General features: G+C 66.5%; 54 protein-coding genes, 1 other RNA gene, 1 pseudogene and 1 riboswitch (1 of these 57 only partly in view). Of the genes and pseudogenes, 27 read left to right on the forward strand and 29 right to left on the reverse strand.

Annotated elements, in window-relative coordinates; translation table 11 throughout:
- On the forward strand, positions 1 to 1078 hold the 3' portion of the coding sequence (gene pyk / locus ABID37_RS06860; RefSeq protein ID WP_354193466.1) for a pyruvate kinase. 356 nt of this gene lie to the left of the window's left edge; 1078 of the gene's 1434 nt are visible here — the last part of the coding sequence; its start codon lies off the left edge, out of view; the stop codon is at positions 1076 to 1078.
- Between the two features lie 88 nt (positions 1079 to 1166).
- On the opposite strand, the gene ABID37_RS06865 is transcribed toward pyk, so the two are convergent.
- A complete protein-coding gene (locus ABID37_RS06865) occupies positions 1167 to 1781 on the reverse strand; it encodes a tetratricopeptide repeat protein (RefSeq protein WP_354193468.1) in 615 nt (204 codons plus the stop codon).
- Between the two features lie 104 nt (positions 1782 to 1885).
- Positions 1886 to 2011: a type B 50S ribosomal protein L36 gene (ykgO, locus tag ABID37_RS06870; RefSeq protein ID WP_035022199.1), complete on the reverse strand. Its 126-nt coding sequence runs from the start codon at positions 2009 to 2011 to the stop codon at positions 1886 to 1888.
- 259 nt (positions 2012 to 2270) lie between these two features.
- Here ykgO and ABID37_RS06875 point away from each other — a divergent pair.
- Positions 2271 to 2525, forward strand: a pseudogene (locus ABID37_RS06875) (YMGG-like glycine zipper-containing protein); the annotation flags it as partial.
- Between the two features lie 218 nt (positions 2526 to 2743).
- Here the strand turns inward: ABID37_RS06875 and rpsP are convergent.
- The 4 genes from rpsP to ABID37_RS06895 form a co-directional block, all read right to left on the reverse strand.
- Complete coding sequence (gene rpsP / locus ABID37_RS06880; protein WP_354193470.1) at positions 2744 to 3133, reverse strand: 30S ribosomal protein S16; 390 nt, start codon at positions 3131 to 3133, stop codon at positions 2744 to 2746.
- 66 nt (positions 3134 to 3199) lie between these two features.
- On the reverse strand, positions 3200 to 3526 hold the full coding sequence (locus ABID37_RS06885) for a chorismate mutase (RefSeq protein ID WP_354193471.1): 327 nt from the start codon (positions 3524 to 3526) through the stop codon (positions 3200 to 3202).
- Between the two features lie 7 nt (positions 3527 to 3533).
- A complete protein-coding gene (gene ffh, locus ABID37_RS06890; protein WP_354193473.1) occupies positions 3534 to 5096 on the reverse strand; it encodes a signal recognition particle protein in 1563 nt (520 codons plus the stop codon).
- 226 nt (positions 5097 to 5322) lie between these two features.
- Positions 5323 to 6294 (reverse strand): CPBP family intramembrane glutamic endopeptidase, encoded by a 972-nt coding sequence (locus ABID37_RS06895; RefSeq protein ID WP_354193475.1) that lies wholly within the window; start codon positions 6292 to 6294, stop codon positions 5323 to 5325.
- A 253-nt stretch (positions 6295 to 6547) separates the two neighbouring features.
- Here ABID37_RS06895 and ABID37_RS06900 point away from each other — a divergent pair, with 253 nt between their 5' ends.
- Positions 6548 to 7363, forward strand: a complete 816-nt coding sequence (locus ABID37_RS06900; RefSeq protein ID WP_354193476.1) for a lytic murein transglycosylase — start codon at positions 6548 to 6550, stop codon at positions 7361 to 7363.
- Positions 7364 to 7385: 22 nt separating this feature from the next.
- Here ABID37_RS06900 and ABID37_RS06905 read toward each other — a convergent pair whose 3' ends face one another.
- The 5 genes from ABID37_RS06905 to tlpA all read right to left on the reverse strand — a co-directional run bounded on the left by ABID37_RS06905 (position 7386) and on the right by tlpA (position 12556).
- Entirely contained in the window at positions 7386 to 8450 is a 1065-nt protein-coding gene (locus ABID37_RS06905; RefSeq protein ID WP_354193478.1) for a sn-glycerol-3-phosphate import ATP-binding protein UgpC, read from the reverse strand.
- 5 nt (positions 8451 to 8455) lie between these two features.
- Entirely contained in the window at positions 8456 to 9304 is an 849-nt protein-coding gene (gene ugpE / locus ABID37_RS06910) for a sn-glycerol-3-phosphate ABC transporter permease UgpE (protein WP_354193565.1), read from the reverse strand.
- A 34-nt stretch (positions 9305 to 9338) separates the two neighbouring features.
- Positions 9339 to 10223 carry a sn-glycerol-3-phosphate ABC transporter permease UgpA gene (gene ugpA, locus ABID37_RS06915; protein ID WP_354193479.1) on the reverse strand — a complete coding sequence of 295 codons (885 nt, stop codon included), beginning with the start codon at positions 10221 to 10223 and terminating at the stop codon, positions 9339 to 9341.
- A 206-nt stretch (positions 10224 to 10429) separates the two neighbouring features.
- Entirely contained in the window at positions 10430 to 11737 is a 1308-nt protein-coding gene (gene ugpB, locus ABID37_RS06920; RefSeq protein WP_354193480.1) for a sn-glycerol-3-phosphate ABC transporter substrate-binding protein UgpB, read from the reverse strand.
- Positions 11738 to 11872: 135 nt separating this feature from the next.
- Complete coding sequence (tlpA, locus tag ABID37_RS06925) at positions 11873 to 12556, reverse strand: thiol:disulfide interchange protein TlpA (RefSeq protein WP_354193482.1); 684 nt, start codon at positions 12554 to 12556, stop codon at positions 11873 to 11875.
- Between the two features lie 32 nt (positions 12557 to 12588).
- Between tlpA and argH the strand changes: the two genes are divergently transcribed.
- From argH to ABID37_RS06945, 4 genes are all read left to right on the forward strand, one after another.
- Positions 12589 to 13989, forward strand: coding sequence for an argininosuccinate lyase (argH, locus tag ABID37_RS06930; RefSeq protein ID WP_354193484.1), 1401 nt, complete (start codon positions 12589 to 12591; stop codon positions 13987 to 13989).
- Positions 13990 to 14093: 104 nt separating this feature from the next.
- A complete protein-coding gene (gene lptM, locus ABID37_RS06935) occupies positions 14094 to 14300 on the forward strand; it encodes an LPS translocon maturation chaperone LptM (RefSeq protein ID WP_354193486.1) in 207 nt (68 codons plus the stop codon).
- Between the two features lie 16 nt (positions 14301 to 14316).
- Positions 14317 to 15582 (forward strand): diaminopimelate decarboxylase, encoded by a 1266-nt coding sequence (gene lysA, locus ABID37_RS06940; RefSeq protein ID WP_354193488.1) that lies wholly within the window; start codon positions 14317 to 14319, stop codon positions 15580 to 15582.
- Between the two features lie 176 nt (positions 15583 to 15758).
- Positions 15759 to 18329, forward strand: coding sequence for a TIGR02302 family protein (locus ABID37_RS06945; RefSeq protein WP_354193490.1), 2571 nt, complete (start codon positions 15759 to 15761; stop codon positions 18327 to 18329).
- A 66-nt stretch (positions 18330 to 18395) separates the two neighbouring features.
- On the opposite strand, the gene ABID37_RS06950 is transcribed toward ABID37_RS06945, so the two are convergent.
- The 3 genes from ABID37_RS06950 to ABID37_RS06960 all read right to left on the reverse strand — a co-directional run bounded on the left by ABID37_RS06950 (position 18396) and on the right by ABID37_RS06960 (position 20276).
- Positions 18396 to 18779 carry a response regulator gene (locus tag ABID37_RS06950; protein WP_354193491.1) on the reverse strand — a complete coding sequence of 128 codons (384 nt, stop codon included), beginning with the start codon at positions 18777 to 18779 and terminating at the stop codon, positions 18396 to 18398.
- Between the two features lie 174 nt (positions 18780 to 18953).
- The gene (hpt, locus tag ABID37_RS06955) at positions 18954 to 19496 is read right to left on the reverse strand and encodes a hypoxanthine phosphoribosyltransferase (protein WP_354193493.1); all 543 of its coding nucleotides are present in this window, start codon (positions 19494 to 19496) and stop codon (positions 18954 to 18956) included.
- Positions 19497 to 19589: 93 nt separating this feature from the next.
- Positions 19590 to 20276: a hypothetical protein gene (locus tag ABID37_RS06960; RefSeq protein ID WP_354193495.1), complete on the reverse strand. Its 687-nt coding sequence runs from the start codon at positions 20274 to 20276 to the stop codon at positions 19590 to 19592.
- Between the two features lie 184 nt (positions 20277 to 20460).
- Here ABID37_RS06960 and ftsE point away from each other — a divergent pair, with 184 nt between their 5' ends.
- The 4 genes from ftsE (at position 20461) to ABID37_RS06980 (ending at position 23814) form a co-directional block, all read left to right on the forward strand.
- A complete protein-coding gene (ftsE, locus tag ABID37_RS06965) occupies positions 20461 to 21120 on the forward strand; it encodes a cell division ATP-binding protein FtsE (protein ID WP_035022137.1) in 660 nt (219 codons plus the stop codon).
- Positions 21113 to 22105 (forward strand): cell division protein FtsX, encoded by a 993-nt coding sequence (locus ABID37_RS06970; RefSeq protein WP_354193496.1) that lies wholly within the window; start codon positions 21113 to 21115, stop codon positions 22103 to 22105. The genes ftsE and ABID37_RS06970 overlap by 8 nt, the downstream gene beginning before the upstream one ends.
- Before the next feature lie 119 nt (positions 22106 to 22224).
- Entirely contained in the window at positions 22225 to 22902 is a 678-nt protein-coding gene (locus tag ABID37_RS06975) for a YdcF family protein (RefSeq protein ID WP_354193566.1), read from the forward strand.
- Between the two features lie 120 nt (positions 22903 to 23022).
- Positions 23023 to 23814 (forward strand): lysophospholipid acyltransferase family protein, encoded by a 792-nt coding sequence (locus ABID37_RS06980; RefSeq protein ID WP_354193497.1) that lies wholly within the window; start codon positions 23023 to 23025, stop codon positions 23812 to 23814.
- A gap of 13 nt (positions 23815 to 23827) precedes the next feature.
- Here ABID37_RS06980 and ABID37_RS06985 read toward each other — a convergent pair whose 3' ends face one another.
- Together ABID37_RS06985 and ABID37_RS06990 are read right to left on the reverse strand one after the other, a co-directional pair.
- The gene (locus tag ABID37_RS06985; protein WP_354193498.1) at positions 23828 to 24778 is read right to left on the reverse strand and encodes an aldo/keto reductase; all 951 of its coding nucleotides are present in this window, start codon (positions 24776 to 24778) and stop codon (positions 23828 to 23830) included.
- 102 nt (positions 24779 to 24880) lie between these two features.
- Positions 24881 to 25399, reverse strand: a complete 519-nt coding sequence (locus ABID37_RS06990) for a gamma-glutamylcyclotransferase (protein ID WP_354193500.1) — start codon at positions 25397 to 25399, stop codon at positions 24881 to 24883.
- 91 nt (positions 25400 to 25490) lie between these two features.
- On the opposite strand from ABID37_RS06990, the gene ABID37_RS06995 reads away from it, so the two are divergent.
- On the forward strand, positions 25491 to 26486 hold the full coding sequence (locus ABID37_RS06995; RefSeq protein ID WP_354193501.1) for a DUF2125 domain-containing protein: 996 nt from the start codon (positions 25491 to 25493) through the stop codon (positions 26484 to 26486).
- 63 nt (positions 26487 to 26549) lie between these two features.
- Here ABID37_RS06995 and ABID37_RS07000 read toward each other — a convergent pair whose 3' ends face one another.
- Entirely contained in the window at positions 26550 to 27485 is a 936-nt protein-coding gene (locus ABID37_RS07000; protein WP_354193503.1) for a prephenate/arogenate dehydrogenase family protein, read from the reverse strand.
- 4 nt (positions 27486 to 27489) lie between these two features.
- The gene (locus ABID37_RS07005; protein ID WP_354193505.1) at positions 27490 to 28599 is read right to left on the reverse strand and encodes a pyridoxal phosphate-dependent aminotransferase; all 1110 of its coding nucleotides are present in this window, start codon (positions 28597 to 28599) and stop codon (positions 27490 to 27492) included.
- Between the two features lie 128 nt (positions 28600 to 28727).
- Positions 28728 to 28806: riboswitch (SAM riboswitch) on the forward strand.
- A gap of 70 nt (positions 28807 to 28876) precedes the next feature.
- On the opposite strand from ABID37_RS07005, the gene ABID37_RS07010 reads away from it, so the two are divergent.
- Positions 28877 to 29806 carry a homoserine O-succinyltransferase gene (locus tag ABID37_RS07010; RefSeq protein WP_354193506.1) on the forward strand — a complete coding sequence of 310 codons (930 nt, stop codon included), beginning with the start codon at positions 28877 to 28879 and terminating at the stop codon, positions 29804 to 29806.
- Here ABID37_RS07010 and ABID37_RS07015 read toward each other — a convergent pair.
- Positions 29803 to 30582: a class I SAM-dependent methyltransferase gene (locus ABID37_RS07015; protein WP_354193507.1), complete on the reverse strand. Its 780-nt coding sequence runs from the start codon at positions 30580 to 30582 to the stop codon at positions 29803 to 29805. The genes ABID37_RS07010 and ABID37_RS07015 overlap by 4 nt on opposite strands.
- Positions 30583 to 30710: 128 nt before the next feature.
- Here ABID37_RS07015 and gloB point away from each other — a divergent pair, with 128 nt between their 5' ends.
- On the forward strand, positions 30711 to 31478 hold the full coding sequence (gene gloB, locus ABID37_RS07020) for a hydroxyacylglutathione hydrolase (RefSeq protein ID WP_354193508.1): 768 nt from the start codon (positions 30711 to 30713) through the stop codon (positions 31476 to 31478).
- On the opposite strand, the gene yddG is transcribed toward gloB, so the two are convergent.
- Both yddG and ABID37_RS07030 read right to left on the reverse strand, forming a co-directional pair.
- Positions 31475 to 32356: an aromatic amino acid exporter YddG gene (gene yddG / locus ABID37_RS07025; RefSeq protein ID WP_354193509.1), complete on the reverse strand. Its 882-nt coding sequence runs from the start codon at positions 32354 to 32356 to the stop codon at positions 31475 to 31477. The two genes, gloB and yddG, sit on opposite strands and share 4 nt — an antisense overlap.
- A 27-nt stretch (positions 32357 to 32383) precedes the next feature.
- Positions 32384 to 33181, reverse strand: a complete 798-nt coding sequence (locus ABID37_RS07030) for a DUF3108 domain-containing protein (RefSeq protein ID WP_354193511.1) — start codon at positions 33179 to 33181, stop codon at positions 32384 to 32386.
- Between the two features lie 239 nt (positions 33182 to 33420).
- Between ABID37_RS07030 and rpmB the strand changes: the two genes are divergently transcribed.
- The gene (gene rpmB, locus ABID37_RS07035; RefSeq protein ID WP_354193512.1) at positions 33421 to 33717 is read left to right on the forward strand and encodes a 50S ribosomal protein L28; all 297 of its coding nucleotides are present in this window, start codon (positions 33421 to 33423) and stop codon (positions 33715 to 33717) included.
- 67 nt (positions 33718 to 33784) lie between these two features.
- Complete coding sequence (locus ABID37_RS07040; RefSeq protein WP_354193514.1) at positions 33785 to 34462, forward strand: queuosine precursor transporter; 678 nt, start codon at positions 33785 to 33787, stop codon at positions 34460 to 34462.
- A gap of 6 nt (positions 34463 to 34468) precedes the next feature.
- Here the strand turns inward: ABID37_RS07040 and ABID37_RS07045 are convergent, their stop codons facing one another.
- Positions 34469 to 35308, reverse strand: coding sequence for an AAA family ATPase (locus ABID37_RS07045; RefSeq protein ID WP_354193516.1), 840 nt, complete (start codon positions 35306 to 35308; stop codon positions 34469 to 34471).
- A 166-nt stretch (positions 35309 to 35474) separates the two neighbouring features.
- On the opposite strand from ABID37_RS07045, the gene ssrS reads away from it, so the two are divergent.
- The 4 genes from ssrS (at position 35475) to ABID37_RS07065 (ending at position 38109) form a co-directional block, all read left to right on the forward strand.
- Positions 35475 to 35631, forward strand: a non-coding RNA gene (gene ssrS, locus ABID37_RS07050) — 6S RNA.
- 110 nt (positions 35632 to 35741) lie between these two features.
- Positions 35742 to 36350: a 5-formyltetrahydrofolate cyclo-ligase gene (locus ABID37_RS07055; RefSeq protein WP_354193518.1), complete on the forward strand. Its 609-nt coding sequence runs from the start codon at positions 35742 to 35744 to the stop codon at positions 36348 to 36350.
- Between the two features lie 46 nt (positions 36351 to 36396).
- Positions 36397 to 37221, forward strand: coding sequence for a TIGR00282 family metallophosphoesterase (locus ABID37_RS07060; RefSeq protein ID WP_354193519.1), 825 nt, complete (start codon positions 36397 to 36399; stop codon positions 37219 to 37221).
- Positions 37222 to 37341: 120 nt separating this feature from the next.
- Positions 37342 to 38109 (forward strand): TerC family protein, encoded by a 768-nt coding sequence (locus ABID37_RS07065; RefSeq protein ID WP_354193520.1) that lies wholly within the window; start codon positions 37342 to 37344, stop codon positions 38107 to 38109.
- Between the two features lie 21 nt (positions 38110 to 38130).
- On the opposite strand, the gene ABID37_RS07070 is transcribed toward ABID37_RS07065, so the two are convergent.
- Positions 38131 to 38613: an SRPBCC domain-containing protein gene (locus ABID37_RS07070; RefSeq protein WP_354193522.1), complete on the reverse strand. Its 483-nt coding sequence runs from the start codon at positions 38611 to 38613 to the stop codon at positions 38131 to 38133.
- Between the two features lie 52 nt (positions 38614 to 38665).
- Here ABID37_RS07070 and ABID37_RS07075 point away from each other — a divergent pair, with 52 nt between their 5' ends.
- The gene (locus ABID37_RS07075) at positions 38666 to 38989 is read left to right on the forward strand and encodes an ArsR/SmtB family transcription factor (RefSeq protein WP_354193524.1); all 324 of its coding nucleotides are present in this window, start codon (positions 38666 to 38668) and stop codon (positions 38987 to 38989) included.
- Positions 38990 to 38997: 8 nt separating this feature from the next.
- Here the strand turns inward: ABID37_RS07075 and ABID37_RS07080 are convergent, their stop codons facing one another.
- Complete coding sequence (locus ABID37_RS07080) at positions 38998 to 39804, reverse strand: MBL fold metallo-hydrolase (protein WP_354193526.1); 807 nt, start codon at positions 39802 to 39804, stop codon at positions 38998 to 39000.
- A 253-nt stretch (positions 39805 to 40057) separates the two neighbouring features.
- Between ABID37_RS07080 and ABID37_RS07085 the strand changes: the two genes are divergently transcribed.
- The gene (locus ABID37_RS07085) at positions 40058 to 40807 is read left to right on the forward strand and encodes a YebC/PmpR family DNA-binding transcriptional regulator (protein WP_354193527.1); all 750 of its coding nucleotides are present in this window, start codon (positions 40058 to 40060) and stop codon (positions 40805 to 40807) included.
- Complete coding sequence (locus ABID37_RS07090) at positions 40804 to 41100, forward strand: Rdx family protein (protein ID WP_354193528.1); 297 nt, start codon at positions 40804 to 40806, stop codon at positions 41098 to 41100. The genes ABID37_RS07085 and ABID37_RS07090 overlap by 4 nt, the downstream gene beginning before the upstream one ends.
- A gap of 214 nt (positions 41101 to 41314) precedes the next feature.
- Here the strand turns inward: ABID37_RS07090 and rpmE are convergent, their stop codons facing one another.
- Positions 41315 to 41536 (reverse strand): 50S ribosomal protein L31, encoded by a 222-nt coding sequence (gene rpmE / locus ABID37_RS07095; RefSeq protein ID WP_354193529.1) that lies wholly within the window; start codon positions 41534 to 41536, stop codon positions 41315 to 41317.
- Positions 41537 to 41729: 193 nt separating this feature from the next.
- Between rpmE and ABID37_RS07100 the strand changes: the two genes are divergently transcribed.
- On the forward strand, positions 41730 to 43529 hold the full coding sequence (locus ABID37_RS07100) for an ABC transporter transmembrane domain-containing protein (RefSeq protein WP_354193530.1): 1800 nt from the start codon (positions 41730 to 41732) through the stop codon (positions 43527 to 43529).
- A gap of 10 nt (positions 43530 to 43539) precedes the next feature.
- On the opposite strand, the gene ABID37_RS07105 is transcribed toward ABID37_RS07100, so the two are convergent.
- A complete protein-coding gene (locus tag ABID37_RS07105) occupies positions 43540 to 44688 on the reverse strand; it encodes an amidohydrolase (protein ID WP_354193532.1) in 1149 nt (382 codons plus the stop codon).
- A gap of 11 nt (positions 44689 to 44699) precedes the next feature.
- Positions 44700 to 46184 carry a carboxypeptidase M32 gene (locus ABID37_RS07110; RefSeq protein WP_354193534.1) on the reverse strand — a complete coding sequence of 495 codons (1485 nt, stop codon included), beginning with the start codon at positions 46182 to 46184 and terminating at the stop codon, positions 44700 to 44702.
- A gap of 120 nt (positions 46185 to 46304) precedes the next feature.
- On the opposite strand from ABID37_RS07110, the gene ABID37_RS07115 reads away from it, so the two are divergent.
- Genes ABID37_RS07115 through ABID37_RS07125 form a run of 3 tightly spaced genes read left to right on the forward strand, consistent with a single transcriptional unit; the run spans position 46305 to position 47643 of the window.
- Positions 46305 to 46619 carry an ArsR/SmtB family transcription factor gene (locus ABID37_RS07115; protein WP_354193536.1) on the forward strand — a complete coding sequence of 105 codons (315 nt, stop codon included), beginning with the start codon at positions 46305 to 46307 and terminating at the stop codon, positions 46617 to 46619.
- Positions 46616 to 46972, forward strand: a complete 357-nt coding sequence (locus ABID37_RS07120) for an SRPBCC family protein (RefSeq protein WP_354193537.1) — start codon at positions 46616 to 46618, stop codon at positions 46970 to 46972. The genes ABID37_RS07115 and ABID37_RS07120 overlap by 4 nt, the downstream gene beginning before the upstream one ends.
- Before the next feature lie 44 nt (positions 46973 to 47016).
- The gene (locus tag ABID37_RS07125; protein ID WP_354193539.1) at positions 47017 to 47643 is read left to right on the forward strand and encodes an ATP-dependent Clp protease proteolytic subunit; all 627 of its coding nucleotides are present in this window, start codon (positions 47017 to 47019) and stop codon (positions 47641 to 47643) included.
- Positions 47644 to 47712: 69 nt separating this feature from the next.
- Here the strand turns inward: ABID37_RS07125 and ABID37_RS07130 are convergent, their stop codons facing one another.
- Positions 47713 to 48078, reverse strand: coding sequence for a hypothetical protein (locus ABID37_RS07130; RefSeq protein WP_354193541.1), 366 nt, complete (start codon positions 48076 to 48078; stop codon positions 47713 to 47715).
- Positions 48079 to 48201: 123 nt separating this feature from the next.
- A partial coding sequence (locus tag ABID37_RS07135) for an IS630 family transposase (RefSeq protein ID WP_354193543.1) occupies positions 48202 to 48668 on the reverse strand: 467 nt, incomplete at its 5' end.

Here is a 48668-nt window from a genome sequence, read left to right on the forward strand (position 1 = left end):
GCCCGGCCATCGCCTGCTGATCGACGACGGCAAGCTGGAATTGAAGGCGGTCAAGTGCGACGGCCGCTCCATCGAATCCGTGGTGGTGGCCGGCACCTCCATTTCCGACCGCAAGGGCGTGTCGCTGCCCGACACCGACCTGCCGGTCGGCGCGCTGACCGAGAAGGACCGCGCCGATCTCGATGCCGCGCTGGAAGCCGGCGTCGACTGGATCGCGCTGTCCTTCATCCAGCGCCCCGAGGATCTGGTCGAGGCGCGCCAGATCGCCAAGGGACGGGCGCTGCTGCTGTCCAAGATCGAGAAGCCGCAAGCGGTGGCCCGGCTTTCCGAGATCATGGAACTGACCGACGCGCTGATGGTGGCGCGCGGCGACCTCGGCGTCGAGATGCCGCCCGAGGCCGTGCCCGGCATCCAGAAGCAGATCACCCGCGCCGCCCGCAGGGCCGGCAAGCCGGTGGTCGTCGCCACCCAGATGCTGGAATCGATGATCTCCTCCCCGGTGCCGACCCGCGCCGAGGTGTCCGACGTGGCGACCGCCGTGTTCGAAGGCGCCGACGCCATCATGCTGTCGGCGGAATCGGCGGCCGGTGCCTATCCGGTCGAGGCCGTCGCCACCATGAACCGCATCGCCGAGCGGGTCGAGAAGGACCCGACCTATCCGGCCATCATCAACGCCCAACGCTCGACGCCGGAGGCGACCGGGCCGGACGCCATTTCCTTCGCGGCGCGTGAGATCGCCGAGACGCTCGAACTGTCGGCCATCGTCAGCTACACCGCCTCGGGCGCCACCGGCCTGCGCGCCGCGCGCGAGCGGCCGAAGGTGCCGATCATCGCGCTGTCGCCGATCCTCGAAACGGCCCGGCGCCTGTCGCTGGCCTGGGGCACCCATTGCGTGGTGACCGAGGACGCAAAGGACCTCGACGACATGGTCGACCGCGCCTGCCGCATCGCGCTGCACGAGAATTTCGGCGCGGTGGGGGATCGCATCATCATCACCGCCGGCGTGCCGCTCGGCACGTCGGGGGCCACCAACATGCTGCGCATCGCCAGCATCGGCGCGGATGGCGGCGGCAAGTAAGGACGACGGACCCGACCTTAAAACGCCAGTCCGGATGACCCGGGCTGCCGTTTTTCCATAGCTGCCGCGCGGGACCGCGCGGGCCGCTCTAGATGCTCTGGCCGGCCACTTCCTCGGAAAGCGTCGAAAGCTGATCCTGCGCGGCGCGCAGGGCCGGATAGATGTCGAGCACGCGCTGCCAGGCGTCGATGGCGGCTTCCTTGCGGTCGGTGTCGGACATGATGCGGGCAAGGCCCGAGATCGCGCCGTAATGGCGCGGTTCCAGCTTCAGCGTGCGGTCGATGTCGGCCATCGACTTGGCATAGTTCTTCATCGTGTAGTGCAGGGTGGCGCGTCGGTTCCAGCCTTCGGCGAAATCCGGCTGCAAGGTCACCACCTGGTCGAGGAAGTCGAGCGCCACGTCGTATTTCTGCGAAGCGGCCGCCTTCTGCGCCCATTCCATCATCAGGTCCACCGAGGCGCTGCCGGATTGCGACCATTCCCGCTGGATGCGGCGGGCGATGCGCTCGGCCGCCCGCGGGTTGCCCTCGCGCTTCAGTTCGGCAAACAGCCGGTCGAGCCTCTGCGCATGGTTTTCAGCGGGCTTTTCGACGGTATCGCCGGAGGCGGTGCCGTTGGGAAGCGCAGCATCGTCGGCAACGGCCGCAAGGGATGCGGCGCCCAGCGACAGTAACGTCACGCCGATGAGAACGACAAAGCGCATGAAAGGGAATCTAACCCCGTCATGCGCCCGGTCAAACTGAATTTCGCGTGAGTTGCGCAACCGGAAATCCAGAGCCGAAGCCCTGCGCCCGGCCGGCGCCGGTCTCAGCCCTGGCGGGCCTTGTAGCGCGGGTCGGTCTTGTTGATGATGTAGATGCGGCCCTTGCGGCGAACGAGGCGGTTGTCACGGTGACGTGCCTTCAGCGCCTTGAGCGAGTTCTTGATCTTCATGGTACTGCCCGTCAATTTGGCCCTTTGCGGGCGTAACTGAAAAGCGCGCCCAAGAGCGCGCCGAAGTTGTGACAGGCTCATAAACGAGGACCCTTGCCCCTGTCAACCTTCGCATGGCCTGCCGGATGCCGGAAATCGCGTTCAGCCGCCATTCATGATCCGGTTGCCATGGATTCCGCCGCCGCCCCGGATCGAATCTCGTTTTTGTTCGTTATCTGCGGTGGTGAGGGACAGCAATTGTCCGCGAGAGGTTGAGACAATGAAGAAGTTGATCGTGCTTATGGGTCTGCTCGTGCCGCTGGCCGCATGCTCGCAGACGGAACAGGGTGCGGCGATCGGCGGTCTGGGTGGCGCTGCCATCGGATCGGCTGTCGCCTCGCCCGGAAATCGCGCCGAAGGCGCTCTGGTGGGTGGTGCCGTGGGCGCGGTGGCCGGCGCGCTGATCGGATCCGCCAACGAGCCGAACCGCTGCCGCTACCGCGACCGCTACGGCCGCGTCTATGTCGCGCAGTGCCCGCGCAATTATGACGACCGCTATTATGGCCGGAGCTACGATGACCGCTATTACGGGCGGCGCTATGATGATCGCTACTACAGCCGCCGCTACAATGATCGCTACTACGACGGCTACTGACCCGGCAATGCATGAGCCCCCGGCATGATGCCGGACGACAAAAAAGGCTGCGCCGGATCGCCCGGCGCAGCCTTTTTGCGTGAACGAAGCTGGGTGCCTTACTCGGCGCTGGCCTCGGCCGGGGCGGCGGCAGCCGCAGCTGCGGCGGCGGCCGCTTCCTGGGCCTTGGCGAGCAGGGCGGCGCGCTCCTGCGCCTTCTTGCCGGGCTGACCCTTGGTCGGGTTCGAGCGGGCGTCGCGCTTGGAGATGCCGGCCTGGTCGAGGAAGCGGGCGACGCGGTCGGTCGGCAGGGCGCCGTTGTCGAGCCAGTGCTTGACACGGTCGGCGTCGATGGTCACGCGCTCGCCGTCCTTGGGCAGCATCGGGTTCCAGGCGCCCACGGCCTCGATGAAACGGCCGTCGCGCGGGCTGCGCACGTCGGCGATGACGATGTGGTAGTAGGGACGCTTCTTGGAGCCCGCGCGGGCCAGTCGGATCTTCAGTGCCATTTTCTTTCTCCTAAAGCTCTGATGTCTGGGTAGGTGTGATTGGGTCTGTGTGGCTCCGGCCGATGGTCAGCCGGGTTGGGAGGCACCGCCATTGGCGGCGATATGCTCATGGTGGCGGATGACCTCGCGGATGACGAAGTTCAGGAACTTCTCCGCGAAGTCGGGATCGAGATGGGCGTCGTTGGCCAGCCGCCGCAGGCGCTCGATCTGCTGGGATTCGCGCGCCGGATCGGCCGGCGGCAGGCCGTGGGTGGCCTTGAGGACGCCCACCGCCTGGGTGCAGCGGAAGCGCTCGGCCAGCATATGGATGAGAGCCGCGTCGATATTGTCGATCGAGGCGCGGTAGCCGGCGAGCAGGCGCTTGGCCTCGTCGAGGTTTTTCTCTTCGCTCATCGTCCCCTCACTTCTTCTTGGCCGGCAGGCCGCCGAGGCCTGGCAGTTTCATGCCGCCGGGCAGACCCGGAAGACCACCGGGCATGCCGCCCGGAAGGCTCCCGGAAAGCCCCTTGCCGAGGCCGGCGGCCTCCGCCTGCTTCTTCAGCGCCTCGATCTGCTTCGGGTCCATCTTGGAAAGGTCGGGCATTCCGCCCCCCATCAGGCCACCCATCCCCATCTTGGAGGCAAGGCCGCCCATGAGGCCGCGCATCATGCCGCCGCCCTTGCCCTTGCCGCCCATGGCTTTCATCATGTCGGCCATGCCGCGGTGCATCTTGAGCAGCTTGTTGATCTCGGCCGCATCGGTGCCGGAACCGGCGGCGATGCGCTTCTTGCGGCTGTGCTTCAAAAGGTCGGGATTGGCGCGCTCGGCCCGGGTCATCGAGGAGATGATGGCGAGCTGGCGCTTGAACATCTTGTCGTCGAGACCGGCGGCAGCCATCTGGTCCTTCATCTTGCCCATGCCGGGCATCATGCCCATGATGCCGCCCATGCCGCCCATCTTCTGCATCTGGCCAAGCTGGTCAGCGAGGTCGTTCAGGTCGAACTTGCCCGACTGCATCTTCTTGGCCATCGCCGCGGCCTTTTCCGCGTCGATGGTCTCGGCGGCCTTCTCGACCAGGGAGACGATGTCGCCCATGCCGAGGATGCGGTCGGCGATGCGCTTGGGATAGAATTCCTCCAGCGCATCCATCTTCTCGCCGGTGCCGATCAGCTTGATCGGCTTGCCGGTGACGGCGCGCATGGAAAGGGCGGCGCCGCCGCGCCCGTCGCCGTCCATGCGGGTGAGCACCAGGCCGGTGATGCCGACGCGCTCGTCGAAATTGCGGGCGAGGTTGACCGCGTCCTGGCCGGTCAGCGAATCGGCGACCAGCAGGATCTCGTGCGGGTTCGAGGCGGCCTTGATCTCGGCCATCTCGACCATCAGCGGCTCGTCGATGTGGGTGCGGCCGGCGGTGTCGAGGATGACCACGTCATGCCCGCTGAGCCTGGCCGCCTGCACCGAGCGTTTCGCGATGTCGACCGGCGACTGGCCGGTGATGACGGGAAGCGTGGCGACCTTCACCTGCTCGCCGAGCTGGCGCAACTGCTCCTGCGCGGCCGGCCGGCGCGTGTCCAGCGAGGCCATCAGCACCTTCTTGCCCTGCCGGTCGGTCAGGCGGCGCGCGATCTTGGCGGTGGTGGTGGTCTTGCCCGAGCCCTGCAGGCCGACCATCATGAGGACGACCGGGGCGGGCGCGTTGAGGTCGATCGGCACGCCCTCCTCGCCTAGCATGGCGACCAGCTCGTCATGGACGATCTTGACCACCATCTGGCCGGGCTTGATCGACTTGAGAACCGCCGCGCCGACCGCCTTCTCGCGCACCTTGTCGGTGAAGGAGCGCACGACATCGAGCGCCACGTCTGCTTCCAGCAGGGCGCGGCGAACCTCGCGCAGCGCGGCCGAGACATCGGCCTCCGACAGCGCGCCGCGGCCGGTGAGGCCGTTCAGGATCGAGCCAAGGCGTTCCTGCAGCGATTCAAACATGTCTCTTCCTTTTCCCTGCCGTCCGTGGATGGACGAGAGGTAGTGCCGCTCCGGTCCTTCTCCAAGCGAAACCAAAGCCGAAAAGCACCCGGGGGCGCATCGCGCTGCCGGGTGTTGGCCTCCGGGATCGGCTTGTGGTCATGACGGCCACGGCGCCCCGGTCAGCTTCGCGAAAAGAAGACTTGTCGCAGAATTGCGGGCTGTAGACAGGAAAAACCGGCCGGAGTCAAGACCGGGCGGTATCCGCCGCCGCCGCCGCATCGGCTTCCAGCTTCAATGGCGAGCGCGGATGGATCAGGAGGACCAGGGTGAGCGCGCTGCCGGCGATGCCGATCAGGGTCAGCAGCACGGCATGCAGCGGGGTCCAGCCGGGGCCCTCCAGCGATGCGCCCAAAAAGAGTGCGAAGACGCCGTAGGTTTCCTGATGCGAGATCAGCACGAAGCCGAACAGGTTGTTGGCAAGGTGCGCGCCGAAGGCGGCGCCCAGATTGCCGGTGAGCCATACCGTCGCCGCCAGCACCAGCGCGAAGGCGCCGATCGACAGGAGGCCGGCCAGATGCACCGCCGGGTTGGCCGAAGCGCCCCAGTGCAGGACGGTGAAGACGGCCACCGGCAGCACGAACCAGACCAGCGGGCTGGCGAAACGGGCGGCAAGGCCGCGCATCAGGTAGCCGCGGAACAGCATTTCCTCGGCCGAGGTCTGGATGAGGGTAAGCACCGCCACCGGCGCCAGCAACAGCAGCCAGGTCTCGACCGGGATGGCGCCGCGGGAAAGCTCCGGCCGCAGCAGGTAGATCAGCACTTCCGAAAGCATCGAGGTGACGAGGACGGCGATGAAGCCCCTGGCGAAGCCGCTGCGCGACAGGCGGCGGCCTGGGCCGTAGAGGGCGGAGAGCGGTTCGCGGTGCAGGAAGCGCATCGCCAGCCACAGGCCGATCCATATCCCCGAGAAGGACAGCAGCATGGCCGCCACGCCTCCCGGCGAGGCGATGAAGTGGGTCATCAGGTCGGGGCTGGCGGGCTCGCCCGCATCGATGCGGCGCAAGGCGAAGAGATAGGCGCCGCCGCCGATGGCGGCCAGCGTCGTCGCCACCCAGGCGAGGCCGACCACGGCAAGGCCGACGAAAAGCCGTGGCAGGGTGGCTTTTTCTCCGGCCGAGCGGCGGTATCGATCAAAAGCGCGTGAAGAAGCGGTCATGCCTGTCCTGCCGGGTTGGCCCGTCGGAATCATGTAGCGCATGCGGCCGGGAAGTTGAATCGCCGATGCAATTCAATCGCGGATAGGGTAAATGGCTGCGTTCCTGCCGGCGGGCCGCTTTGCCACATTTAGAGCGAACTCCGCCTGCACAGAGCCCGCCTTGCAGGCGCAGCTTGCCGGAACGGCGATGACAATTACACGTTTGACTGGCAAATTCGCGCGGGGACGTGATTCAGGCACTCAGGAGACCGATATGGCATTTCTTGCCAAGGGAAGGATTTTTGCGGCGGCGGCGCTTGCCGCCTTGACAACGGCCGGCGCGGCGCAGGCGGCCGGCAAGTGCGGCAACGACGGCAGCGGCTTCAATGCGTGGGTGGATGCCTATGCGGCCGACGCCAAGGCGAGGGGCATCGACACGCGGCCGTTGCAGGGCATCAAATACGAGACCGGCGTCATCAAGATCGATCGCGCCCAGCACAAGGCGTTCCGCGGCAGCCTTGAGGATTTCATGAACCGCCGCGCGCCGGCCTCCTATGTCAAGAAGGCCAAGGGCTACATGAAGTCCGAGGCTTCGCTGCTGCGCCGCATCGAGCAGCGCTACGGCGTGCAGCCGGAGGTTCTTCTGGCCATCTGGGGCATGGAGACGGGCTTCGGCGCCAATTCCGGCAACAAGGGCGTGTTCGGCCCGCTGGCGACGCTGGCCTATGACTGCCGCCGCTCGGCCTTCTTCACCAACGAGCTGGATTCGGCGCTGATCATCGCCCAGAAGGGCTATATCTCGGCCGCCCAGATGAAGGGCGCCGGCTTCGGCGAACTCGGCCAGACCCAGTTCCTGCCGTCGAAATATCTGGAATATGCCGTCGACTTCGACGGCGACGGCCGCCGCGACCTGATCCGCTCGCGCGCCGACGTGCTGGCCTCGACCGCCAACTTCCTGCGCGGCCATGGCTGGCAGCCGGGTGGCGGATACGGTCCGGGCGAAGTCAATTACAGGCACTGGAACGACTGGAACCGCGCCACGATCTACCAGAAGGCGCTGGCCGAGTTCGCCCGCCGCATCGCCAACTGATACGGGATGGGGCAGACGGGTTTCAGACCCGCTTGCCGTCCTTGTCGAAGAAATGCAGCCGGTCGAGGCCGGCTGCGATTTCCAGCGTGTCGCCGGGCTGGACCATGCTGCGGCCCGGCACCCGCACCACGATGCGCTCGCCGCCGGTGGCGCAGTGCAGGAAGCTTTCCATTCCGACAGGCTCGACCGCCTCCACCGTCACCGGCAGCGAGAGCGCGCCCTTCTGAGGCGACTGCGGGGTCGAGACCAGCGCATCCTCGGGCCGCAGGCCGACGATCGCCGCATGCTGCGGTATCGATCCTTCGATCCTCGCCCCGCCCATCACCGTGGCCGTGCCGTCCGTCTCGCGCGCCAGCGCCAGCAGGTTCATCGGCGGCGCCCCGATGAAGGCGGCGACGAAGGTCGAGGCCGGCTTTTCGTAGACGTCCATCGGCGCGCCGATCTGCTCGATCAGGCCGGCATTCATCACCACCAGCATGTCGGCCAGCGTCATGGCCTCGAGCTGGTCGTGGGTGACGTAGACCGAGGTGACGCCGAGATTGCGTTGCAGGTTCTTGATTTCCACCCGCATCTGGCCGCGCAGCTTGGCGTCGAGATTGGAAAGCGGCTCGTCGAACAGGAACACCTTGGGATTGCGCACGATGGCGCGGCCCATGGCGACGCGCTGGCGCTGGCCGCCGGAAAGCTGGCGCGGCTTGCGGTCGAGAAGCTGCTCCAGTTCGAGGGTCCTGGCGGTGGCGCGCACGCGGCTGTCGATCTCGGGCTTCGGGGTGCGGCGGTTGCGCAGGCCGTAGGCCATGTTGTCGTAGACGCTCATATGCGGATAGAGCGCGTAGTTCTGGAACACCATGGCGATGTCGCGGTCGGTCGGGCCGATCTCATTGACGACCTTGCCGTCGATGGAGATCGTGCCCGAGGAGATGGCCTCCAGCCCGGCCATCATGCGCAGCAGCGTGGACTTGCCGCAGCCCGAAGGCCCGACCAGCACGCACAGCGCCTTGTCGGGAATGGCGATCGAGACGCCTTTTACCGCCTCGACGCCGCCGGCATAGACCTTGCGCACATCGTTGAGATCGACTGTCGCCATTGTTCCTATTTCTCCGACTCGACCAGACCCTTGACGAACCAGCGCTGCATCGCCACCACCACGAGGATGGGCGGCACGATGGCCAGCATCGCCGTCACCATGACGAGGTGCCATTGGGTGTCGGCGTCGGCGAAGGAGATCATCTTGCGCAGCGCGATGACGATGGTGTTCATGCTGTTGCTGTTGGTGACCAGAAGCGGCCACAGATATTGCGTCCAACCGTAGATGAAGAGGATGACGAACAGCGCCGCGATGTTGGTGCGCGACAGCGGCAGCAGGATGTCGAAGAAGAAGCGCCACGGCCCGGCGCCGTCGACGCGGGCGGCTTCGACCAGTTCGCCCGGAATGGTCATGAAGAACTGCCTAAACAGCAGTGTCGCCGTCGCCGAGGCGATCAGCGGCACGATGAGCCCGGCATAGGTGTCGATGAGGCCGAGGTCGACCATCACCTTGTAGGTGGGCAGGATGCGCACCTCGACCGGGAGCATCAGGGTGATGAAGATGATCCAGAAGAAGGTCATCCTGAGCGGAAAGCGGAAGAACACGATGGCATAGGCCGACAGGATCGAGATGACGATCTTGCCGATGGCGATGCCGAGTGCCATCACCGTGGTGTTGACCAGCAGCGTATCGACGCCGACCCCGCCGATCCGGTTCACCCCGCCCGACAGCGCCTGCGAGTAGTTGTTCCAGAATTCCGGCCCCGGCAGCAGCGGCAGCGGCGGGCGCAATATGGTCTGCAAGGTGTGGGTGGAGGCGACGAAGGTGTAGTAGATCGGGAAGGCGACGATGAGGATGCCGAGGATCAGGATGGCGTGGGCGACATAGATGCCCGTGGCCGACTGGCCGATCATCAGCTTGTCGTGGCCGCTGGCCGGCGCTTTGAGGTCAGCCATAATGCACCTTCCTCTCGACATAGCGGAACTGGATGGCGGTGAGCGCGATGACGATGATCATCAGGATCACCGACTGGGCGGCGGATTCGCCGAGGATCAGGTTGACGAAGCCGTCATTGTAGACCTTGTAGACCAGCGTTTCCGTGGCCTTGCCCGGCCCGCCGCCGGTGACGGCGTGGATGATGCCGAAGGTGTCGAAGAAGGCGTAGGTGGTGTTGATGACCAGCAGGAAGAAGCTGGTCGGCGCCAGCAGCGGGAAGACGATGGTCCAGAACCGTTTGGTCTCGCCTGCGCCGTCGATGGCCGCCGCCTCGATCAGCGTCTTGGGGATCGCCTGCAATCCGGCGACGAAGAACAGGAAGTTGTAGCTGATCTGCTTCCAGGCGGCGGCGGTCACCACCAGCACCATGGCGTCGGTGGAGTTGAGCAACGGGTCCCAGGAGATGCCCGCCTTGCGCAGCAGCACGGCCAGCGTGCCGATCGAGGGGTTGAACAGGAACAGGAACAGCATGCCGGCGATGGCCGGCGCCACCGCATAGGGCCAGATCAGCAGCGTGCGGTAGAGGCCCCGGCTGCGCACCACCTTGTCGGCCATCACCGCCAGCAGCAGCGCCACGCTCATGGCAACGGCGGCGGTGGCGATGGAGAAGATGGCGGTGACCTCCAGGGAGTTCACATAGGCGGGATCGGCCAGCACCTTCCTGAAATTGGCGAACCCGACGAAGCGGGAGCTGAGGCCGAACGGGTCTTCGCGCAGCATCGACTGGTAGAGCGCCTGGCCCGCCGGCCAGTAGAAGAACACCAGCGTGATGGCAAGTTGCGGGGCAACGAGCAGATAGGGCAGGACCCGGTTCGGGAATACGACGCGGGGCGTCATGATATGGCCCTCCTCCAGCCTCGGCGTCCCTCTTTTCGCGCGTGCGGACGGGAAGTCGCCGTACGGTTTTCCGTCCGTCGCCGCGGGCTCGCCACCGTGCCCATCGGGGCGCGAATTCCTGAACCCTCTCCAATCCGGGTCTTTTCCGAAATTAGGGGACAGGCAGGGGCCGGCAAGGATGTGCCGGCCCGGATCGGCGGATGGGCTCAGTTGCCCATCGCATCCTTGATGGCCGCGTTGCCGCGCTGGACGGCCGCGTCGAGCGCCTGCTGGGCGGTCTGCTGGCCGGCGAGCATCTTCTCGAACTCCTCGTTCTGGATGTCGCGGACCTGCGGCAGGTTGGCGAGGCGCACGCCCTTGGAGTTCTCGGTCGGAGCCTTGCCCATCATCTGCAGGATCGGCGTCTCGCGGCCGGGATTCTTCTCGTAGAAGTCCGAGTTCTTGGTCGCCTCATAGGCGGCGAGCGTCACCGGCAGGTAGCCGGACTGCTCGTGCAGATATTGCTGCACGTCGGTCTGCGACAGGTAGTTGAAGAAGGCGGCGACGCCCTTGTACTGCTCGTCAGACTTGCCGGCCATCACCCACAGGCTGGCGCCGCCGGGAATGGTGTTCTGCGGGCCGTTGCCGTCGCTGTCATAGGGCAGTTGCCCGATGCCGTAGTTCATGCCCGCCTTGACGATGTCGCCGAGGCCGCCGGAGGATTCGGTCATGATGCCGCATTCGCCGGCGAGGAAGAGCTGCTTGGCTTCCGAGGTGCGGCCGCCATATTTGAAGGTGCCGTCCTTGGCGAGATCGGCGATCGCCTGGAAATGGTTGACGAAGAGCGGCGCGTTGATCTTCAGCTCGACCTCGCCGCCGGCCAGGCCGTTCTCCTGGGTGCCGTAGGGCACGTTGTTCCAGGCCGCGAAATTCTCCAGATGGATCCAGGTCAGCCAGGTCGAGGTGTAGCCGCATTCGGCCGCGCCGCTGGTCTTGATCTTCTTCGCCGCTTCGAAAACCTCGTTCCAGGTCTTGGGCGGGTTGTTCACGTCGAGCCCGGCTTTCTCGAAGATGTCCTTGTTGTAGTAGAGGATCGGCGAGGAGGAGTTGTAGGGGAAGGACAGCATGGTGCCGTCGGGCTTGGAGTAATAGGCGACGATGCCCGGCAGATACTGGCTCTTGTCGAACTTCAGCCCGGCGCCTTCAAGCACCTCGGCCACCGGGCGGATGGCACCCTGCGCGGCCATCATGACGCCGGTGCCGACGTCGAAGACCTGGATGATGTCGGGCGCCTGTCCGGCGCGGAAGGCGGCGATGCCGGCGTTCAGCGCCTCGGGATAGGTTCCCTTGAACACCGGGACGACCTCGTAGTCGCTCTGACTGGCGTTGAAGTCCTTGGCGATCTTGTCGACGACCTCGGCATTGGCGCCGGTCATGGCGTGCCACCAGCTTATCTGGGTGGCGGCAAGGGCACTGGCCGAGGAATACAGAGTGAGTGCAGTGGCGAAACCTGCTGCGATACCCAGAAGCTTCATCTTCTTCTCCCGATACTTCGTTGACCGAATGGAGTTAAGTTCCGCGGTCGGGAGTATGGGGCGAATATGACAGGCAGACAACAGTTGCGTGTCGTTCCGATGAAAGCCGGTTAAGGATTATGGGGAAATCCAGCTTTACTTTACGTCACCTAGAGCGGCCTCGATAAACTTGAATGCATCCGGCGTGGACCATTCGGCGGGACCGTTCATATGGGCCAGAAGACAGCCCTCGTCATCGACCAGAACGGTGACCGGCAGGCCGAGGGCGAGGCCCTTCGACTTCAGATCGTTGAACACGCCCATTGTGTGGTCGCTGTAATAGGCGAGGCTCGAGACCTTGATTTCGTCGAGGAAGGCCTTCGGCTTGTCGTCGTTGCCGGTGTCGACATTGATCGCCACGACTTCGAACCTGTCGCCCCCCATCTTCTGCTGAAGCTCGTCCAGCGCCGGCATTTCGGCGCGGCAGGGCGCGCACCATGTCGCCCACAGGTTGACGAGCACAGTTTTGCCGGCGTGTCCGGCAAGGGTAGCCGGCTTTCCATCGGGGTCGCTGAAGGCGAGGGCCGCCAGGGACTGCGGCGGATCGGCGGGCAGCATGGCGGCGACATGGCCGGTGGCGGCCGCCGCCACCGCCTTCGCCTTCCCGGCCTTGGCGGCGCAGACGCGATCCTGTCCGGCGACGGATGCCGTCGCGTCCGGTGCGTTGTTGCCAGGAAGGCCGCCGCTGACATATACCGCGAGCGCGCCGGCTGCGGCCCCGGCCACGAGGGCCGCCAGGATCAGGCGCGGGGTGGGAAAAAGTTTTCTGCCGTCTGCCATTTTATCAACTGCTCCGGACACGGGTTATAGCGATGAGTGACAAGAAGGCCAGCAACCAGATGTGGGGCGGACGATTTGCCTCGGGTCCCGCCGCGATCATGGAAGCGATCAACGCCTCCATCGGCTATGACCGCAAGCTCTACGCGCAGGATATAAGGGGCTCGCTCGCCCACAGCGAGATGCTGGCCAAGACCGGCATCATCTCGGCCGACGACAGCAAGAAGATCGCCGATGGCCTCGGGACCATCCTCAAGGAGATCGAGGACGGCAAGTTCGCCTTTTCCACCAAGCTCGAAGACATCCACATGAACATCGAGGCGCGGCTGGCCGAGCTGATCGGCCCGGCCGCCGGGCGCCTGCACACGGCGCGCTCGCGCAACGATCAGGTGGCGGTCGATTTCCGGCTGTGGGTGAAGGACGAATTCCACCGCGTCGCCGAGGCGCTGAAAGGCCTGATCGCGGCCTTCGTGGAGCGCGCAGAAGAGCATGCCGGAACCGTCATGCCGGGTTTCACCCATCTCCAGACCGCGCAGCCGGTGACCTTCGGCCATCATTGCCTCGCCTATGCCGAGATGTTCGCGCGCGACCTTTCGCGGGTGCGCGACGCCATCGAACGCATGGACGAGAGCCCGCTGGGGGCCGCCGCCCTTGCCGGCACCGGCTTCCCCATCGACCGGCACATGACGGCGAAGGCGCTCGGCTTCCGCGAGCCGACCCGCAATTCGCTCGACAGCGTTTCCGACCGCGACTACGCGCTGGAGTTCCTGTCCATCGCCGCGATCGCCGGCACGCATCTGTCGCGGCTGGCCGAGGAGATCGTCATCTGGTCGACGCCGCAGTTCGGCTTCGTGCGCCTGTCCGACAGCTTCTCCACCGGCTCCTCGATCATGCCGCAGAAGAAGAACCCGGACGCGGCCGAACTGGTGCGGGCCAAGACCGGGCGCCTCAACGGCCATCTGATCGGCCTTCTGACGGTGATGAAGGGCCTGCCGCTGACCTATTCCAAGGACATGCAGGAGGACAAGGAAGCCGTGTTCGACGCGGCCGAGACGCTCGACCTGATGCTGGCGGCGATGACCGGCATGGTGCGCGACCTGACGGTGAACGCGGCCGCCATGAGACAAGCGGCCGGCTCCGGCTTCTCCACCGCCACCGACCTGGCCGACTGGCTGGTGCGCGAACTCGGCATCCCGTTCCGCGAGGCCCATCACGTCACCGGCCGCGCGGTGGCGCTGGCCGAGGAGAAGAAGGTCGGGCTGGAGAAGCTCACGCTGGACGACCTGAAATCGATCCATGACGGCATCACCGCGGACATCTTCTCGGTTCTTTCGGTGCAGAATTCGGTGAAGAGCCGGCAGAGCTTCGGCGGCACCGCGCCGGCCGAGGTGCGCCGGCAGGTGCGCTACTGGAAAAAGCGCCTCGCCAAGGCTTGATGGCAGGTGGCAATAACGGCCAAACTTGGCTAGAAGCTCTAGCTGTCTGGCTAGGTAGCTATCTAGCTAAAAGTTCTGGGCAGAAGCACGGACAGGATGGAACGATGACCGCAGGCAGGATGGTTGTGATGCTGGCGCTGGTCGCCGCAACGGCGACGGTTGCCGCCTGCGGGCGCAAGGGAGGCCTCGACACGCCCTATGAGGCGGCCGTCGAGGCGCGCAAGGAAGCCCAGCGCAACAAGGAGCCGCTGCCGCCCGAGCCGCAGAAACCGGACACCGACAAGCCTTTCATCCTCGACAAGCTGATCTGATTTCCGGACCTTCGCCTTGAACCATTTCGAATATCGCGACGGCGTCCTGCACGCCGAGGACGTCTCGGTAAAGGCCATCGCGGCTGCGGTCGGCACGCCGTTCTACTGCTATTCGACGGCGACGCTGACGCGCCATTTCAACGTGTTCAGCCAGGCTTTCGCCGGCCTCGACACCATGGTCTGCTATGCGCTGAAGGCCAATTCCAACCAGGCGGTGCTGAAGGTGCTGGCGAAGCTCGGCGCCGGGGCCGACACGGTCTCGGAAGGCGAGATCCGCCGGGCGCTCGCCGCCGGCATCCCGGCCGAAAGGATCGTGTTCTCGGGCGTCGGCAAGACGGCGCGGGAAATGGATTTCGCGCTTCAAGCCGGCATCTACTGCTTCAACGTCGAATCCGAGCCGGAGCTGGAGCTTCTTTCGGCGCGGGCCGTGGCGCTCGGCAAGGTGGCGTCGGTGTCGCTGCGCATCAACCCGGACGTCGATGCGCGCACCCATGCCAAGATATCGACCGGCAAGTCGGAGAACAAGTTCGGCATCCCGCTGTCGCGGGCGCGCCAGGCCTATGCCCGGGCCGCAAAGCTTCCCGGGCTGAAGGTGCGCGGCGTCGATGCCCATATAGGCAGCCAGATCACCGACCTCGAGCCGTTTGACAACGCCTTCGCGCTGATGGCGGAACTGGTCGGCCAGCTCAAGGCGGACGGCCACGCCATCACTCATGTCGACATGGGCGGCGGGCTCGGCGTGCCCTATCATCTGGACAATTCGCCGCCGCCGCTTCCCGTGGCCTATGGCGAGATCGTGCGCAGGCGCTTCGGCGACCTCGGCGTCAAGCTGATGTTCGAGCCGGGCCGGCTGATCGTCGGCAATGCCGGCATCCTCGTCACCGAGGTCATCTACCTCAAGGAGGCCGAGGCGAAGAACTTCCTCATTGTCGATGCCGGGATGAACGATCTCATCCGCCCGACGCTCTACGAGGCCTATCACGAGATCCGCCCGGTGATCGAACCTGCCGACAAGGCCGAGTGGCTCCGGGCCGACGTGGTCGGGCCGGTGTGCGAGACCGGGGATTATCTCGGCCTCGACCGCAATTTGCCGCGCCTGGGACCGGGCGATCTGGTGGCCGTCTGCACCGCCGGTGCCTACGGCGCGGTGCAATCCGGCACCTACAACACCCGCCCCCTCATTCCCGAGGTGCTGGTCGACGGCGACCGTTTCGCCGTCGTGCGCAAGCGCCAGACCTACGAGGAATTGATCGGGCTCGACAGCGTGCCCGACTGGCTCTGAAAACGCCTGAGGGCAGGCCGCAAGCGGCGGTTTTGCCATGCTGCGACGCGGTTTCAGGGGCGGCGGCCGTTCACGATTTCGGGAGGTCGCCTCGCCTTCGCCGTCTTTGCTGTTATTGTTGGACTGCTATAGTTGGCGAACAGGCCATGCCATGAAGGCCGGCCGTGGAAAGGCCGATGACTGACCGTCCCGACGCAAGCACGACCCCGAGACTGCCGCAGCGTCTCCTGATGAGCCGCGCGGCGACGCGCGCGGCCATGATCGGTGAGCGGATCTGGCCGCTGGTGCTGCCGCTGCTGCTGGTCGCCGGGCTGTTCGTCAGCCTGTCCTGGTTCGGCGTGCTGGCGCGTATGCCGGATGCGCTGCGCATCGGCATCGTCGCCATCTTCGCCATCGGCACGCTGGCGGCCCTGTGGCCGCTGCGCCGCTTTCGCCTGCCTTCCGCCGCCGAGGTCGACCGCCGCATCGAGGCGGTGAACCGGCTGGAGCACAGCCCGGTGCAGGCCCTCAGCGATCGGCCGAGCGGCACGCACTCGCCCTTCGGCGAGGCGCTGTGGCGCGAGCACCAGAAGCGCATGGCGGCGCGCCTCGGCCGCCTTGATGCGGCCCTGCCCGCCGCGCGCGTGCCCGAGCGCGACCCGTGGGGCCTGCGCGCCGCTGTGGCGCTGCTTCTGGTCACCTCCTTCGCCTTTTCCTTCGGCCCGCTGGGCGGGCGGCTGACCGACGGGTTCCGGCCCGCCGCCGCGCGCGAGGCGATCGCGCCGCGCATCGACGCCTGGGTGACGCCGCCGCCCTATACGGGCAAGGCGCCGATGTTCCTGACCGCCGACGCCAATCGCGCCGTCTCCACCTTCACCGTGCCGCAGGACAGCACGCTGTCGCTGCGCGTCACCGGCGGCTCGGGCGAGGAGACGCTGAGCTATGCGCCTGCGGGCCGTGAGGCGCAGGCGATCGAACCGGCCGCTCCGGCGGTGGAAGGCGGGTCCGACAGCGCTCCCGTCACGCCCGCCGCCAGCGGCGTCAGGCAGTTCGCCGGCACGCTCACCGAGGACGGCGAACTGGTGCTGCAATCTGGCCGGCAGGAGATCGGCCGCTGGGCCTTCTCGGTGACGCCGGACAAGCCGCCGGTGATCCGCTTCGCCGGCGAGCCGAAGCGCGCCGTCAACGGCACGCTCGAACTGCAATATGAGGTCGAGGACGATTATGGCGCGGCCGCTGCGGAAGCCGAGTTCGCGCAGGCTGAAGCACCGGCCCCCGATGCGCGCCCGCTCTACGATGCGCCGGAAATGACGCTCAACCTGCCGCGGCGCGGCTCCAAGGCCAATGCCGCCAAGACCTCCAAGGACCTGACCGAGCATGTGTGGGCCGGCAGCGCCATCACGCTGACGCTTTCGGCCACCGACGATGCAGGCCAGAGCGGGCGCAGCGAGGCCGTTGCCATGGTCATGCCGGAGCGCAGCTTCACCAATCCGCTGGCGCGGGCGGTGATTGAGCAGCGCCGCCTGCTCGGCCTCGACGCCAACGCCAAGCAACGCGTGCTCGACCTGATGGACGCCGTGACGCTGCGCCCGGAAGACACGTTCGACAGCCCGGCCAACTATCTGGCGCTGATGAGCGCCCGTACCCGGCTCAAGCTGGCGTCGGGCGACGATCAGCTTCGCGACGTGGTCTCCTACCTGTGGCAGGTGGCGCTGGGCATCGAGGACGGCAATCTGTCGGCCGCCGAGCAGCGTCTGCGGCAGGCGCAGCAGGCGTTGCAGGACGCCCTGCGCAACGGCGCTACCGATGAGGAAATATCGAAGCTGATGCAGGAACTGCGGCAGGCGATGAACGATTTCCTGCGTGAGTTCGCGCAGCGCAACCAGAACCAGAACAACGCCCAGATGCCGCAGAACGGCCAGCAGATGCGCCAGAGCGATCTCGACCGCATGCTGGACCAGATCGAGAATCTGGCCCGCTCCGGCAATCGCGAGCAGGCCGAGGACCTTCTGGCCCAGCTTCAGGACATGATGAACAATCTGCAGATGGCCCAGCCGCAGCAAGGACAACCGGGCCAGCAGGGCGAGTTCAGCCAGCAGATGAACAAGCTGGGCGAGATCATGCGCCGCCAGCAGGAGATGATGAACGAAACCTTCCGCATGGACCAGACGCAGCGCGGCGACAATGGCCAGAACGGCCAGATGGGCGAGGACTGGCAGGACCATGGTCAGCAAGGCCAGCAGGGCGAGGGCCAGGGCCAGCAGATGACCCCGGAAGAGCTTGCCGAGGCGCTCAAGCAGTTGCAGGAGGGCCAGGGCCAGCTCCAGCAGGACCTCCAGCAGCTCGGCAAGGACCTCGAAGGCTTGGGCATGCAGCCCAATGAGGGCTTCGGGCAGGCCGACCGCTCCATGGGCCAGGCCGGCGAATCGCTCGGCCAGGGCGAGGGTGACCGCGCCGTCGGCCATCAGGGCCGGGCGCTTGAGGCGCTGCGGCAGGGCGCGCGCGAGATGATGCAGCAATTGCAGGCCATGATGGGCGAGGACGGCCAGGAGGGACAGGGCGGACGCCAGCAGAGCGCCGACCGCGATCCGCTCGGCCGGCCGCGCGCCACGCAGGGGCCGGACTTCGGCGATTCGGTCAAGGTGCCGGACGAGATCGACGTGCAGCGCGCCCGCCAGATTCTCGAGGCGATCCGCAAGCGGCTGGGCGATGCGCTGGCGCCGGATGTCGAGCGCAGCTATCTGGAGCGGTTGCTGGAGCTGAAATAAGGCCTCGGCCCGCAGCACGAAGCTGCTTCCAATCCGTATCTATGGAATGCGGAAGCGCCGCCGTGGTCAGGCGGCGCGGGTGAGTTCCACCGACAGCGCCGTGTCGACCCGGCCGCGGATCTCGGCCAGCGAGAACGGCTTGTTGACGACGTCGATGATGACGCCGTTCAGCTCGTCGGCGCGCTCGCGCTGGTCGGCGTAACCGGTCATGAGCAGGATGCGCAGCCCGGGATGGAGGCCGGCGGCGGATTTCGCCATCTCGATGCCGTCCATCTCCGGCATGCGTATGTCGGAGACGACGAGATCGTAGCCGCCCTTGGCGGCGCGGATCATCTCCAGCCCTTGCGCCCCGTCTGCGGCGACATCGATATGGTGCCCGGCGCGCTCCAGCGCGCGGGAGACGAACATGCGGACGGAATCATCGTCCTCGACGATCAGAAGCTTTGCCATGCCCGATCATTGGCGGCCAAAAGTTGAATTTTGTTGATCGGACATAGTAAGCAAAAAGTTATGCGTCGCCCCGGCTGGAGCGTTTCCGCTTTCTGCGAATCGCAAAAATGCTCAACCTGTTATTTTGACGCAGTTGCGGACGCAAAACCGCTTCGCACTTTTGCTGGAACTGCTCTAGGCATCCCCTTTGACGATGCCGACGAAGGGCAGCTCGCGGAAGGCGTGGCCGACATCCATGCCATAGCCGACGACGAAATGGTCGGGGCAGTCGAAGCCGACATAGTCGGCCTCCAGATCGGTCTGGCGGCGCATGCGCTTGTCGAGCAGCACGGCCAGCGAGCAGCTTTTCGCGCCGCGCGAAAGCATCAACTCGCGGGTGAATTGCAGCGTCTTGCCCGATTCCAGTATATCGTCGATCAGGAGCACGTCGCGGCCGGTCACCTCGTTGTCGATGTCGCGCAGCACGCGCACCTTGCCGCTTTCCGTGCCGGCGCCATAGGAGGAGATGAAGATGAACTCGACCTCCGGGGCGAGGCCGGCATCGTGCATGGCGCGGATCAGGTCGGCGGCGAAGATGAAGGAACCCTTCAGGATCGAGATGACCAGCAGGTCCTGATATTCCCGGCTGGCGATCTCCTTGGCCAGTTCAAGGTTGCGGCGGGCGATCGCCGAGGCCGAGAACAGGACTTCGATGTTCTTGCCGCGCACGACTGGCATGTGGCGATACTCCCGCTGGAACCTGGTCTGGCTTCGATTCACCTTTCGCATGCCGTCACCCCGGAACCGGTTCCCACTTTCGGGCGGCATGCTCTATCCGGCGAAGGCGACGGATACGGATTTCACCCCGTTTCTAGGCACCTCGACGCGTCCGGAAAAGGCAAATCTTTCGCCCGGTGCCAAGGTGCGGTCCAATGTCCCCAACCTGTAGCGGGTGACGCGGCCGTCTTCGCCGGTGACGCGGATTTCCAGCGGCGGCAGCGGCGCGGCTTCCGCGCCGTCATTGCCGGCCTCGCCGTCGACGAAGAGCAACGGCCGCGCGCCCGTATCGTCGACGCGCGAGGTGACGGCGGAAATGCTGAGCGCCGATTGCGGCGTGCTGCGCAGGAGTTCCGTCTCCGTCACCAGCGCGTGGCCGCCGGCGATCCAGAAGGCGGCGATGGCGATGCCGAGCCCGCCCAGCCAGAAGGCGGGACCGCCGGATTTCGACAGGGAGCGGGAAGGAACGGGGTCGCGGGCAAGCAGCATGGCCATGCCGTCCGCCGCCGGCGGTTGCGCGGGGGCAGGTGCGGTGCCGGCCGGTTCCGCGGACCGGGGGCCGGGATGGTGCGTTTCGGTAAGGGTGACGTAATCGGCATCGACGATATCGGCCGTGCCAGAGTCGAAGGGGCCCGCATCGAAGGCGCCCGCCGCGGCGGGGAAATGGTCGCAGGCACGCCGTTCGCTGGCGCCGGTCATGATTTCGCCGGAAACCGGTCGTGCCATCGTCTGGGCGGCCATGCTGGTCCCCGTTCGCACCGTCGTTTTTTTTCAGGTAGACGAAAAATGGTTAACGCTTCGCGACCGGAGCCCGCCCGCAAGTGACGAAAGTGCCGGAATTTAACGTGGCGTTAACCAAGCCTAACGATTTTCACACAAAGGAAACGGTCGGTGCTTCGGCCGTTCAGCTTTCAGGTCGTTCAACGTGATCCGCTTCGAAAATGTCGGCCTCCGCTATGGCATGGGTCCGGAGATTCTCCGCGATATCTCCCTGCACATACCGGCCGGGTCGTTCCAGTTCCTGAGCGGGCCGTCCGGCGCCGGCAAGACGACGCTGCTGCGCCTGTTGTTCATGTCGCTGAAGCCGACGCGCGGGCTGATCACCATCTTCGGCAAGGACCGCGCCCGCATCTCGCGCGCCGAACTGCCGCTGCTGCGCCGGCGCATCGGCATCGTGTTCCAGGATTTCCGCCTGCTCGACCACATGACGACCTATGAGAACGTGGCGCTGCCGCTGCGCGTGCGGGGCCGCGAGGAATCCAGCTACCGCACCGATGTCATGGAACTGCTGAAATGGGTGGGGCTGGGCGAGCGCATGCATGTGCTGCCGCCGGTGCTCTCCGGCGGCGAGAAGCAGCGCGCGGCGATCGCCCGCGCCCTGATCGAGCAGCCCGAAATCCTGCTGGCCGACGAGCCGACCGGCAATGTCGATCCGCAGCTCGCGCGCCGGCTGCTCAGGCTGTTCATCGAGCTGAACCGGCTGGGCACGGCGGTGGTCATCGCCACCCACGACCTCACGCTGATGGACCAGGTGGACGCGCGCCGCCTGATCCTCGCCAATGGAAGGCTGGACATCTATGATTGACGTTCCGGCTCCGGGCCCGGTGGAAGAGGATGCGGCCGAACGGCCCCAGCCGGCGGAGCGCGCGCCGCGCAAGACCGCGCCCATCGTGCCGGCGCAGAACATCGCCGGCCGAGCGCTGGTCGTCGTCATCGCCATCATGACTTTCCTGTCCTGCGTCACCTTCGGCGCGGTGACGCTGGTGCGCGACACGGCGTCGGTCTGGGAGAACCAGATCTCGCGCGAGGCGACGATCCAGATCAAGCCGGCCGACGGCCTCGACATGGAGATCGCGCTCGCCACCGCCGCCGGCGTCGTCTCCGAATTCGACGGGGTGAAGGGCACCCGCATCGTCGACCGGGCGGCCACGACGCGGCTCCTGGAGCCGTGGCTGGGCTCCGGCTTCGACATCGAGCAACTGCCGGTGCCGCGCCTCGTCATCGTCACCATCGACGAAAGCAGCCCGCCCGACTTCGCCGCCATGCGCACGGCGGTGTCGACCGCGGTGCCGAGCGCCACGCTGGACGACCACCGCACCTGGGTCGACCGGCTGGTGGCCATGGCCCACACCACGGTGACCATCGGCATCGCCGTGCTGGCGCTGATGCTGTCGGCGACGGTGATGACGGTGGTGTTCGCCACGCGCGGCGCCATGGCCGGCAACGGCCACATCATCGAGGTGCTGCATTTCGTGGGGGCCGAGGCGCAGTTCATCGCGCGCCAGTTCCGCACCCGCTTCCTGTTCACCGGCATGAAGGGGGCGGCGGCGGGCGGTCTGGCCGCCATCATCGTCTTCGTCCTGTTCTCCTGGTGGTCGTCGCGCAACATGGCCACGCCGCAGGGCGACCAGGCGGCCGCCCTGTTCGGCAATTTCGCCATCGGCTCGGCCGGCTATCTCGGCGTGCTGATGATGGTGGTGATCATCGGCGCGCTCACCGCCGCCACCTCGCATGCCACGGTCGTGGCCTATCTCAGCGATCTCGAAGGGGGGCAGGCGGATGGCGGTTGATGCGGGTCACGGACGGAAATAATTGGTAATCTAATGTGCGGGCGGCACTCCGCCAAAGGGCGCGAATCAAGGTTTACCATGGGTGCATGTTCGGGAAGGAAATGGGTGTGATGGCCGATATGGTGCCAGCATCGCGCATGGGGGAGCGCACGCGGGGCCGTACCCGCCGTTTCCTGCGCGTCGCGGCCATCCTCGTCCTTGCCGCCGTCACCTGTTTCGTCGCCGGCTTCGGCTGGTTCTCCAGCCATGTCAGCCGGCTGAGCCCGCCGGCCGATCCCGAGAAGGCCGATGCCATCATCGTGCTCACCGGCGGCCAGTCGCGCCTCGACGCGGCGATGGAGCTGCTCGAATCGGGCAAGGGCCAGCGGCTGCTGATCAGCGGCGTGCACCCGGCCGCCAGCCGCAAGCAACTCCAGCTTGCCATGGGCGGCGACAGCAAGCTGTTCACCTGCTGCGTGGACATCGACCGCGCCGCGCTCGATACCATCGGCAATGCCGAGGAAAGCGCCAAATGGGTGCGGGAGCACGCCTATGGCTCCATCATCCTGGTGACCAACAACTACCATATGCCGCGCAGCCTGCTGGAGATGGGCCGCCTGCTGCGCGAAGCGCGGCTGGAGCCCTATCCGGTCGTCAACTCCAAGCTCGACGACGGGAGCTGGCTGACCAAGCCGCAGGCGCTTCGGGTGCTGTTCACCGAATACAACAAATATCTCGTCGCGCTGGCCCGCGGCGTCGTGCCGGTGCGCCTCCAACATGGCGGGGTGTCGGTGGCGGACGCCTCCGCCGGCGAGTAGGGTCCGCCCATCGGTCCCGGCCGCTCACGATATCGGCCCGTTTCCATTTTCGCGGCGCATGGTGTAACGAAGGCGCGCTTCACCTTCCGGAATTGCTCTGGTCCCAGGCTCATCTCGCCCATGCTCCATATCCGCTCGCTGGCCTTCAACTTCGTCTTCTATGCCAGCCTGATCTTCCAGATGCTGTTCTGGTCTCCCTATTACTTCCTGTCGCCGCGACACCGGGCGTGGTTCGTGCCGAAGTTCTGGTCGCGCTCCAGCCTGTGGCTGTACGAGAAGATCGCGCATACCCGAAGCGAGATCACCGGCCAGGAGAACCTGCCGGAAGGCTCCTTCATCCTGGCGCCCAAGCACCAGTCGTTCTGGGATGCGATCGCCTTCTTCCCCTTCCTGAAAGACCCGCTCTACATCCTCAAGCGGGAGCTGACCTGGATCCCGTTCTTCGGCTGGTACGTGCTCAAGATGCGCATGATCCCGGTCGACCGCGGCAGCCGCTCGAAGGCGCTGAAGGCGGTGAGCGCGGCCACCAGGGCCGAGATGGCACGCAATCCGCGCCAGCTCATCATCTATCCGGAAGGCACGCGGCGCGCGCCCGGCGACGTGCCGAACTACAAATGGGGCATCGTCGAGCTTTACACCCAGCTCGGCGTGCCGGTGGTGCCGGTCGCCCATGTCGCCGGGCTCTACTGGCCGCGCCGCAAGTTCCTGCGCTTTCCCGGCACCATCAAGGCGCGCTTCCTCGAGCCGATCCCGCCCGGGCTGGACAAGGAGGCGTTCATGAGCCGGCTGATCGCCGAGACCGAGGCGGCGTGCGATGCGCTGCTGATCGAGGCGGCGACGGGGCCGAACCCGCCGCCGATGCCGCCCACCGCCGCGCGGCGGCTGAAGGAACTGGGCGTCAGCGTGCCTTGACCTGCCTTGGCCCTCAGGGGGTGCTGGCCATGTCCAGCCTTCTCATGTCGGCATCGGCAAGCTCCAGCGAGACCGCCCCGATCAGGCTTTCGAGCTGGTCGAGCGAGGTCGCTGAGGCGATCGGCGCGCTGATGCCGGGCCGGGCCATGATCCAGGCCAGCGCCACCTGCGCCGGGGTTGCGCCGTGGCGGGCGGACACCTCGTCGAGGGCGGCGAGGATGCGCAGGCCGCGCTCGTTGAGATAGGCGGCGGCGGAACTGCCGCGCGGACTTTTGCCAAGATCGGCCTTGCTGCGGTACTTGCCCGAGAGGAAGCCCTTGGCCAGCCCGTAATAGCTGATGACGCCGATCTCCTTCGCCATGCACAGGTCGCGCAGCGGGCCCTCGAACTCGCCGCGGTCGTAGAGGTTGTAGCCGGGCTGCAACACCTCGTAGCGGGGCAGGTTGTGATGGTTGGCGGCATCGAGCGCGGCCTTCATCTGGCCGGCGTCGAGGTTGGAGGCGCCGACATGGCGCACCTTGCCCTTCTCGATCAGCCGCCGGTAGGCGCCGAGCGTCTCGGCATGGGTCACGGTCGGGTCCGGCCAGTGCGACAGGTAGAGGTCGATGACGTCGGTCCGGAGCCTTTTCAGCGAAGCGTCCACCGCCTTCTCGATATGGACCGGCGACAGGGAGACGCGGCCCTGGCCGATGTCTGACCCGACCTTGGTGATGATCACCACCTTGTCGCGCTTGCCGCTTTTCTTCAGCCAGTTGCCGATGATGGTCTCCGATTCGCCGCCGGAATTGCCGGGCGCCCAGCGCGAATAGACGTCTGCCGTGTCGATGGCGTCGAGGCCGGCATCGACGAAGCGGTCGAGCAATGCGAAGGACGTTTTCTCATCCGCCGTCCAGCCGAAGACATTGCCGCCGAAAACCAGCGGGGCGATCTCGAGATCGGTGCGGCCGAGCCTGCGCTTGTGCAAATCCTGTCTCCCTTCAAGAACGGCCGGCGGCAGCGGCCGGCGACGGCCCCAAGATAGGGTCGCCCGCCCGATTGCCAAGGACGACCGCTGCCCCGGCAGCCATCAATGGGCGATTCGCCGCTCCACGTCTTCCAGCCAATGGTCGCGTATGCCGAGCGCCTGCAGATGACGCACGGTGTTGGCCACATAGTCCTCGTTGGCGCCCGACTGGCCGGAGGCGCCGCGCACCATGGCGGCGGCCGCCGCCTCGTCCAGCGCCCCGGCATATTGGCGGTGGCGGCGGTCGGCCACATAGGCGACCGCCTCGGCGCGCTCGCCGCCCTCCAGCCAGACCGGCAACGTGCGCTCGATATAGACATTGTTGATCTGCTCGCGCTCGCGCAGATAGGCGATCACGTCATCGCGGGCACCAGTATCCACCCGGAAGGCCATGCCGACGCAGGAGCCGCCCCGGTCGAGCCCGAGCACGAGGCCCGGCCGCTCGGGCGTGCCGCGATGGACGTAGGAGTAGATGCACAGCGCGCGCCGATAGCCGTGGAGGCGGGCCCGGCGGGCCTCGACGAAATCGAAACCCGGCCGCCAGATCAGAGAGCCATAGCCAAAAACCCAAAAATCGCCCATATCGCCAGACCAGAGTGGGGCGCGGCCAAGGTCGCGCCGGGCAGCAGGAAGGGGGTCGTTCCCCCTGGCAACGGGTAGCGAGAGTGGCAGCATGACGTCAAGGGACGAGGCGCAACCGAAAAGGCGGCGGGGGCTGTTGTGGCTGGTGCTGTTCCTGGCCGTGCTGTTCGGGCTCTACAGCGCCGGCTGGTTCTATCTGGCGGACCGCATCCGGGGCGAGGCGCGGCAGACCATCGCCGAACTGGAACGGAAGGGCATCCGTTCCGATTGCACAAGGCTGCGGGTGGAAGGCTATCCGCTGCGGCTCGCCGTTTCCTGCAACAGCCTTGCCTATCAGGACGACGCCAGGGGCATCGCCGCGACCACCGGAGCGCTGGAGGCCAGCACCAGCATCCTGCGGCCGCTGGTGGCCGACGTGACGCTGCGCGGCCCGCTGCGCACGCTGGCGCCGGGGCTGGAGCCGCTGTGGCTGGACTGGGACCAGCTCGACATCCGCACCAGGCTGTCCCGATCGGTGCCGGACCAGCTTACCCTGACCGCCGCCGGGTTCTCGGGCCAGACCGACCCGGAGGACAGCGAGCCGGTGCCGCTTTTCAACGTCACCGACCTCGCGCTCGACCTGTGGCCCGACGGGGGCGACATCCTCTATCGCGGCAGCTTCGCCGAACTCGACATCACCGCCGACGCCTTGCAGGGCCGCAACGTGCCTTCGCTCGACGGGGCCGGCGAGGCGCGGCTGAAGAACGGCGTGGCCTTCCTCCGGTCGAGGCCGCGGAGCCTGCGCGGCCAGGCGCTGGACATCACCAATCTGGAACTGTCGTCGGGCGAGGCGCGTGTCGCCGTGTCCGGCCCGCTTGCCGTGGACGATACGGGCCTTATCGATGCCGATCTTTCGATCCGCATCACCAATCCGGAAGCGGTGGCCGAGGTGCTGGCCACGGCCGTGCCGGAGGAGGCGAAGCGAATCCGCCAGGGGTTCACCGCGCTCGCCATGATGGGCAAGCAGCCGACGATGCCGCTCAAGATCGTGCAGGGCAACGCCGTGCTGGGGTTCATTCCGCTGGGCAGGATCAAGCCGCTCGATTGAGCAGGAAAAAGGCCCGGCATGCAGAGGCATGCCGGGCCGTTTCGCCCATGTCCATGGCTGCCGTCAGGGCTTGGCCGGGTGCTCGATCGCCTGGCGGCCGAAGTCGGGCGCGTCGATTTCCTGGCCGGCCTCGATGATCGAGCGGCGCACGGCCCGGGTGCGGGTGAACAGGTCGAACAGCTTCTCGCCGTCGCCCCAGCGGATCGCCCTTTGCAGCGAGGCGAGGTCTTCGGAGAAGCGCGCCAGCATTTCGAGGATGGCGTCCTTGTTGTGCAGGCACACGTCGCGCCACATGGTCGGATCGGACGCGGCCAGGCGGGTGAAGTCGCGGAAACCGGAGGCGGAATATTTGATGACTTCCGATTTCGTCACCGTCTCCAGATCGTCGGCGGTGCCGACGATGTTGTAGGCGATGATGTGCGGCAGGTGCGAGACGATGGCCAGCGTCATGTCATGATGGTCGGCGTCCATCGTGTCGATGTTGGCGCCGCAGCGCCGCCAGAACTCCGACAGCGTCTGCAGCGCATCCGGGTCGGTGCCGGGCAGCGGCGTGAAGATGCACCAGCGGTTCTGGAACAGGTCGGGAAAGCCGGCGTCGGGGCCGGACTTTTCCGTGCCGGCCAGCGGGTGGCCGGGAATGAAGTGCACGCCTTCAGGCACATGCGGCTGCATCTGGGCGATCACCGAGGACTTGGTGGAGCCGACATCGGTGAGGATGGCGCCCTTCTTCAGCGCCGGCGCGATCTGCTTCGCCACGGCCTCGGAAGCCCCGACCGGCACCGAGACGACGATCAGATCGGCATCCTGCACCGCTTGTGCCGCATCGGTGGTGTAGCTGTCGCCGAGGCCGAGTTCCTCGGCCCGCTTCAGCGTCTCAGGGCTGCGGGTGGAAATGGCGATATGGCCGGCGAGCTTCTTTTCCCTTATCGCGCGGGCCAGCGACGAGCCGATGAGGCCGATGCCGACGAGGGCGATCTTCTCAAACATGGGTTCGGACATTTTCTCAACTTTTCAGGAATTCGGTCAGGGCGGCGACGACGCCGCGATTGGCTTCTTCGGTTCCGACTGTCATCCGCAGCGCGTTGGGAAAACCGTAGCCTGCAACGCGCCGCAGGATATAGCCGCGCGCGGTCAGATATTCGTCGGCGGCCGAAGCCGAATGCCTGCCGTTCTCCGGAAAATGAATGAGGATGAAATTGGTGACGCTGGGCGTTACCCTGAGCCCAAGCGCGGTCAGCTCCCTGGTCAGCCAGGGCAACCAGGTCTCGTTGTGGACGACCGAGTGCTCGACATGGGCGCGGTCGCGCACGGCGGCGGTGCCGGCGGCGATCGCCGTCGCGGTCACGTTGAAGGCGTCGCGCACGCGCTCGACGGCGTCGATGATGTGGGTGGGCGCATACATCCAGCCGATGCGCGCGCCGCCCAGGCCATAGGCCTTGGAGAAGGTGCGGGTCATGACCACGTTCTCGGCGCCGGCCACCAGCTCGACGCCTGCCTCGTAGTCGTTGCGGCGCACATATTCGGCATAGGCGGCGTCGAGGATCAGGACGACGTTCTTCGGCAGGCCGGCATGCAGGCGCCGCACCTCGTCGAAGGGGATGTAGGTGCCGGTCGGGTTGCCCGGATTGGCGAGGAACACCATGCGCGTCCTGTCGGTGACCCTGGACAGGATCGCATCGACATCGACGCGCTCGTCGGTCTCGGCGGCGATCACCGGGGTGGCGCCCGCCGCCATGATGGCGATGCGGTAGGCGAGGAAGCCGTATTGCGGGTAGATCGCCTCGTCGCCGGGAGCGAGATAGATGCGCGACAGGAGCGCCAGTGCCTCGTCCGAGCCGTTGAAGCACATGAGGTTGGCCATGTTCAGCCCATGCACCTCGGCGATGGCCTCGCGCAGGCGGGTCGACGATCCGTCAGGGTAGAATTCCAGCCGGCCCGCGACCTCGCGTGCCGCCTCGATGGCCTTCGGCGAAGCGCCGAGCGGGTTTTCGTTGGCGGAGAGCTTGTGCAGCTTCACGCCGGCGGGCGCCGCGCTCTTGCCCGGCACATAAGCCTCGATGTCCAGTATGCCGGCGCGGGGCTGGGGACGAGACTGTTCTTGTGCCGTGGTCATGTTCGAAGATCCGTTGGAAGCCGGGATGTTCCGGCGAGTGTGAGGGAAATACCCGCCGCGACCGGCATTGTCGAGGGCGAAGGCTTGGCACAGAGCATTGACGCGGGCCATGGCCGGTCATAGATAGGAACCCGTTCCGTGGTGATTTGGCCGGTCGGCTTGCAGCCACGTTAAAGAAGTCGCTAAAAAGGCCGAGGCTGACGAGCACGTCGGGACCGGCCGCGATTTCGCCGCCGGTCTTTTTGTTTGGAACCGGCCTTGTCTTGGAGTTTGTGCGATGCCGATCAAGATTCCCGATCAGCTCCCCGCCCGCGAGGTGCTCGTGCGCGAGGGGGTGTCCGTGATGGACGAGCGCACGGCGCTGCGCCAGGATATCCGCCCCTTGCAGATCGGCCTGCTCAACCTGATGCCGAACAAGATCCGCACCGAGACGCAGTTCGCGCGGCTGATGGGCGCCACGCCGCTCCAGGTGGAGCTGACGCTGGTGCGCATCGGCAACCACAGGGCCAAGAACACATCGGAGGAGCACCTGATCTCCTTCTACCAGACCTGGGAGGAGGTGCGGGAGCGCAAGTTCGACGGCTTCATCATCACCGGCGCGCCGATCGAGCTGCTGCCCTTCGAGGAGGTCACCTACTGGAAGGAGCTGGAGCGCATCTTCGGCTGGACGACCACCAACGTCCATTCCTCCTTCTTCATCTGCTGGGGGGCGATGGCGGCTGCGTGGCACTTCCACCGCATTCCGAAATACACGCTCGGGAAAAAGGCATTCGGCGTCTACCGGCACCGCAACCATGCGCCGGCCTCGCCCTATCTGGCAGGCTTCTCCGACGATTTCGCCATCCCCGTGTCGCGCTGGACGGAGGTGCGCAGCGCCGACATTCCCGCCGGCTCGGGCCTCGACCTGCTGATGGAATCGGATGTGACGGGCCCGTGCCTGCTGGCCGAGCCGACCGGCAACCGGCTCTACATGTTCAACCACATCGAATATGACTCCACCTCGCTCAAGGAAGAGTACGACCGCGACGTCGCCGCCGGCACCGCGATCGAGGTGCCGCATGAATACTATCCGGACAACGATCCGTCGCGGCCGCCGCTCAACCGCTGGCGCTCGCATGCCCATCTCCTGTTCGGCAACTGGCTGAACCAGGTCTACCAGACCACGTCCTTCGACCTGGACAAGGTCGGTCTTCCGAAGGCCGGCTAACCCGGCCTTTTCGGATTCGGGTCGCTGTTGGCGATGAAGCGCATGCCGAGGCTCGGCGCGCCCTGGGGCGACAGGACCGGCACGAAGACGCGGCGCGAGGCGCGTTGCGCCACCGGGATGCCCTGATAGAGGCGCTTTTGCGCCTCCACCGCGATGACGCCGGAGAAGATCGGCCACAACCGGCGGCCGCCGCTTTCGAGCAGGCCGTGCAGGCGCATCATGAAGCGGCGCCGCGAGGGCGGGAAGAACAGCCCGTCCGACCAGGCGGCCGGGGTGAAGTTGGCTTCCCGCAAAAGCTCGCCGAGCTGGCCGCGCGAATAGGGCCGGCCGGTGCCGAAGGGCGTGTGCTCGAAGCGGGCCCACACGCCGCGCCGGTTCGGCACGACGATGACGACGCGCCCGGCCGGCGACAGCACCCGCCAGATCTCGTTCAGCGTCTCGCGCGGGTTTTCCGCATGTTCCAGCGAATGGACCAGAAGCATGCGGTCGACCGAGGAATCCATCAGGGGCAGTTCCTCGTCGAACACCAGCGCCGTGGCGGCCGGGCCGGTCGCGGGCCAGATAACCGCGCCCTGCGTGGCCGGCATGAAGGCGAAGACGCGCTCGGCATCGGCCCCGAAGCGCTCCAGCCAGGGCAGCGCATAGCCCAGCCCCACCAGCCGCTCGTTCGGCACCTGCGCCCAGATCGACGACAGCGCCATGGTGATCGAACGCTCGGTGAGGCGGCCGAGCGGCGAGGCATAGAAGGAGCGCAGGTCGACGATGTCGGAATGCATGGAAAGCCTTTTTCCGGGTTCATCCGGACGGTAGCCGCTGCCGGTGCCGAGTTCAACAAAGCACCGGTCGTGAGGGGTGACAGGGGACCGGGCGCGGCCTATGTCAGGGGCGACAGAGGAGAAAGACGATGGCGATCGAGATCGAACAGTTCATGTGCCGGCAGGACAATTTCGGCGTGCTGATGCGCGATTCCGACAGCGGCGAGGTGGCGCTGATCGACGCGCCGGAGGAAGCGCCGATCCTCGCCGCTATCGAGCGCACCGGCTGGGTGCCGTCGCGCCTGTTCGTCACCCATCATCATGGCGATCACGTCGCCGCCAATCTGGCGCTGAAGGAGCGTTTCAAGCTGCGCATCGTCGGACCCGAGGCCGAGAAGGCGAAGATCCCCGGCATCGACGAGACGGTCGAGGACGGGTCGCGCATTCCCTTCGGGGGCGAGACCATCGAGGTCATCTTCACGCCGGGCCATACGGCAGGCCATGTCACCTACCACCTGCCGCAGGCGAAGGTGGCGTTCGCCGCCGACACGCTGTTCGCGCTCGGCTGCGGCCGTCTGCTGGAATGCGCGCCGCCGGTGATGTTCGCTTCGCTGAACAGGCTGGCGGCGCTGCCGGCCGACACGAAGGTCTATTGCGGCCATGAATACACGCTGGCCAATGCCCGCTTCGCGCTCACCGTCGATCCGGACAACGCCGCCTTGCAGGCGCGGGCGAAGAAGGTGGAAGCGCTGCGGGCCGAGAACAGGGCGACGCTGCCGACCACCATCGGCGCGGAGCTGGAAACCAATCCGTTCCTGCGCTGGAGCGATGCGGCGATCCGCAAGAACCTCGGCATGGAGAACGCGGCGGATGTCGAGGTGTTCGCCGAAATCCGCCGGCGCAAGGACAGTTTCTAGGCTCTGGCAGGCACTTTCCGGCGGAACAGCAGCGACTTGGCGGCCAGCACCGCGCCGCCGGTGATCAGCACGCAGGCGGCGAGGATGCGCCAGCTCGGCTCCGCGAAGCCGGTGGCGATCAGCACCAGCGTGGACAGCAGTGGCGCGGCGTAGCTGGCCGCGCCCAGCACCTGGATGTTGCCGCGCTTGACGCCGATGTCCCACGCGTAGAAGGCCGCGCCCACCGGCATCAGGCCGAGGCCGAGAACGGCCAGCCATTGGCCGGCATTGGCCGGAAGCACCGTTTCCTCAAGCATCAGGTGGCAGGCCAGCGACAGCACAGAGGTCGCCGCGCAGAACCATGTGACGACGGTGGTCGGCACCGAGGGGAAGCGCCGCGACAGCAGCGAATAGGCCGACCAGACCAGCGCGCAGACGCCGGCCATGGCGTAGCCGAAGGCATAGCTCGCGTCGAAGGAGAGGCCGCCGCCGCGGGTGACGATGAGGAAGGTGCCGGCAAGGCCGAGCAGGGCGCCGGCGACATGGTTCCAGGCGAGGCGCTCGCCCGGCATCAGCGCCGAGCCGATGACGATCAGCAGCGGCCATAGATAGGCGATGAGGCTGGCTTCCACCGCCGGCGCGTTGCGCAACGCGGTGAAGTAGAAGAAGTGATAGCCGAACAGGCCGGCAATGCCGATACCCCACACCAGAGGCGGAATGCGCGCCTTGTGCTGCGGCTGCGCCATGAACAGGCGCGCGACGAGCCCGACGCCGGTGCCGATGGCGAAGGTGATGGCCGAAAGCAGGAAGGGCGGCACGGTGCCCGAGGCATCGGTCAGCAGGGCCAGCAGCGCCCACATGGCGACCGCCGAAAAACCGATCAGTGTTGCGCGCCCCATCCCTTCCCCTCCCGGCGCGCCGGCCGCCTACCTCGCGGCCTCGAACCGCTGCGCGCTGATCGTGATCGTCCCGATCTGGGTGCCGATCGTTGCATGGATGGGGGCATATACACCGGTCTCGCCGACCGGGGCAAACGTGACCATGATGCGGCTGCGGTTCTTCAGGTAGTCGAGGGACTTCTTGCCCTTCCGGTAGCCGGCCACGGGCTGGAAGTTCATGCGACAGGTGACGGTGGGGCCCCTGTAGCCCTTCACGGAAATGTCGCCCCTGGAGACGAAGCTGAGCTTGAGGTTGGCGCGTATCTCGCCGTCATACATCTTCACCGTGCGCCCGCACACCTCGTCGGGCGTGTCGGCGCGCACCATGGTGGAGGCGATGGGATCGATGGCCCGCCGCAGATGCCCGTCGTCCAGCGCCACCCAGTCCTTGCCGCGCTTCCTCGGTTTCGGCTTGACCTCGGTGGAGGCGACCGTGCCATTGGCGAAGCGTATGTCGACCAGCGAGGGCTTCTTGCCGGAGGTGTATTCGGCGCGGAAGGCGCGCGGGGCGGGGCCGTTGCCGGTGATCCGGCCGGTGGCGGTCAGGGAGCCTTTGGTGTCGTCGAAGATGCGGCCGAGACCGGCGCTGTTGACGGAACCATTGATGTTGTAGGCGTCGCCGTCGTAAACGCTCCGGATGGAGGCGCGCGCGATCGGCAGCCCCAGATAGGTGACGCTGTAGTCCCCGCTGAAGGTTTGCGGGGCGGCGGCCGTCGCGGCAGGGAGCGCCAGCGCGGGCAACAGCAGGGCTGTGGCTGTAAGCCTGATGGAAAGCGGGCAAGGCATGGGTCGGGTTCCTTATGCTTCGAGCCGGACCAGCCGGCATGTCCCTTTCAGCCTGCATATAGGGCGAATTCCGGCCTTTCTAAGAAAGCTCTCGCCGCCAGCCCGCCAGCTTGCGCTTGACGCCCCGGCCAAATGCCACTATGGAACGCCGACTTTCCTTTAGGCCGCCTATCGGAGACCGCGCGCCGTATTGCGCGGGCACCTGGGTTTGGCCGGAACAAGAATCTGAAGGGTGCACCATGTCCCGCGCTTGCGAACTCACCGGCAAAGGCGTCCAGTCCGGCAACAACGTCAGCCACGCCAACAACAAGACCCGCCGCCGCTTCCTGCCCAACCTGGTCAACGTCACGCTGATCTCCGAGGCGCTGAACCAGAACGTGCGTCTGCGCATCTCCGCCGCCGCCCTGCGCTCGGTCGAGCATCGCGGCGGTCTCGACGCGTTTCTGGCCAAGGCCGACGAGGCCGAGCTGTCGCAGCGTGCGCGCCTGCTGAAGAAGCAGATCGCCAAGAAGACGGCCGAACAGCCGGCCGCCTGAGCCCTGATCTTGCGCGCCGCCGCCTGATGGCCGGCGCCGCACTGGTTCCATCACCCAGGTTAAAAAAATGAATTTCCTGCTTCGCTACCTGCCTTTCGTGGCCGCCATGGCGCTTGTCGTCGTGGCGTCGAACGTGCTTGTGCAGTTTCCCCTCGATGTCGAGCTGGCCGGCCTGTCGCTGGCCGACGTGCTGACCTGGGGCGCCTTCACCTATCCCTTCGCCTTCCTGGTCACCGACCTTGCCAACCGCCGCTACGGCCCCGTCGTGGCGCGGCGCATCGTCTTCATCGGCTTCATGGCGGCGGTCGCCTGCTCCATCGTCAGCCCGCCGCTGCTCTACAAGCTCGGCCTGATCGAATTCGACACGGCGGCCGCGCGGCTGGTGCGCATCGCCTGCGCTTCCGGCGCCGCCTTCCTCACCGCGCAGCTCCTCGACGTCGCCGTGTTCAACCGGCTGCGCCGGCAGAGCTGGTGGCGCGCGCCGATCTTCGGCACGCTGGCCGGCTCGGTTCTCGACACGCTGGTGTTCTTCTCGGTCGCCTTCGCCCCGGTCTTCGCCTTCCTCGGCCCGAACGAGCCTTTCGCGCTGGAACAGGCCCCGCTGATGGGCGCTTTCTCCATCGACGTGGTGCGCTGGGTGTCCTGGGCGGCGGGCGACTTCACGGTGAAGCTGGCCATCGCCGTCTTCGCGCTCATCCCCTACCGGCTGATGGTGCTGCGCTGGAGCCGGCCGCTGGCGGCGTAAACTCCGTCAGGCGTTGCGCCTTGCCATGAAGGCGAGGCGCTCGAACAGGTGCACGTCCTGCTCGTTCTTCAAAAGCGCGCCGTGCAGGCGGGGCAGGGCGTTCTTCGCTTCACCGCGCAGATCCTCAGGCGCGACATCGTCGGCCACCAGCAGCCTGATCCAGTCCAGCGCCTCGGAGGTCGACGGCTTCTTCTTCAGGCCCGGCACCTCGCGGATCTCGAAGAACTGCGCAAGTGCTGCCTCGACCAGCCGCTTCCTGATGCCCGGATAGTGCACGTCGACGATGCGGGCCAGCGTGTCGATGTCGGGGAAGCGGATATAATGGAAAAAGCAGCGGCGCAGGAAGGCGTCGGGCAGTTCCTTCTCGTTGTTGGAGGTGATGATGACGATGGGCCGCTGCACGGCGCGGATCGTCTCGCCGGTCTCGTAGACGAAGAACTCCATGCGGTCGAGTTCCTGCAACAGGTCGTTGGGGAACTCGATGTCGGCCTTGTCGATCTCGTCGATGAGCAGCACGACCTTCTTTTCAGAGGCGAATGCCTCCCACAGCTTGCCGCGGCGGATGTAGTTCCTGATGTCGTTGAAGCGGTCGTCGCCGAGCTGGCTGTCGCGCAGGCGCGACACCGCATCATATTCGTAGAGCCCCTGCTGGGCCCTGGTGGTGGACTTCACGTTCCACTCGATCAGCTCGAGGTCGAGGGCCGCCGCCACCTGCCTTGCCAGCTCGGTCTTGCCTGTGCCGGGCTCGCCCTTGACCAGCAGCGGGCGCTCCAGCGCGATGGCGGCGTTGACCGCAACCATCAGATCCTTGTCGGCGACATAGGCCGAGGTGCCTTCGAAGCGCATAGTCGTCCTTTCCAGCCTGTTTTGCCGGCCAGCATCTGTTGCCGGGATGTAGCCGTTCCGCGGCCGTATGCCAAGACAAGCGGCTATCGGGAGGGTGTGACAGGAAAAGTTGCCGGCCTGCATGGCGGCGCTGGCAACGCGCCGCAGTTGGCCCTATATTGCGCATGACGGTCTGCGCTTCCCGGCAGGAGAGACATATCCCCGGGGCCTTATCGATCTCGAAGGGAGCTGTCCCTGGCCGGGCCCGTGGGCCCGGACATATGGCGCCCACCTACTTTGTAGGTTCCCGGGATCGACTTCTCCACCGGTTGCGTGGATCGTCGCCTGGCTCATGGCCCCGTTGCGCTCCCGTGTTCTTTCGGCTTCCTGCCTACCGGCATCGAATGTCGCAGTCGAAACCCCGCCGCATCCCTTTCTCCCGCATGGTCCGTGCATGATGTCCGCCAAAGAACACAAGAATTCCGTTCGCCTCGAGGCCCTGGCGCGGCGCGATGCGCTCGATCCCACCTTGCGCATCGAGATGTCGCTGCGCGTCGCCGAGATCGGTGCGCCCGCCATCCACTTCACGCCCGGCACCATCGTCTCGGGCTTCCTGCCGATCCGTTCGGAGATCGACCTGAGGCCGCTGATGTTCGCCCTCCGCGAAAAGGGGGCGCGGCTGTGCGTGCCGGCGGTTCTCGACCGGGAAACCATCGTCTTTCGCGAACTGGAGCGCCGCGCCGAGCTGGTCCAGACCGGCTTCGGCACGGTCGGGCCGGGCCCGGAGGCCACGGTGCTCGATCCGCAGATCATCCTTCTGCCGCTGGCGGCCTTCGATGCGCGCGGCCATCGGCTGGGCTACGGCGCCGGCCATTACGACCGCGCCGTGGCGCGGCTGCATGCCAGAGGCTTGAAACCGCGCCTGATCGGCACCGCCTTCGAATGCCAGAAGGTGGCGAGGGTGCCGGACGAGGGCCACGACATCGCCCTCGACGAGGTTCTGACCGAAAACGGCCTGCACCGGTTCCGCAAGGCCGACAATCTCGACACCGTCTCCATGTGAACGGCGGGAATTCCACTCGGCGGAAAAATGCTCTAGAAGCCCTGCCATGCGACTTCTTTTTCTCGGCGACATGGTCGGCAAGTCCGGCCGCACGGCGGTGTGGCAACAGCTTCCCGGCCTCATCTCGGATTTCCGGCTCGACTTCGTCATCGTCAATGGCGAGAACGCGGCCGGCGGCTTCGGCATCACCGAGGAAATCTTCCACGCCACCATCGAGGCCGGTGCCGATGTGGTGACCACCGGCAACCATGTCTGGGACCAGCGCGACGCGCTGAATTTCGCGCCGCGCGAGGACCGCTTCCTGCGGCCCGCCAACTTCCCCAAGGGCACGCCCGGCAAGGGCTCTGGCCTCTACACGGCCCGCAACGGGGCGCGCGTCATGGTCGCCAACATCATGGGCCGGGTGTTCATGCATCCCGAGCTCGACGATCCGTTCCAGGCCGGCGAGCAGGAGCTGGCGGCCTGTCCGCTCGGCGAGCAGGCGGATGCGGTGGTGATCGACTTCCACGCCGAGGCGACAAGCGAGAAGATGTGCTTCGCCCATTTCGTCGACGGGCGCGCCTCGCTGGTGGTCGGCACCCACACCCACCAGCCGACCGCCGACCACCAGATCCTCAATGGCGGCACCGCCTATCTCTCCGATGCCGGCATGTGCGGAGACTATGATTCCTCGCTCGGCATGGACAAGGAGGAGCCGCTCAACCGCTTCCTCTCCAAGGTGCCGAAGGGGCGCTTCGAGGCGGCCAGCGGCCCGGCCACGCTGTGCGGTGTGGGCGTCGACATTTCCGACCGCACGGGGCTTGCCGAGCGGATCGGGCCGTTCCGGCGGGGGCCGCGACTGGAAGAGGCGGTTCCCTCGTTCTGGCTCTGAAGGCGACAGAACCCCCGAGGCGGAAAAACCGGCCGAGCAAAAAAATTTCGCCGCGACATTGAAGGGCGGCAGGGTCGCCACTAACTTCTTGCGACCCTTCCGTTGGAGACAGCCGCCCGAATGCTGGACGTGATCGCCCCCCATTTCGACTGGTTGAGCAACCCGACCGCATGGGTCGCCCTTTTGACATTGGTGGTGCTGGAGATCGTTCTCGGCATCGACAATCTGATCTTCATCTCCATCCTGACCAACAAGCTGCCGCCCGAGCACCGGGTGATGGCGCGCAGGCTGGGCATCGGCGCCGCGCTCATCATGCGGCTTCTGCTGCTGGCCACCATCTCCTTCATCGTCAGGCTGACCAATCCGGTGTTCACCCTGTTCGACCACGGCTTTTCGTGGCGCGACATGATCCTCATCGCCGGCGGCCTGTTCCTGGTGTGGAAGGCGACCAAGGAAATCCATCACTCGGTCGATCCGGGCGCCGACAAGAGCGAGATGATCGGCCAGACGCTGCAGGTCTCGCTGGTCGGCGCGATCTTCCAGATCCTGCTGCTCGACCTCGTCTTCTCGATCGACTCCATCATCACCGCCGTCGGCATGACCGACGAGATCGCCATCATGTACATCGCCGTGATCGTCGCGGTCACGGTCATGCTGCTGGCCGTCAACCCGCTGTCGGCCTTCATCGAGAAGAACCCGACCATCGTCATGCTGGCGCTGGGCTTCCTGCTGATGATCGGCATGACGCTGATCGCCGACGGCATGGGCTACCATGTGCCCAAGGGCTACATCTACGCCGCCATGGGTTTCTCGGCCATGGTCGAGGGCCTCAACATGCTGGCGCGGCGGCGCAAGGCGCACAAGCCGGGCGGCGCCGGCCCGCACTGAGCGGGCCGCCCGCCGCCGCGTCTACTTGCTGTCGGAAGTCGGCAGCTCGCCGCGCATCTCGCTCGGGTAAAAGCCTTCGCGCAGGTTGATGCCGTATTCGACATAGGCCTTCATGCAGGACAGCATTTGCGACCAGCCCTCGCAATTGCCGTAGGAGGCCTTGCGCCCCTGCTCGTCCTCGCGCCAGCCGGATTCGGCGATGGTGACGAAGGTGCCGCCGTCCTCCAGAGGCTCGAAGCCCATCTCGATGCGGGTCTTGTAGGCTGGTTGGCCGTCGGTGGCCTCGGCGTCCCAGCGCAGCACGATGCGTTCGTCGGGCACCACCTCGTCGACCTCGACCGGAACGGTCTTCCACCACGTCACCGTGGTGCCGGCCACCAGCGGCGCGCTGGCGCCGCCGAGCGTGGTGAAATAGCCGGACAGCTTGGCCGGATTGACGACGGCGTCGAACACCTCGGCGACCGGCTTGCCGATGCGCCCTGAAACGCGAAATTTGATGGACATATCCACAACTCCTTCCCTTGAAGGCAGGAATAATATGTTATAAAAACATAACATGTCAACCGAAGCTCAGGACGATCGTGTTTTCAAGGCCTTGGCCCATCCGCGCCGGCGGCTGATGCTGGATGCGCTGAAGGACGGGGCGAAGACCACCGGCGCGCTGTGCGAGGCGTTCGACGACATGGACCGCTGCACGGTGATGCAGCACCTGAAGGTGCTGGAGGAGGCCGGGCTGGTGGTGGCGCGGCGCGAGGGGCGCGAGCGCTGGAACCATCTCGACGCCTTGCCGATCAAGCGCATTCACGACCGCTGGATCAGCGAATATGCCGGCCATGCGCTGAGCATCCTCGACCGCCTCAAGGGCGACCTCGACGGTTAGGCCTGGCCTCAGACGCCCTTCAGCACGATGATGGTGCGCTGCCGCGGCAGGGTGCGCAGCGAGACGGTCAGCGAGGAGCTGTCGCGGAAATCGACGGCGAAACCCGGCCCCATGCGGCCGGTGAAGGCGCCGATCGGTGTGGAATGCCGGTGCATGGGCAGGATGATGGAGGAACTCAGCCGCTCGGCGATCTCGCTCATGGCGTCGAGGGAGAGCGTCATGCCGCCGTCGATCGGCGCCATCACCACGTCGAGGCGGCCGATGGCGCCGTAATGGGCGTCGGCCAGCCGGACATGGAGGTGGCCGAGATGGCCGATGCACAGGCCGGCGACCTCGAAGATGAAGATGGAGTTGCCGTCGCGCTCCAGGTCGCCGCCCCAGGTGCGGATGTCGGTGGGCACGTTGCGGATATAGACGTCGCCGACGCCGAGCGCGTGGCGGGCCGGCCCGCCCTGCGGGTTCCAGCCGCGCAGCACATGGGCGATGCCCGGTTCCGGCATCTCGGTGTAGTGGGTACGGTGCGCCTTGTTCATGGTGACCACGTCGGGCAACGGGTCGGAGCCATAGGCACCGCTGTAGTCGGTGGCGATGCGCACGCCGCCCGGCGTCTCGATGACATAGGTCGAGTGGCCGGCATAGGTGATGCGCACCTCGCCTTCGCTTTCGGCCTGGGCCGGGGTGAAGCCGGCATAGGTGGCCATGGGCAAGGCCTGGGCGATGGCCAGGCAGCGCGACGGCGCGCCCTGCTGGGCCAAGGCGGGGGTCGTGAGCCAGAACAGTCCGAGGCAGGCGAGCAACTGGCGCAGGACCGGCATTGTCGTCTCCATGGCGGCAGGCGCCAACTATGACCGCCTGCCGGTGGGCTTCCAGTCACGTTTTCGCGACCGGGGCGGGCGCTCCGGCTGGACGAATTGCCCTGTTTTCTCTATAAGCCTGCCATTCCGGCATCGGTTCCCCAGGGCGGAATCCGGCTTGCGGACCATCCGATGCTTCATCAGACAATCAGGTCCGGTCCCGGGCGTTCAGGCCCGCCGCGATCCGGATGCCGTCAAGCACCACAGGAGTCCCATGGCCGGCCATTCACAGTTCAAGAACATCATGCATCGCAAGGGCCGCCAGGACGCGATGCGCTCGAAAATGTTTTCCAAGCTGGCGCGCGAGATCACCGTCGCTGCCAAGCAGGGCATGCCCGACCCGGCGATGAACCCGCGCCTGCGCCTTGCGATCCAGAACGCCAAGGCCGAGTCCATGCCCAAGGACAACATCCAGCGCGCCATCAACAAGGCGTCGGGCGGCGACAGCGAGAATTACGAGGAAGTGCGCTACGAGGGCTACGGTCCCGGCGGCGTGGCGGTGATCGTCGAAGCGCTGACCGACAACCGCAACCGCGCCGCCTCCAATGTGCGCGCCGCCTTCACCAAGGCCGGCGGGTCGCTGGGCGAAACGGGCTCGGTGTCGTTCATGTGGGACCGCATCGGCGAGATTGTCTATCCGGCTTCCGCCGGCAGCGCCGACGCCATCATGGAAGCGGCCATCGAGGCCGGTGCCGAGGACGTGGAATCCGACGAGGAGAACCACACCATCTATTGCGCCTTCGAGGACATGGGCGACGTCTCCAAGGCGCTCGAGGCCGCGCTTGGCGAGGCCAATTCCGTCAAGGCGATCTGGCGGCCGCAGAACACCGTTCCGGTGGACGAGGACCGCGCCCAGTCGCTGATGAAGCTCGTCGCCGTCCTCGAGGACGATGACGACGTGCAGAACGTCTACGCCAATTTCGAGGTCGACGAAGAAACGCTGGCCAAGCTCAGCGCCGCATGAGCGAACAGGGCAAGCCCCGCATCGTCATCACCTACTGCACGCAGTGCCAATGGCTGCTGCGTGCGGGCTGGATGGCGCAGGAGCTGTTGTCCACCTTCGGTCCCGAACTCGGCGAAGTGGCGCTGGTGCCCGGCACCGGCGGCGTCTTCACCATCACCTGCCAGGGCGAGCTGATCTGGGAGCGCAAGCGCGACGGCGGTTTCCCCGACGCTGCCCGCCTCAAGCAGCTCGTGCGGGACGTGATCGACCCGGAACGCGACCTCGGCCACTCCGACCGCAAGCCGCAGGGCTGATCTGACCCCATAGAACCTTTCGAGTTTTGCCGGAAACGGCCCCTCACCCTCACCCTTACCCTCTCCCCGCACCCTCTCCCCGCCTGCGGGGAGAGGGCGGTGCCAGCGTTGCGGACGGCATCCTTCTCCCCGCTTGCGAGGAAAAGGTCCCGGCAGGGCCAACAAAAAAACCCGCCTCGAGGGCGGGTTTTTCGTTTTGAACCAGCGCTGCGGCTTAGATGCCGAGATTGGCGAACTTGTTCTTGAACTTCGACAGGCGGCCGCCGCGGTCGAGCAGGGTCTGCTGGCCGCCGGTCCAGGCCGGGTGCGTGGTCGGGTCGATGTCGAGGTTCATCGTGTCGCCTTCCTTGCCCCAGGTCGAACGGGTCATGTACTCGGTGCCGTCGGTCATCACGACCTTGATGGTGTGGTAATCGGGATGGATATCTGCCTTCATCGCTCTCGTCCTGGCTGGCGGGGACGGCGGCCCTGCGGCGATGCGCCCCTTTTTAAAACTCGAAGCCGCAGCTATTCAAAAAAGCCGCGGCCTCTAAAACGGTCGGCGTGCCTATACATCAACCGGAATTGAATCACAAGGTCGCGCCGACGCATAATGGCAGCGGCCAAAGGGCAAGAGGGACCCCGCAATCATGGCGCAAACGGAGAGCGCGGACGCGCGCAGGCGTTCGCTCAAACCGCTGAGGCGGCTTTTCCCCTATATCGGCTCCTATCGGGGGCTGGTGATGGGCGCGCTGCTGTCGCTGGTGCTGGCGGCGGTGACGACGCTGGCGCTGCCGCTGGCCGTGCGGCGCATGATCGACCACGGCTTCACCAGTGCCGACACGACCTTCGTTTCCAACTATTTCGCCATGCTCCTGGGCATGGCCGCGCTTCTGGCGCTGGCCTCGGCGGGGCGCTACTATTTCGTCATCACGCTGGGCGAGCGGGTGGTGTCGGACCTGCGCCGCGACGTATTCACGCATCTGACGACGCTGTCGCCGTCCTTCTTCGACCGGGTGCAGTCGGGCGAGATCGTCTCGCGCCTCGCCGCCGATACCACGCGGATCAAGTCCGCCGTCGGCGCCACCGCCTCGGTGGCGCTGCGCAACCTCATCCTCGGCCTCGGGGCGCTGGCCATGATGGTGGTGACCAGCCCCAAGCTCTCGGGTCTCGTCATTGCCGCCATTCCGCTGATCGTGGTGCCGCTGGTCGCCTTCGGGCGTTCGGTGCGCGGCCGCTCGCGCGCCGCACAGGATATGCTGGCCGCCGCCAACGCCTATGCCGGCGAGCAGATCGGCGCGGTGCGCACGCTGCAGGCCTTCACCAACGAGGCGCTGGTCACGTCCCGCTTCCGGGCGGCGGTCGAGGCGGCCTTCCAGGCCGCGCGGGCGTCCGTCCTGGCGCGTGCCCTGCTCACCTTCGTGGCGATCTTCATCATCTTCGCCTCGGTGGTGGCGGTGCTGTGGTTCGGCTCGCGCGACGTGCTGACGGGGGCGATGTCGCCCGGCACGCTCGGCCAGTTCCTGCTCTATTCGGTGTTCGCCGCCGGCGCGCTCGGCGCGCTGTCGGAAGTGTGGGGCGAGCTTTCGCAGGCGGCGGGCGCGGCCGAACGGCTGACCGAGCTTCTGGCGGAGGAGCCCGGCATCAAGGCGCCGCTCGATCCGAAGCCGATGCCGGTGCCGGCGCGCGGCGAGATCGCCTTCGACCGGGTTTCCTTCGCCTATCCGGCAAGTCCCGACCGCTCGGCGCTGCATGAGCTCAGCTTCACCATCCGGCCCGGCGAGACGGTGGCGATCGTCGGCCCGTCCGGGGCCGGCAAGACCACCGTGTTCTCGCTGCTCCAGCGCTTCTACGACGTCGACGGCGGCGCCATCGGCGTGGACGGGATCGATCTGCGCGAGGCCGACCCGCAGGCGCTGCGCGCCCGCATGGCCATCGTGCCGCAGGACGTGACCATCTTCGCCGCCAGCGTGCGCGACAACATCGCCTTCGGCCGCCCCGGCGCTTCCGACGCCGAGATCGAGGCGGCGGCGCGAGCGGCGCAGGCTGAGGAATTCATCCTCAGGCTGGGGCGCGGCTACGACACCGAAGTGGGCGAGCGCGGGGTGACGCTGTCGGGCGGCCAGCGCCAGCGCATCGCCATCGCCCGCGCCATCCTGCGCGACGCGCCGATCCTGCTGCTGGACGAGGCGACCTCGGCGCTCGACGCCACCAGCGAGACGCTGGTGCAGGAGGCTCTGGCCGGCCTGATGCGGGCGCGCACCACGCTTGTCATCGCCCATCGGCTGGCGACGGTCCTGGAAGCCGACCGCATCCTGGTCATGGACGACGGCCGTATCGTCGAGGAGGGCACGCACCGTTCCCTCGTCGCCAAAGGCGGCCTCTATGCCGAGCTCGCCCGCCTCCAGTTCGACGCCGGAGCGGGCGCGCTGGAAGGCGCGGCCGAATAGCGAGGCCCGTTCACCCCAGAAGGTTGCGCGCGGTGCGCATGAAGATACGCGCCCCGATGGCGATCAGGTCGTCGGGGAAGTCGTAGTCGGGATTGTGCAGGTTCGGCCGGTCGGTGCCCGAACCGAGATAGAACATCGCCGATTTCGAGCTATGGCCGAAAATGCCGAAATCCTCCGAGGCGCGCATCGGCAGCTCGGCCCCGTCATGGGGCACGCCCTCGGCATCGAGCGCCGCCGCCAGATGCGCGACCGCTTCAGGCTCGTTCAGGCTGGCGACGAAGATCTCGTGATAGTCGAAGCCGCATTGAAGACCGTGGGCCTCGGCCTCCTCGCGCACCAACGCTTCGGCTGCGGCACATAGATCGGCCATGCGGGCATCGAGCCGCGTGCGCAAGGTCGCGCGGATCTCCGCCTGGCCGGGGGCGACGCCGAACACCGGCTCGCCCATGCGTACATGGGTGACGGTCGCCATGGCGAACTCGTCGCTGGTGAACGAGTTGCCGCCCAATGCGGCCAGCCGCGGCATCAGCCGGCTCACCGCAGTCATCGGGGAAATCCCGCTTTCCGGCATCGAGGAATGGGCGGTCCTGCCTTGCAGCGTGATGCGCATGCCGCGCGAGGCGCAGTTGACGACGCCTTCGCGCAGCCGGACATGGCCGAGCGGGGTGCCGGGCAGGTTGTGCAGCGAGAAGGCGAAATCGGGGCGGATCGCCGCGTAGCGCGGGTCGGCGACCACACCGGCCGCGCCGTCTCCGGTTTCCTCGGCCGGCTGGAACATCAGCACGACGCGGCCCTTTGCCGGTCGCTGCCGCCCGAACAGGCGGCCGAGTGCGGCGATGATCGCCATATGGCCGTCATGGCCGCACATGTGGCCCTTGCCCTCGACAGCCGAACGGTGCGGAATGTCCGAAATCTCGGCGATGGGAAGCGCATCCAGCTCGGCGCGGAACAGCAGGGTCTGGCCAGGCTGGCCGCTGTCGTAGACGAAGGCCGCGCCATGGCCGCCCAGCCCGGTCAGCACCTCGTCCGCCCCGGTATCGGCCAGAAAGGAAACGACCCGCTTCGCCGTCTCCTTCTCCTCGTTGGAGATTTCCGGGAAGCGGTGCAGTTCGCGGCGGAAGGCGACGAGGTCTTCGATGTCCTGATTGGTGAGGTCCATGGCGAGTTGTCCTAGCTGCCGTAGCGTTTTTGCAGATGGGCGATGAAGTGGCGCGCGTCGAGCTTTTCGCCGGTGGCGCGCTGCATCAGTTCCGGCGTCGACCAGCGCGAGCCTTGCGACCAAATGCGGGTGCGGCGCCAGTCGTTGACGGTGGAGAAATCGCCTCCGGCGATTGAGTCATCGGTGTCGGGATGGTCGCGGACCAGCGCCGCCCATTGCTGCGCCGCCATCATGGCGCCCAGCGTATAGGAGGGGAAATAGCCGAAGGCGCCGCCCGGCCAGTGCACGTCCTGCATCGGGCCGTCGGCCGGGTTGTCGAGGGTCGACAGGCCGAGGCAGTCGCGCATGCCGGCGTCCCACGCGTCCGGCAGGTCGGCCACCTCCAGCCTGCCGGCAACGAGGTCCTGCTCCAACTCGTAGCGCAGGATGACGTGCAGCGGGTAGGTCACCTCGTCGGCATCGACGCGGATCAGCCCGCGCTCGACCTGATGGACATGGGGCAGGATGTCGTCCAGCGACCAGTTTTCGCCGAGATGCCTGTCCACCACCGGCAGGGCCCAGCGCCAGAAGGCGGGGTTGCGGCCGATCTGCTTTTCCACGAACAGGCTCTGGCTCTCATGGATGGCCATGCCGCGCGCCTTGCCGAGCGGCCAGTGCGACCAGTCCTGCGGCAGGTTCTGCTCGTAGAGGGCATGGCCGGTCTCGTGCAATATGCCCATCAGCGCCGACAGGAACTCGGTGGTGCGGTAGCGCGTGGTGATGCGCACGTCGCTCGGCACGCCGCCGCAGAACGGATGGTGCGACACCGACAGGCTGCCGCGCGTCAGGTCGAAGCCGACCGCCTCCATCATGGCGAGGCCCAGCCCCCGCTGCCTGTCGACCGGATAGGTGCCGGACAGCGGCTTCAGGGGGCGCTTTGCCCGGCGTTCGGCCTGCATGTCGAGCGCCTGCGGCACGAAATCCTTCAAGAACGTCTTCAGTTCGGCAAAGACCGGGGTGATGTCGGCGGCGCGGTTGCCGGGGTCGTATTGCTCCATCAGCGCATCGTAAGGGGAAAGGCCGAGCGCTTCGGCGCGCATGGCGGCTTCCTCGCGCACCAGCGCGACCACCCCTTCCAGCGCCGGCTGGAAGCTCGTCCAGTCACCCTTGGCGCGCAGGTCGCGCCACAATTGCTCGCAGCGCAGGCGCGCCGCCGTCTGGCGCTCGACGAACTCGGCCGGCAGGCAGGTGAGGTTGGTGTGGTGGCGCCTGAACTCGCGCAGCGCCGCCGCCTGCTCCTCGCTGAGCGCCTCTTTCCCGGCAGCGTCGATCCAGTCGGCGATCTCGGGCGCCGTCGCCTGCCGGTGGTACATGCCCGAAAGCATCGCCATGGCCTCGGCACGCTTGTCGCCGCCGCCCACCGCCATGTGGGTGGCCTCGTCAGCGCCCAGTATGGCGAGCGCATGTTCGAGCGCTTCGAGCCGGCGGCAAAGGTCGTCGAGCTTCTGGAAGGACATCGGACAATCCTGATTGGCCTGATTCTGTGTGCCGTGCAGGGGACAGGAATGCGCAGCAACTGGCAAGAGGCTCGACGAAGGGTGTTGCCAATCACATAAGTGTGTGCTTATGTGATTGGCATGAACGAGAACGAGATATTCCGGGCGCTGGCCGATCCGACCCGCCGCGCGATCTTCGAGAAGCTGGCGGCCGGCGGCATGAACGCCAGCGCCCTGCGCGAGGGCATGGAGATCAGCCAGCCGGCGATGTCGCAGCATCTTGGCGTGCTGCGCAACGCCCGGCTGGTGCGCGAGGAGCGGCAGGGGCGCTTCGTCAACTATGAGGTCGACCCCGAGGGGCTGGCGCTGATGGCGCGCTGGATGGCGAAATACCGCAACTACTGGCCGGCGCGCATCGACGCCCTCAGGGACCTGCTGAAGGATATGGACCAATGAGCGACGCAACCACCGCAGATCAGGACACCGGCATCGAACTCGAATACCAACTCGATGCACCGCCGCAGAAGGTCTGGCGGGCGATCAGCATGCCGGAGTTCCGCCAGAACTGGCTGCCCGGCGAGGACCTGGCCGATCCGCAGGCCGAGTCCGTGACGCCGGGCGAGGAGGTCCGCTACCGGATGCGCGAAAGCACGCCGCCTTTCCTCGAGAGCCTGGTCACGTTCCGCATCGCCGCCAATGGCGGGGGCGGAACCAGCCTGCGCATCATCCACCGGCTGACGGATGCGCGGCGGGACCATGCGGCAAGGGCGGCGAACGGCAACGGCCTGCCCCTCATGCGCGCGGCCTGACGGCTTTCAACCTTTTCTGAAACCCTGAACATTGGAGTTCGCCGATGCGCGAAACGATGCAACTCGTCCCCATGGTCGTGGAACAGTCGAGCCGCGGGGAGCGGTCGTTCGACATCTATTCGCGGCTGCTGCGCGAAAGGATCATCTTCGTCAATGGCGAGGTGAACGACACGGTTTCCGCACTGGTCTGCGCGCAGATGCTGTTCCTGGAATCCGAGAACCCGAAGAAGCCGATCCATCTCTACATCAACTCGCCGGGCGGCGTGGTGACCAGCGGCTTCGCGATGTACGACACCATGCGCTACATAAGGGCGCCGGTGCACACGCTGTGCATGGGCACGGCCCATTCCATGGGCTCGTTCCTGCTGATGGCGGGCGAGCCCGGCCACCGCGCCGCCCTGCCCAATGCGAGCCTGCTCGTCCACCAGCCCTCGGGCCGCTTCCAGGGGCAGGCGTCGGACATCTTCATCCATGCCGAAGCGATCCAGCGCACCAAGCGCCGCATGACGCGGCTCTATGCCGAGCATTGCGGGCGCACCTACGAAGAGGCCGAACGCGCGCTCGACCGCGATCATTTCATGAGCGTGGAGGAAGCGGTGGAATGGGGCCTGATCGACCGCATCCTGCATATGCGGGGCGAGGACGGGGAAGAAAACGCCGGCGGCAACTGACCGGTTCGCAATGCCTGGCGGGGCGGGGGCAAAGTGCCCCGCACCCCGCAAGATCCACCGGCCGGCGGATCAGTAGGTGAATGTGGCCACCTTGCCGGACAGGTGCTCGACCCGCTGGAGCAGCTGGTCATACTGGCCGGCGGGAATCCGGCCATGATCGGCGGCCGCCACGGCCGTGGTCTCCTTGCGGATGTCGCGCGCGTCGGCCCTCAGCGTCCGTGCCTCGGCCGGGGTGATCGACCGGTCGCGCAGGTCAGCCGAGATGCCGTCGCCGATGCTGCCCAACTGGTCGAGGATCACCTTTTGATGCGAGACGGTGGCCGGATGGGGCAGCGCCATCGGGGCCGCGTCATCGGCGGAGGCGAAGGCGCCGGCCAGCGGGGCGGCGGCGAGGGCTGCGGCAAGGGCGAGGGTGGGACAGGAGAAAGAGCGCATCGGGGCGTCTCCTTGTGACTGGGAGGTCGTGCCTCCCGAACGGACCGTCCGGTTCCGTCGCGTCGCGGGCTGCAAGGCCGCCGGCGGTTCCCGGTCCGTGAGGCAAGCTAGAGCGCGTCCGGTTTAATTTGGGTCATATCCTGCGGCCTTGAAGTAATTGGCGCATTCGGCGGGCGTAAAGAGTTCGATGATGGAGCCGAGGGTGTTCCAGAGGGCGGTGATGGTCCGCTCGGCCTTTGCCCGCATCAGCGCCTTCAGCTTGGCGAATGCGTTTTCAATGGGATTGAAGTCAGGGCTGTAGGGCGGCAGAAACAGAAGCGTTGCGCCTGCCGTCTCGATCGCGTCGCGAACGCCTGCGGCTTTGTGAGCGGGCAGATTGTCCATGACGACGACATCGCCTGGCGCGAGCGTGGGAACCAGCACCTGCTCGACATAGGCGCGGAACACGTTACCGTTCATCGCGCCATCGTAGACGAAGGGTGCGGTCATGCCGGACAGCCGCAGCGCGCCGGTGAAGGTGGTGGTCTTCCAATGGCCGTGCGGCACGCCGGCCCGGCAGCGCTCACCGCGAGGGGCACGACCACGCAGCC

The organism is Aquamicrobium terrae (assembly GCF_040545735.1).
GTDB classification, from domain to species: Bacteria; Pseudomonadota; Alphaproteobacteria; order Rhizobiales; family Rhizobiaceae; genus Mesorhizobium; species Mesorhizobium terrae_A.

Excerpts from the sequence above, each read along its gene's own strand:
- ABID37_RS06865 (WP_354193468.1), bottom strand. The coding sequence starts at position 1,781 with ATGCGCTTTGTCGTTCTCATCGGCGTGACGTTACTGTCGCTGGGCGCC.
- ykgO (WP_035022199.1), bottom strand. The coding sequence starts at position 2,011 with ATGAAGATCAAGAACTCGCTCAAGGCGCTGAAGGCACGTCACCGTGAC.
- rpsP (WP_354193470.1), bottom strand. The coding sequence starts at position 3,133 with ATGGCACTGAAGATCCGACTGGCCCGCGCGGGCTCCAAGAAGCGTCCC.
- ABID37_RS06885 (WP_354193471.1), bottom strand. The coding sequence starts at position 3,526 with ATGAGCGAAGAGAAAAACCTCGACGAGGCCAAGCGCCTGCTCGCCGGC.
- ffh (WP_354193473.1), bottom strand. The coding sequence starts at position 5,096 with ATGTTTGAATCGCTGCAGGAACGCCTTGGCTCGATCCTGAACGGCCTC.
- ABID37_RS06895 (WP_354193475.1), bottom strand. The coding sequence starts at position 6,294 with ATGACCGCTTCTTCACGCGCTTTTGATCGATACCGCCGCTCGGCCGGA.
- ABID37_RS06900 (WP_354193476.1), top strand. The coding sequence starts at position 6,548 with ATGGCATTTCTTGCCAAGGGAAGGATTTTTGCGGCGGCGGCGCTTGCC.
- ABID37_RS06905 (WP_354193478.1), bottom strand. The coding sequence starts at position 8,450 with ATGGCGACAGTCGATCTCAACGATGTGCGCAAGGTCTATGCCGGCGGC.
- ugpE (WP_354193565.1), bottom strand. The coding sequence starts at position 9,304 with ATGATCGGCCAGTCGGCCACGGGCATCTATGTCGCCCACGCCATCCTG.
- ugpA (WP_354193479.1), bottom strand. The coding sequence starts at position 10,223 with ATGACGCCCCGCGTCGTATTCCCGAACCGGGTCCTGCCCTATCTGCTC.
- ugpB (WP_354193480.1), bottom strand. The coding sequence starts at position 11,737 with ATGAAGCTTCTGGGTATCGCAGCAGGTTTCGCCACTGCACTCACTCTG.
- tlpA (WP_354193482.1), bottom strand. The coding sequence starts at position 12,556 with ATGGCAGACGGCAGAAAACTTTTTCCCACCCCGCGCCTGATCCTGGCG.
- argH (WP_354193484.1), top strand. The coding sequence starts at position 12,589 with ATGAGTGACAAGAAGGCCAGCAACCAGATGTGGGGCGGACGATTTGCC.
- lptM (WP_354193486.1), top strand. The coding sequence starts at position 14,094 with ATGACCGCAGGCAGGATGGTTGTGATGCTGGCGCTGGTCGCCGCAACG.
- ABID37_RS06945 (WP_354193490.1), top strand. The coding sequence starts at position 15,759 with ATGACTGACCGTCCCGACGCAAGCACGACCCCGAGACTGCCGCAGCGT.
- ABID37_RS06950 (WP_354193491.1), bottom strand. The coding sequence starts at position 18,779 with ATGGCAAAGCTTCTGATCGTCGAGGACGATGATTCCGTCCGCATGTTC.
- hpt (WP_354193493.1), bottom strand. The coding sequence starts at position 19,496 with ATGCCAGTCGTGCGCGGCAAGAACATCGAAGTCCTGTTCTCGGCCTCG.
- ABID37_RS06960 (WP_354193495.1), bottom strand. The coding sequence starts at position 20,276 with ATGGCCGCCCAGACGATGGCACGACCGGTTTCCGGCGAAATCATGACC.
- ABID37_RS06970 (WP_354193496.1), top strand. The coding sequence starts at position 21,113 with ATGATTGACGTTCCGGCTCCGGGCCCGGTGGAAGAGGATGCGGCCGAA.
- ABID37_RS06975 (WP_354193566.1), top strand. The coding sequence starts at position 22,225 with ATGGTGCCAGCATCGCGCATGGGGGAGCGCACGCGGGGCCGTACCCGC.
- ABID37_RS06980 (WP_354193497.1), top strand. The coding sequence starts at position 23,023 with ATGCTCCATATCCGCTCGCTGGCCTTCAACTTCGTCTTCTATGCCAGC.
- ABID37_RS06990 (WP_354193500.1), bottom strand. The coding sequence starts at position 25,399 with ATGGGCGATTTTTGGGTTTTTGGCTATGGCTCTCTGATCTGGCGGCCG.
- ABID37_RS06995 (WP_354193501.1), top strand. The coding sequence starts at position 25,491 with ATGACGTCAAGGGACGAGGCGCAACCGAAAAGGCGGCGGGGGCTGTTG.
- ABID37_RS07000 (WP_354193503.1), bottom strand. The coding sequence starts at position 27,485 with ATGTCCGAACCCATGTTTGAGAAGATCGCCCTCGTCGGCATCGGCCTC.
- ABID37_RS07005 (WP_354193505.1), bottom strand. The coding sequence starts at position 28,599 with ATGACCACGGCACAAGAACAGTCTCGTCCCCAGCCCCGCGCCGGCATA.
- ABID37_RS07010 (WP_354193506.1), top strand. The coding sequence starts at position 28,877 with ATGCCGATCAAGATTCCCGATCAGCTCCCCGCCCGCGAGGTGCTCGTG.
- ABID37_RS07015 (WP_354193507.1), bottom strand. The coding sequence starts at position 30,582 with ATGCATTCCGACATCGTCGACCTGCGCTCCTTCTATGCCTCGCCGCTC.
- gloB (WP_354193508.1), top strand. The coding sequence starts at position 30,711 with ATGGCGATCGAGATCGAACAGTTCATGTGCCGGCAGGACAATTTCGGC.
- yddG (WP_354193509.1), bottom strand. The coding sequence starts at position 32,356 with ATGGGGCGCGCAACACTGATCGGTTTTTCGGCGGTCGCCATGTGGGCG.
- ABID37_RS07030 (WP_354193511.1), bottom strand. The coding sequence starts at position 33,181 with ATGCCTTGCCCGCTTTCCATCAGGCTTACAGCCACAGCCCTGCTGTTG.
- rpmB (WP_354193512.1), top strand. The coding sequence starts at position 33,421 with ATGTCCCGCGCTTGCGAACTCACCGGCAAAGGCGTCCAGTCCGGCAAC.
- ABID37_RS07040 (WP_354193514.1), top strand. The coding sequence starts at position 33,785 with ATGAATTTCCTGCTTCGCTACCTGCCTTTCGTGGCCGCCATGGCGCTT.
- ABID37_RS07045 (WP_354193516.1), bottom strand. The coding sequence starts at position 35,308 with ATGCGCTTCGAAGGCACCTCGGCCTATGTCGCCGACAAGGATCTGATG.
- ABID37_RS07055 (WP_354193518.1), top strand. The coding sequence starts at position 35,742 with ATGATGTCCGCCAAAGAACACAAGAATTCCGTTCGCCTCGAGGCCCTG.
- ABID37_RS07060 (WP_354193519.1), top strand. The coding sequence starts at position 36,397 with ATGCGACTTCTTTTTCTCGGCGACATGGTCGGCAAGTCCGGCCGCACG.
- ABID37_RS07065 (WP_354193520.1), top strand. The coding sequence starts at position 37,342 with ATGCTGGACGTGATCGCCCCCCATTTCGACTGGTTGAGCAACCCGACC.
- ABID37_RS07070 (WP_354193522.1), bottom strand. The coding sequence starts at position 38,613 with ATGTCCATCAAATTTCGCGTTTCAGGGCGCATCGGCAAGCCGGTCGCC.
- ABID37_RS07075 (WP_354193524.1), top strand. The coding sequence starts at position 38,666 with ATGTCAACCGAAGCTCAGGACGATCGTGTTTTCAAGGCCTTGGCCCAT.
- ABID37_RS07080 (WP_354193526.1), bottom strand. The coding sequence starts at position 39,804 with ATGCCGGTCCTGCGCCAGTTGCTCGCCTGCCTCGGACTGTTCTGGCTC.
- ABID37_RS07085 (WP_354193527.1), top strand. The coding sequence starts at position 40,058 with ATGGCCGGCCATTCACAGTTCAAGAACATCATGCATCGCAAGGGCCGC.
- ABID37_RS07090 (WP_354193528.1), top strand. The coding sequence starts at position 40,804 with ATGAGCGAACAGGGCAAGCCCCGCATCGTCATCACCTACTGCACGCAG.
- rpmE (WP_354193529.1), bottom strand. The coding sequence starts at position 41,536 with ATGAAGGCAGATATCCATCCCGATTACCACACCATCAAGGTCGTGATG.
- ABID37_RS07100 (WP_354193530.1), top strand. The coding sequence starts at position 41,730 with ATGGCGCAAACGGAGAGCGCGGACGCGCGCAGGCGTTCGCTCAAACCG.
- ABID37_RS07105 (WP_354193532.1), bottom strand. The coding sequence starts at position 44,688 with ATGGACCTCACCAATCAGGACATCGAAGACCTCGTCGCCTTCCGCCGC.
- ABID37_RS07110 (WP_354193534.1), bottom strand. The coding sequence starts at position 46,184 with ATGTCCTTCCAGAAGCTCGACGACCTTTGCCGCCGGCTCGAAGCGCTC.
- ABID37_RS07115 (WP_354193536.1), top strand. The coding sequence starts at position 46,305 with ATGAACGAGAACGAGATATTCCGGGCGCTGGCCGATCCGACCCGCCGC.
- ABID37_RS07120 (WP_354193537.1), top strand. The coding sequence starts at position 46,616 with ATGAGCGACGCAACCACCGCAGATCAGGACACCGGCATCGAACTCGAA.
- ABID37_RS07125 (WP_354193539.1), top strand. The coding sequence starts at position 47,017 with ATGCGCGAAACGATGCAACTCGTCCCCATGGTCGTGGAACAGTCGAGC.
- ABID37_RS07130 (WP_354193541.1), bottom strand. The coding sequence starts at position 48,078 with ATGCGCTCTTTCTCCTGTCCCACCCTCGCCCTTGCCGCAGCCCTCGCC.